Below are 56,599 nucleotides of genomic sequence, written 5' to 3' on the forward strand. Positions count from 1 at the left end.
GCTTCCTCAGCCTTGGCACCCTGCGCGAACACCGCCACGCGCTTGGTCTTGCCGGTGCCGTTGGGCATCACGACAGCGCCGCGCACCACCTGGTCCGACTTCTTGGCGTCCACGCCCAGCTGCACGGCCACGTCGATGGACTCATCGAACTTGGCGGTGGCGCACTCCTTGACGAGGGCCAGCGCGTCGTTGATCGCGTACAGCTTGAGGCTGTCGACCTTGCCCTGCTGGGCCTTGGCTTTCTTGGTCAGCTTGGCCATGTTCAGACTCCTTCCACCAGCACGCCCATCGAGCGGGCCGAGCCGGCGATGGTCTTGACCGCGGCGTCCAGGTCGGCCGCCGTGAGGTCCTTCATCTTGGTCTTGGCGATCTCTTCGATCTGCGCACGGGTCAGCTTGCCGACCTTCTCCAGGTGCGGACGGCCCGAGCCCTTCTCCAGCTTGATCGCCTTCTTGATCAGCACGGTGGCCGGCGGCGTCTTGATGATGAAGGTGAACGACTTGTCAGCGAAAGCCGTGATCACCACCGGCAGCATCAGGCCGGGTTCCATGCCCTGGGTCTGCGCGTTGAACGCCTTGCAGAACTCCATGATGTTGAGACCGCGCTGACCCAGCGCAGGACCCACCGGCGGCGAAGGGTTGGCCTTGCCCGCCGGGATTTGCAGCTTGATGAAGCCGACAATCTTCTTGGCCATGTCTTTCTCCAGTGCAACCCGGGCGGCCAAGCCTGGGTTGTCGAGTCGAACGCGGCGGGATTGAGTACCCACCGCTCCTCATGCCGGCCTGTCGTTGCCAGCTGTCACGGGCAAGCTTGAAGCTTGCCAGCCTGACACACATCAGAAGCCATGCGCCAGGGGCCCGCTGCGCCATTGCGCCCCGTCCAGGGACGCCACCGCGCAGCCAGCCTGGTTAAACCTTCTCGACCTGCGAGAAGTCCAGTTCCACCGGGGTGGCGCGACCGAAGATAGTGACCGACACGCGCACCTTGGACTTCTCGTAGTTGACTTCCTCGACCGCGCCGTTGAAGTCGGTGAACGGGCCTTCCTTGACCCGCACCATCTCGCCCACCTGCCACTCGACCTTGGGCCGGGGCTTCTCGATGCCTTCCTGCATCTGGTTGACGATCTTCATGACCTCGGCCTCGGAGATCGGCGCCGGGCGGTTCTTGGCCCCGCCGACGAAACCCGTGACCTTGCTGGTGTGCTTGACGAGGTGCCAGGATTCATCATCCATGAGCATCTCCACCAGCACGTAGCCGGGGAAGAAACGGCGCTCGGTGACGGCCTTCTTGCCGTTCTTGAGCTCCACCACCTCTTCGGTCGGCACCAGGATGCGGCCGAACTTGTGCTGCATGCCGGCACGGTCGATGCGCTCGCGCAGGTTGCGCTCCACCGCCTTTTCCATGCCCGAGTAGGCATGCACGACGTACCAGCGCAGCGGGGGCGTGGCAGGCGCAGCAGCAGCGCCTTCCTGGCCGGTGACTTGTTCGCTCATTGCCAGACTTCCTTTACTTCCAACCCAGGACCAGGTCGTACAGGACCCACTCCAGCGTCTTGTCAGTGAGCCACAGGAACAACGCCATCACGAGCACGAAGGCAAAGACGTAGCCCGTCATTTGCATCGCTTCCTTGCGCGTGGGCCACACGACCTTCTTCACCTCACGCACGGCATCGCGGCCAAAAGCGATGAGCCGCTTGCCCGCCTCGGCGGTGAAGAAGGTGGCCACGGCGGCAGCCAGCAGCACCAGCAGTGCCGCCACGCGCACCCACAGCGACTGCGCGCCCAGCAGGTAGAAAGCAGCCACCGCAGCGACAACCAAGACCAGCGCGCCAGCGAGCTTGGCCCGGTCCGCGCCGGAAGCAACGGTTTCGACTTGGGGGTTGGGAGTCATCGGATTTATTTCGCCGGGCGCCTGAAGCACCCATCAGCAGCAAAGCCCGCCGGGCATCTGATTCCCGTGCGGGCTGCTGTTTGGCCGCTCGTTCCGGACTGGGTTCAGCACCGGAGCTTGGCAGGGGCAGAGGGAATCGAACCCCCAACCTTCGGTTTTGGAGACCGACGCTCTGCCAATTGAGCTATACCCCTGCGGCCTTCCTTTGGTTCAGCTTGAAGCCGAACCGCTTACTCGATGATCTTAGCCACGACGCCGGCGCCGACGGTGCGGCCACCTTCGCGGATGGCGAAGCGCAGGCCCTCTTCCATGGCGATCGGGGCGATCAGCTTGACGGTGATGGCGACGTTGTCACCGGGCATCACCATTTCCTTGTCCGCGGGCAGCTCCACCGCGCCGGTCACGTCCGTGGTACGGAAGTAGAACTGCGGGCGGTAGTTGTTGAAGAACGGCGTGTGACGGCCGCCTTCATCCTTGGACAGCACGTACACCTCGGCGGTGAAGTGCGTGTGCGGCTTGATCGAGCCCGGCTTGCACAGCACCTGGCCGCGCTCGACGTCCTCGCGCTTGGTGCCGCGCAGCAGGATGCCCACGTTGTCGCCGGCCTGGCCCTGGTCCAGCAGCTTGCGGAACATTTCCACGCCGGTGCAGGTGGTCTTTTGCGTGGCGCGGATACCGACGATCTCGATTTCCTCGCCGACCTTGATCACGCCGCGCTCCACGCGACCCGTGACCACGGTGCCGCGGCCGGAGATCGAGAACACGTCTTCCACGGGCATCAGGAACGTGCCATCCACGGCGCGCTCGGGCGTGGGGATGTAGCTGTCCAGCGCCTCGGCCAGCTTCATGATGGCCTGCTCACCGAGCTCGCCCTTGTCGCCTTCCAGGGCCAGCTTGGCCGAGCCCTTGACGATCGGGGTGTCGTCGCCGGGGAAGTCGTACTTGCTCAGCAGCTCGCGCACTTCCATCTCGACGAGCTCGAGCAGCTCGGCGTCGTCGACCATGTCGCACTTGTTGAGGAAGACGATGATGTAGGGCACGCCCACCTGACGGGCCAGCAGGATGTGCTCGCGCGTCTGGGGCATCGGGCCGTCAGCGGCCGAGCACACCAGGATGGCGCCGTCCATCTGCGCCGCGCCCGTGATCATGTTCTTCACGTAGTCGGCGTGGCCGGGGCAGTCCACGTGCGCGTAGTGGCGGTTGGCCGTCTCGTACTCGACGTGGGCGGTGTTGATGGTGATGCCGCGGGCCTTTTCTTCCGGAGCCGCATCGATCTGGTCGTAGGCCTTGGCCTCGCCGCCGAACTTGGACGACAGGATGGTCGTGATCGCCGCCGTCAGCGTGGTCTTGCCATGGTCCACGTGGCCGATCGTGCCCACGTTGACGTGCGGCTTGGTCCGCTCGAACTTACCCTTTGCCATGCTCAGCTCTCCTGGCGATCAAACAAGTGTCACTGTTAGGTGGTGCCCATGACGCGGATCGAACGCGTGACCTCTCCCTTACCAAGGGAGTGCTCTACCACTGAGCCACATGGGCATCGGCACAGGTCTAGACTCTTGCACAGAGCCCACACCACTGCCGAAGCGTGATCGCTGGAGCGGGAGACGGGAATCGAACCCGCGTCATCAGCTTGGAAGGCTGGGGTTCTACCATTGAACTACTCCCGCTCTGGGAGCCGGACCAGCAGCCCCACCGCAATCTCAGCCATCGGCTGCAGCAGTGGTTTTGCCCGACCTGGCAGCACTGCGTCAGCGACACGCAGCACAACCGAAATTGTTTGCCTTGGTGGAGGAGGCTGGATTCGAACCAGCGTAGGCGTAAGCCAACAGATTTACAGTCTGCCCCCTTTAGCCACTCGGGCACCCCTCCGAGGCAAGACCAAGACTATAACACTGCTTTTGGGAGGATGCAAAGTCTTTTGAGAAAAATTTCTACGGACTCTGCACGGCCTGTTTCTCACAGCTGCCAGTCGATCGGCCGCCCGCGCTCGGCCAGGAAGACGCTGGCCTGCCCGAAGTGCCCGCAGCCGATGAACGGAATTGGCGGCTTGGTGGCCGCCAGCGGCGAGGGATGGTTGCTGACCAGCACGAGGTGCTGCCCGCCCGCCGCCTCGATCAGCGGCCGCTTGGCCTGCGCATGGGCACCCCAGAGCATGAAGACCTTGGGCTGAGGCTCCGCTGCCGCAGCCTCAATCAGCGCGTCCGTCAGCGCTTCCCAACCGCGCTTGGCATGGCTGGCGGGCTTGCCCTCCTCCACCGTCAGCGTGGTGTTGAGCAGCAGCACGCCGCGCTGCGCCCAAGCCACCAGGTGACCATGACGCGGTGCTTTCAGCCCCAGGTCGCGCTGCATCTCCTTGAAGACGTTGCGCAGGCTCGGCGGCGGGGTCACGCCTTCCGGCACGGAGAAAGCCAGCCCTTCGGCCTGCCCGGCCCCGTGGTACGGGTCCTGCCCCAGCAGCACGACCTTCGTGTTCGACAGCGGCGTCAACTCCAGTGCCCGCAGCGGCCGCGCCGGGAAGACGGTCGCCCCCGCCGCCAGCCGCTGATCCACGAAGCTCACCAGTGTCTGGCCGGTAAGCGAGTCCAGCCAGCCGTCCACGACATGCTGCCAGCCGGGATCGATGCCATGCAACTGCGCTTCCAGCGGCGGCTGCAGCCGATTGAGTTGTTGGTTGTCCATGGCGCAAGCCTAGGGCCTGCCGCCCCGCACCACCGCCAGGCTGCTGGCATCCCCCCGGCGCCGCATCGGCTGCCGGGAAGAACTCCTCAGCCGAACAGCGCCCGCAGCGCCGCGCCCGGGTCTTGGGCGCGCATGAAGGCCTCGCCGACCAGGAAGGCGTGCACGTTGGCGTCGCGCATGCGCCGCACGTCCTGCGGCGCCAGGATGCCGGACTCCGTCACCAGCAGACGATCCTGGGGCACGCGCGGCAGCAGCCCCAGCGTCGTGTCCAGGCTGACCTCGAAGGTGCGCAGGTTGCGGTTGTTGATGCCCACCAGCGGCGTCTTCAGCCGCAGCGCCCGATCCAGCTCCGCGCCGTCGTGCACCTCCACCAGCACCGCCATGCCCAGCGCATTAGCCTGCGCCTCCAGGTCGGCCATCTGCGCATCGTCCAGGCAGGCGGCAATGAGCAGGATGCAGTCCGCACCCATCGCCCGCGCCTCGAACACCTGGTAGGCATCGACCATGAAGTCCTTGCGCAGCACCGGCAGCGCGCAGGCGGCGCGCGCCTGGCGCAGGTACTCGGCACGGCCCTGGAAGAAGCGCTCGTCGGTGAGCACGCTCAGGCAGGCCGCGCCATGGCGCTCGTAGCTGGCGGCGATCTCGGCCGGCACGAAGTTCTCGCGCAGCACGCCCTTGCTCGGACTGGCCTTCTTGACCTCGGCGATCACCGCCGCTTGCCCCGCCGCCACCTTGGCGCGCAGCGCACCGACGAAGTCGCGCTGGCCACCCAAGGCTTCAGCCTCGCGGCGCACCGCTTCCAGCGGGCGCTGCGCTCGGGCCGCGGCGATTTCCTCGTGCTTGACGGCAACGATCTTGTTCAGGATGTCGCTCATGCCGCGCTCCCGCCCTGCTGCGTGGCAGCCACGAAGGCCTCCATCTTGGCCTTGGCCGCGCCGTTGGCCAGCACCTCGCGCGCGCGCTCGATGCCCTCGGCAATCGAGGCCGACACGTCCGCCGCGTACAGCGCCACGCCGGCATTGAGCAGCACGATGTCGCGCGCCGGCCCGCTCTGGTTGTCCAGCACGCCGCGCAGCATCTCCAGCGACTGCTGCGGCGTCTCCACGCGCAGCGCGCGGTTGCTGGCCATGGCCAGGCCGAAGTCCTCCGGATGGATCTCGTACTCCTCGATGCCGCCATCGCGGTACTCGCCCACCATCGTGGCCGCGCCCAGCGACACCTCATCCATGCCGTCGCGGCCGTAGACCACCATGGCGTGCTTCGCCCCCAGGCGCTGCAGCGCGCGCACCTGGATGCCGACCAGGTCCGGATGGAACACGCCCATGAGGATGTTGGGCGCGTCGGCCGGGTTGGTCAGCGGACCCAGGATGTTGAAGATCGTGCGCACGCCCAGCTCCTTGCGCACCGACGCCACGTTCTTCATGGCCGGGTGGTGGTTCGGGGCGAACATGAAGCCGATGCCCGTGCGCTCGATGCAGCGCGAGATCTCCGCCGGCGCGAGGTCCAGCCGCACGCCCAGCGCTTCCAGCACGTCGGCGCTGCCACTCTTGCTGGAGACACTGCGCCCGCCATGCTTGCTCACGCGCGCGCCGGCCGCGGCGGCCACGAACATCGAGCAGGTGGAGATGTTGAAGGTGTGGGCGCCGTCGCCGCCGGTGCCCACGATGTCCACCAGGTGCTCGCGGTCCGCCACCGCGACCTTGGTCGAGAACTCGCGCATCACCTGCGCCGCGGCGGTGATCTCGCCGATGGTTTCCTTCTTGACACGCAGCCCGATGAGCAGCGCCGCCATCATCGGCGGGCTCATTTCGCCGCTCATGATGCGGCGCATCAGCGCCAGCATCTCGTCGTGGAAGATCTCGCGGTGCTCGATGACGCGGGTCAGCGCCTCGGTGTTGGTGATGGGCATGGCAGGCCTCCAGGCAGTCGTTGTCAGGTGTTGTGCGCGCAGAACTCGCGCACGGCGGCAATGGCGCGCTCGATGCCCGCGGCATCCACGTCCAGGTGCGTGACGAAGCGCAGGCCGATCAGTCCCGTGGCCAGCACGCCGCGCGCACGCAGGTGCGCCAGCAGCGCCTCGCCACGGCCGCCTGCCACGTCCACGAACACGATGTTGGTCTGCGGCGGCTTCACGCTCAGCCCGGGCAGGCCTTCCAGGCCCTGGGCCAGCCGCGCCGCCAGGGCGTGGTCGTCGGCCAGGCGCGGCACGTGGTGCGTAAGCGCGTGCTCCACCGCCGCCGCCAGCACGCCGACCTGGCGCATGCCGCCGCCGACCATCTTGCGCAGGCGCCGAGCGCGGGTGATCAGCTCGCGCGAACCGCACAGCATCGAGCCCACCGGCGCGCCCAGGCCCTTGCTGAAGCAGACGGAAACGGAGTCGAAGTGGCGCGCGATCTCGCCCGGCGCCACGCCCGAGGCCACCGCGGCGTTGAACAGCCGCGCGCCGTCCAGGTGCGTCGCCAGGCCGCGGCGGCGCGCCAGCGCGGTGGCGGCCTCCACGTAGCCGGCGGGCAGCACGTTGCCGTTCCAGGTGTTCTCCAGGCACAGCAGCCGCGTGCGCGCGAAATGTTCGTCATCGGGCTTGATGGCGGCCTCGATGTCTTCCAGCCGCAGCGTGCCGTCGCCCTGCTGCGGCAGCGGCTGCGGCTGGATGCCGCCCAGCACCGCCCCGCCGCCGCCCTCGTAGCGGTAGCAGTGCGCCAGGTTGCCGGCGAGGTACTCGTCGCCGCGCCCGCAGTGCGACAGCAGCGCGCACAGGTTGCTCTGCGTGCCGCTGGCCATGAACAGCCCGTCTTCGTGGCCCAGCAACGCCGCCACCCGGGCTTGCAGCGCATTGACCGTGGGGTCGTCGCCGAACACGTCGTCGCCCACCGGCGCGGCGGCCATGGCGGCGCGCATCGCGGCGGTGGGCCGCGTCACGGTGTCGCTGCGCAGGTCCACCACGTCGAGCCCGGACACCGCGGCGTCCGCGGCCCCGGCACTGCCGTAGCTCACCGTACTCATGCCGTCACCCGGCTCATCTCGATGAAGTTGCGCAGCATGGCGTGGCCGTGCTCGGACAGGATCGACTCCGGATGGAACTGCACCCCTTCCAGCGGCGTGCGCGTGCCGGCCAGCTCGCGGTGGCGCACGCCCATGATCTCGCCGTCATCCGTCTGGGACGTGACGATCAGCTCCCCCGGCATGGTTTCGCGCTCGATGGCCAGCGAGTGGTAGCGCACCACGTCGAAGTCCCTGGGCAGCCCGGCGTACACGCCGCTCTGGTCGGTGTGGATGGTGCTCACCTTGCCGTGCATCTGCACCTTGGCCCGGATAATGTTGCCGCCCAGCGCCGCGCCGATGCTCTGGTGCCCCAGGCACACGCCCAGGATCGGCAGTTTTCCAACGAAATGCCGGATGGCGGGGACACAGATGCCCGCCTCGGCCGGCGAGCACGGCCCCGGCGACAGCACCAGCTGATCCGGCTTGAGCTCGGCAATGCCTTCGAGCGTGATCTCGTCGTTGCGGAACACCCGCACCTCCTCGCCCAGCTCGCCGAAGTACTGCACCAGATTGAAGGTGAAGGAGTCGTAGTTGTCGATCATCAGCAGCATGGCGGTCTCCTTCAGAAGCCTTCTTCAACGAGTTCAGCGGCGCGCAGCACGGCCCGCGCCTTCGCCTCGGTTTCCTTCCATTCCAGCTCGGGCACCGAGTCCGCCACCACGCCGGCGGCCGCGGCCACGTACAGCACCTGGTCCTTGACGATGCCGGTGCGGATGGCGATGGCCACGTCCATGTCGCCGGCGAAGCTCAGGTAGCCGCAGGCACCACCATAGATGCCGCGCTGCACCGGTTCCAGCTCGTCGATGATCTCCATGGCCCGGATCTTGGGCGCGCCCGAGAGCGTGCCCGCCGGGAAGGTGGCGCGCAGCACATCGAGGTTGTTGGTACCCGGCTTCAGCAGCCCCTCCACGTTGGAGACGATGTGCATCACGTGCGAGTAGCGCTCCACGGCGAAGGCTTCCGTCACCTTGACGCTGCCGGTCTGGGCAATGCGGCCGATGTCGTTGCGCGCCAGGTCGATGAGCATCAGGTGCTCGGCGCGCTCCTTCGGGTCGGCCAGCAGCTCCTTCTCGTTGGCCTGGTCCTTCTCCGGCGTGGTGCCGCGCGGGCGCGTGCCGGCCAGCGGGCGGATCGTGACCTTCTCGCCTTCAGCCACATGCTCGTGCCGCACCAGGATCTCGGGCGAGGAACCCACGATCTGGAAATCGCCCAGGTCGTAGAAATACATGTAGGGCGAAGGGTTGAGCGAGCGCAGCGCGCGGTACAGGCTCAGCGGGCTCTCGGTGTAGCGCTTCTTCAGGCGCTGCCCCAGCACCACCTGCATGCAGTCGCCCGCGGCGATGTACTCCTTGCAGCGCAGCACCGCGGCCTCGAAGTCGGCCTTGGCGAACTCGCGCTCCACCTCGTGGGACTGCCCGCGCTTCACCGACGGGGCGCTGACGCTGTAGCGCAGCTTGTCGGTCAGCTCGGTGAGCCGCTTCTTGGCACGGAAGTAGGCCTCGGGCTGCGCCGGGTCGGCCCAGACGATCAGGTACAGCCGGCCCGAGAGGTTGTCGATGACGGCGATCTCTTCGGTCTGCAGCAGCAGGATGTCGGGCGTGCCGATGCCGCCGCTCTTGTGCGTCTTCGCAAGCTTGGACTCCATGAAGCGCACGGCGTCGTAGCCGAAGTAGCCGGCCAGCCCGCCGCAGAAGCGCGGCAGCCCCGGACGCAGCGCCGGCTTGAAGCGCTGCTGGTAGGCGGCGATGAAGTCCAGCGGGTTGCCCTCGTGGGTCTCCACCACCTGGCCCTCGGTGACGATCTCGGTGCGCTGCCCGGTGGCGCGCAGCAGCGTGCGCGCGGGCAGGCCGATGAAGGAATAGCGGCCGAAGCGCTCGCCGCCGACAACGGACTCCAGCAGGAAGCTGTGCGGCCGTCCGCCGGCGAGCTTCAGGTACAGCGACAGCGGCGTTTCCAGGTCCGCGAAGGCTTCGGCAATGAGCGCGATGCGGTTGAAACCCTCGGCGGCCAGGCTCTTGAATTCGAGTTCAGTGATCACGGTGCGGGCCCTCCAGGCCCGGCGGGCGCCACGGCGGGCAACCCGAAAGGTCGGTGGTTCAGGGCCGCTCAGGGGCGGCCGGCTGGGGCAGGCGCCGCAGGCGCGTCGTCACGACGGCCGGGCGCAAACCAAAACGTCAGGCAGGCCAGCGTCGCCAGGGCCAAGCTCCCCGGTCGACAGACCCCTTCGTCAGTTTGCGCGCCAAAAACATGATGCGTTCCAGTCTAGCAGGCCCAAGACGCAAGCCCGAGTCCCGATGTCGGACGTTTCAAACGCCGCCCCCACTCAGGGGCGCCGCCGCAGCGCCGCCAGGTCCAGCTGGTCCAGACGGTCCACATGCGCTTCGGCGCGCAGGCCGTGCACCGGCTGGCCGTGGTTGTAGCCGTAGCTCACCAGCACCAGCGGGCAGCCCGCGGCATGCGCGGCCTCGGCGTCGTTGCTGGAGTCGCCCACCATCAGCGTGCGCCCGGGCGGCGTGCCCAGCGCCTCGCAGGTCTTGAGCAGCGGCAGCGGGTCGGGCTTTTTCGCCGCGAAGGCATCGCCGCCGAACACGAACGAGAAGAAATGGTCGATGCCCTTGGCCGCCAGCAGCGGCCGCGCAAAGGCGCCGGGCTTGTTAGTCAGGCAGGCCAACTTCAGCCCCGCGGCCCGCAGTTGCCGCAAGCCCTCCTCCACGCCCGGATAGAGCTCGGCATGGCGGCCGTTGATGGCCAGGTAATGGTACTGGTAGCGCGCAAAGGCGGCGTCGAAGCGCTCCGGCGCCGCGCCCGCATGCGCCAGCGTGCGGCGGATCAGGTGCTCCGAGCCCTTGCCGATGGTCTGCTCCACGAAGTGGCGCTCCACCGCCGGCAGCGACAGGTCCGCCAGCATGGCGTTGAGCGCGACGACGAAGTCGCCCAGCGTGTCCACCATCGTCCCGTCGAGGTCGATGATCGCGGCGTCCATACGAAGAGGGTTCACGGCAAGTCCACAGCAGCAGGTCGGGGCCCGCAATGTAGCGGCTGCTCCCCAAGGCCCGGCACGCGCGGGCTTTTGGGCCCGCAAACGCAAAGCCCGGCACGAGGGCCGGGCTTGGAAGAGGCGAAGCCGGCCTTCACGCGGCCGGCGGGCGCCTCATCACGAGGTCATGCGGTCCCAGCCGCGGCGCACGGCGCCCTTCATGCGCTCCCAGGTGCTGCCGGGATAGCGGGTCTCCCAGTCGCGGCGCACGTCGGGCTCGATGGCATCCCAGTCGCGGCCGGTGTAGCGCGCATCGCTGCGCAGCGTGTGGCCGTAGCGGTAGGCCGGCTCGTAGTCCTCGTAGCGGCCGCCCAGCGTGCCGTAGTTGGTCTGCCAGTCGCGGCGGTAGTAGTCGTCGTCGTAGGCCGAGCCGTACTGCATCGAGTCCGGCGTCACGGCGTCCTTGGTGCGCTCCCAGCCGCGGCGCACGGCGGCCTTCATGCGCTCCCAGGTGCCGCCGGGGTAGCGGGTCTCGTAGTCGCGCCGCGCATCGGCTTCGAACTCGTCCCAGCTGCGGTCGGCGTAGCGCGGGTCGCTGCGCAGCGAGTGGCCATAGCGGTAGGCCGGCTCGTAGTCCTCGTAGCGCCCGCCCTCGGCGGCGAAGCGGGTGTTGAAGTCGTTGCGGTAGTAATCGCTGTCGAAGGCACCCACCGTGCCCGTGCCGGGGATGTGCTCGACCTCGACCTCGGTGCTGCGCACCGTGTCGGTGACTTGCTCGGTGCGCTGCTCCACCGTCTTGCCCACGCGCACCTCTTCCACCACGCGCGCGGTCTTCTGCACCACGGCCTGCTCGGCGGTCTCGACCACCTCGATGGTGCGGTCCTTCAGGTCGGCCAAGTCGGCAGCGGTGGCTGGGCGGTCCACCGGACGGCGCTCGACCTGGGCATGCTCCTCGCGCAGCTGCACCGTCTCGCTCACGGGCGTTTCGACGGTGCGCGAGTACACGCGCACGCCGCCGGTGCTCACCGCGCGCTTGCCGATCTGGATGTCCTCGCGCACGACCGGGATCACGTCCTCGGTGGTGCCCGTGGCGCGCAGGCCGGCGGTGCTGCCCGTCGTGCCCGTGATGCCGGCCGAGTTCTCGCCCAGCGTGGTCTGGTCGCGCTCCAGCGTGGCGTTGGTGGCCGCCGCCGCGGTGCTGGTGCCGCCCAGGTCCTCATCGCTCCAGCCCTGCGCGCGCCAGGACTCGACACGCTCGTCGATGTCCACCGCGCCGGCGTTCTGCAGCGCGTCGCGCACCTGGTCCAGGCGCGTCTCGTCCTCCACGTCCACCTTCACCACCGCCGCGCCACGGCGCACGGCCTCGGCATAGTGGCCGACCTCGCGCTCGTCGTCCGGCCCGAACAGGTCGGCGAAGAAGTTGCGCACGCGACCCATCACGCCGGTCTCGTGCGTGGTGGTCGTGGTCGTGGCCGCGCTGCTGCCCAGGGTGGTGTCATCGCCATGCGTGACATGCACGCAGGCCGGATCGATCCCGGTGCTGGACAGGGCCTGCGCTGCGCGCTGGGCCTCGGCATCCGAATCGAATACGCCAACGACGGTCTGTCTCATTTCAGGACTCCTAGCTTTGAAGCGGGCCGCGCCCGCGAGCGGTTTGCAGCAGGGTTGCGACCAGCCTTCAGCCGTTGTCGACCTCGGTCCAGGAACCGTCGGCCTGGCGCCTCTCCACCACCGCACGTTGCCGCCGCAGCGGCACCTGTTCGGTGTGCGAGGTGGTGAAGCGCTGCCGATGCAGGCGGATCTCCTCCTTGAGCACCAGACGGCGCTCGATCACCTCTTCATAGACCGGCACCACCAGCACTTCGCCCTCGGTCCACGGCTCGCGCGTCTGCGCCACCGTGACCCCGACGGGCACGCGCTCGACGACCACGCTCTCCTGCTCCAGGGACTGCTCCAGCGTTTCGCTGTGCTCCTCGGTCAGCACCCGCACGCGTATGGCGCCGACCTCCTCGGTCCGCGTGTCCACATGCAGTTCTTCCCGCACCACCGGCAAGGTCACCGGCAGCTCGGGGTCGGGAGAGGGGGGGTTGTTGAGGCTCATCGCAACACCAGCTTTGGAGCCCTTATCCGGCAAGCCCTGTGCCCAGGGGAGTCCCGGGCCCGGCCGCCGGAAGCCGGGGCCGGCGCCCCGGCGCACGCTCAGCCGTCGAAAGCCAGGCTCGGGTGCGGCAACGCCGGCGCCGCCAGCGCGGGCGCCGCGCGCCCTTGCCGCAGCGCCTGCTGCAAGGCGGGCACGGTGCGCCCGGGATCGTCGCCCAGCACGCGCACGGCGCACAGCCCGTCGGCGCCGCAGCGCGCGGCCTGCTGGAACTGCGCGGCCTCCAGCATCCCGCCGATGGCCACCACCGGTGCCGGCGCCATCGCGCACCACCACGCCAGGTTGTCCAGCCCCTGGGGGCGCCAGGGCATGGCCTTGGTCAGCGTCGGCCACACCGGCCCGCAGGCCAGGTAGCGCGGCGCCAGCGTCGCGGCGCGGCACAGCTCCCACAGGCTGTGCGTGCTGATGCCCAGGCTCAGACCGCTCTCGCGCAGCGCGCGGCGGCCCTCCTCGCCCAAGGCCATCAGGTCTTCCTGGCCCAGGTGCACGGCCTCGGCGCCCAGCTCCCGCGCCAGGCGCCAGTGGTCGTTGATGAACAGCTCGGCCCCCACCGCGCGACACGCCGCCACGCCGGCACGGATTTCCTGCGCCAGCCGCTCGTGCCAGGCGGCATCGGGCTGCGCCGGGGTCTTGATGCGCAACTGCAGCGTGCCCACGCCGGCCGCCAGCGCCTGCTGCACGCGCGCGGCGCTGTCCACGATGGCGTAGAGGTCCAGCGGCCGGGGCGTCGCCGCGCGCGGCGCATCGGGGCCGAAGTCCGGCACCTCGCCCCAGCTCATGCGCGGCAGCAGTGACGGCTCCAGCCCAAAGCCGGGGGCCGCGCGCACCGGCCCGGCGCCCTGCCCGGCCGCGTGCCCCTGGCGCAGCGCCTGCGCCGTGGCCATCTTGGCCAGCACCGCGGCGTCGGCCGGCACGAAGCCCAGCGCCAGCGCACCCGCCAGCGCGGTAGCGAAGCTGCAGCCCGTGCCATGCGTGTGCGGCGTGGCCTGGCGCGGCAGGGCCAGCCAGCCCTGCGCCTGCGGCGTGTCGATCCAGTCCAGCGCCAGCGTGCCGTCCTGCGCGCTGTCGCCGCCCGTGAGGCACACGCCGCGCGCGCCCAGGCGCTGCTGCAGCGCGCGCGCCAGCGCCGGCGCCGCGGCGGCGCTGGCCGCGTTGCCCTCGCCCAGCAGCGCCACGGCCTCGCGCCGGTTCGGCGTGATGACGGTGGCGCGCGGCAGCAGCAGCTCGCGGTAGGCCTGCAATGTGGCCGCGTCGGCGAAGCCCGCGCCGGTGCTGGCGCCCAGCACCGGGTCCACCACCAGCGCCACGGGGCCGCGCGCGCGCAGCCGGTCCACCCAGCGCGCCACCGTTTCGATTTGCGCCATGCCGCCGAGCAGGCCGGTCTTGACGGCGCGCGGCGGCATGTCGTGCTCCAGCGCCAGCAGCTGGGCCTCGATCAGCTCTGGCGCCAGCGGCTCGATACGTGTCACCGCCACCGAGCTCTGCGCCGTCACGGCCGCCACCACCGGGCACAGGTGCACGTTGAATGCGTCGGCCATGCGCTGGTCGGCGCTCAGGCCGGCGCCGCCGCCGCTGTCGGTGCCGGCGATGCTCCAGACGACGGGGCGCTTGCTGTCCATGGCGGCGCTCATCCCAGCAGCACCGGCTCGCCGCCCACGGGCGTGCTGGGCACGGCGAAGTCCTGCCGGGCCATCACGCCGGCGCGCCAGGCCGCGCGCCCGGCCTGCACCGCGTCGCGGAAGGCACCGGCCATGCGCACCGGGTCGCGCGCCTGCGCCACGGCGGAATTGAGCAGCACCGCGTCGAAGCCCAGTTCCAGCGCCTGCGCCGCGTGCGAGGGCGCGCCGATGCCGGCATCGACGATCAGCACCGCGTCGGGCAGCCGCTCGCGCAAGGTGCGCAGCGCGAAGGGGTTCAACAAGCCCTGCCCCGAGCCGATGGGCGAGCCCCAGGGCATCAGCACCGCGCAGCCGGCATCGAGCAGGCGGCGGCACAGCACCAGGTCGTCGGTGCAGTAGGGGAAGACGGTGAAGCCCTCCCTGACCAGCTCGGTCGCGGCCGACAGCAATTCAAAAGGATCGGGCTGCAGCGTGTGCTCGTCGCCCGTGACCTCCAGCTTGATCCACGGCGTGCCGTAGAGCTCGCGCGCCATGTGCGAGAGCTGCACCGCCTCGCGCGCGCTGCGGCAGCCCGCGGTGTTGGGCAGCAGCCGCGCGCCGTTGGCCCGCAGGGCGTCCTGCAGCAGCGCGATGAAGCCGTTGTCGCCCGCGGCGTGCAGCGTGCGCTTGAGGCCCACTGTCACCACTTGCGTGCGCGCGGCGCGCAGCGCGTCGTGCAGCACCTGCGGCGAGGGATAGCCGGCGCTGCCGAGGAAGAAGCGGCTCTGCAGCGCGACATCGCCAATGCGCAGCGGATCGTCGTGAGCGGGCAATGTGGCGTCGTGAAGCGTCATGACGGCTCCTGGATCGGCCGGCCTCAGCCGCCGACGATGGGTTTGAACAGCAGCACGGCGTCGCCCGGCTGCAAGGGGCGGTCGCGGTGCATGCGCGGCACGAAGCGGCCGTTGAGCGCGGTGCCCACGCCCTCGGCCGCATGGCCCAGGCGCTGCACCAGCTCGGCCAGGGTGCAGGGCGCGACCCGGCAGGGCTCGCCGTCGAGCTGGATCTCGATGGTTTCAAGCGCCTCGCTCATGCCACGGCCTCCAGGGTGGGCAGCGCCAGGGGCGCCAGCGCGTCCTCCACCAGCGCCGGCGCCAGCAGCCAGCCGTGGCGGAACAGCCCGTTGAGGCGCAGCAGGCCGTCGCCGGCCTCGATGCGCGGCTCGTTGTCGGGCAGCGCCGGGCGCAGGTTGCGGTCCAGCCGCTCGATGCGCGCCTCCGCCAGCGCCGGCATCACGCTGTGCGCGGCGCTCATCAGCTCCACGGCGCTCTTGAGCGACACGGGCGAGCGGTCCTCGCTCTCCACCTCGCTGGCGCCCAGGATCAACAGGTCCGCCGAGCGCGGTACCAGGTAGACGCGATGGCGCGGGTGCAGCAGCCGCACCGGGCGAGTGAGCCCGTGCTGTTCCAGGCGCAGCCACACCGTTTCGCCGCGCACGCCGCGCACCGGCAGCGCCGGCCGCGCGCCCGCGCCACGCACGTCGATGGCGAGATCGAAGGCCAGCACCTCGCCGTCGTTGCAGGCGAGACGCCCGGGTGAGACCTCGGCCACGCGCCGGCCCCAGCGCCACGCCACGCCGCGCGCCTGCCTGTGCAGCGCCTCCAGCGTGGCGACGGTGTCCACCTGACCCTCGTCGGGCAGCAGCCAGGCATGGCCGGCCTGCAGCGCCGGCTCCAGCTCGGCCAACTCGGCACCGGCCAGCGGCTGCGGCGTCGGAAAACCGGCGGGGGCCGTCTCCAGCCGCGCCAGCACGCGCTGCGCCGCGCCGAGGTCGCTGCGGTGCGCCAGCATCAGGCTGCCGCGGCGGCGCAGCAGCGACGGCGCGTCCAGCGCCTGCGTGATGGCCTGCCACAGGCCGATGGCGCGCCAGCCCTGGGCGGCCAGCGCCGGCGTGGCGTTGTCCAGCTCGGCCAGCGGGCTGAGCATGCCCGCGGCCGTGAAGCCGGCCGCGCCCGTGCCGTCGAAGCCGGGCGCCGGGCCCGGCGCCGGGTCGAACACCGTGACGCGATGGCCGGCGCGCGACAGCCGCCACGCCAGCAGCCGCCCCAGCAGCCCCGCCCCGGCGATGCCGATGGAAAGCGCCGCCATGGCCGTCAGCCCTTGCTGATGGGGATGTAGAGCTCGCCGCCGGCGGCCTTGAACTCGGCCGACTTCTGCGCCATGCCCGCGTCCGCCGCCTGCTGCGCCGCGTAGTCGCGCACCTCCTGCGTGATCTTCATCGAGCAGAACTTCGGCCCGCACATGCTGCAGAAGTGGGCGACCTTGGAGGAGTCCTTGGGCAGCGTCTCGTCGTGGAAGTCGCGCGCGGTCTCCGGGTCCAGGCCGAGGTTGAACTGGTCGGTCCAGCGGAACTCGAAGCGGGCCTTGGAGAGCGCGTCGTCGCGGGCGCGCGCGCCCGGATGGCCCTTGGCCACGTCGGCGGCGTGCGCGGCGATCTTGTAGGCGATGATCCCCTGCTTGACGTCGTCGCGGTCGGGCAGGCCCAGATGTTCCTTGGGCGTGACGTAGCACAGCATCGCCGTGCCCATCCAGCCGATCATGGCGGCGCCGATGGCCGAGGCGATGTGGTCGTAGCCGGGTGCGATGTCAATCGTCAGCGGGCCCAGCGTGTAGAACGGCGCCTCGTGGCAGTGCTTCAACTGCTCGTCCATGTTGGCCTGGATCATGTGCATGGGCACATGGCCGGGGCCTTCGATCATGGTCTGCACGTCGTGCTTCCACGCGATCTGCGTGAGCTCGCCCAGCGTGCGCAGCTCGGCGAACTGGGCCTCGTCGTTGGCGTCCGAGGCGCAGCCCGGGCGCAGCCCGTCGCCCAGCGAGAAGGCCACGTCGTAGGCCTTCATGATTTCGCAGATCTCCTCGAAGTGCTCGTAGAGGAAGCTCTCGCGGTGGTGCGCGATGCACCACTTGGCCATGATCGAGCCGCCGCGCGAGACGATGCCCGTGCGCCGGTTGGCGGTCAGCGGCACGAAGGGCAGGCGCACGCCGGCGTGGATGGTGAAGTAGTCCACGCCCTGCTCGGCCTGCTCGACGAGCGTGTCGCGGAATATCTCCCAGGTCAGGTCCTCGGCGATGCCGCCGACCTTCTCCAGCGCCTGGTAGATCGGCACCGTGCCGATGGGCACGGGCGAGTTGCGCAGGATCCAGTCGCGCGTGGTGTGGATGTCGCGCCCGGTGGAGAGGTCCATCACGTTGTCCGCGCCCCAGCGGATGGCCCACACGAGCTTCTCGACCTCCTCCTCGATGCTGGAGGTCACGGCCGAGTTGCCGATGTTGGCGTTGATCTTGACGCGGAAGTTGCGCCCGATCGCCATCGGCTCGACTTCGGGATGGTTGATGTTGCACGGAATGATGGCGCGCCCGCGCGCCACCTCGTCGCGCACGAACTCGGGCGTGATGATCTCGGGGATGCGCGCGCCGCGCGCGTCGCCGCGCAGGCGCTGCTCGCGGCCGGCGTCGGCCAGGTACTCGGCCATCCACTCGCGCCGGCCGTTCTCGCGCAGCGCCACGTATTCCATCTCGGGCGTGACGATGCCGCGGCGCGCGTAGTGCATCTGCGTGACGTTGGCGCCGGCCCTGGCGCGGCGCGGCGTGCGCTGCAGCGCCGCGGCCTGCGCGCGCAGCGCCTCGATGCGCTCGCCGTCGCGGGCCTTGCCGCCGTCGTCGATGGCCTGGCGCTCGCGCCCGGCGTAGCTCTCGGTATCGCCGCGCTCCTCGATCCAGGCGCCGCGCACGGAAGGCAGGCCGCGCTTCACGTCGATGTCGGCCGTGGGATCGGTGTAGGGGCCGGAAGTGTCGTAGACGGAGACGAGCTCGCCGTTGGTGAGCCGGATGTCGCGCTGCGGCACGCGCAGGTCCGGCCGCGAACCGGTGAGGTAGCTCTTGCTGGAAGCGGGCAGCGGCTCGCGCGTGAGGCCCAGGCGTCGGGCCAGATCGGGCAGGTCGTGGGGTGCGTTCATCGGAGCGTCCTTCGTGGCTGTGGGTGCTCCGAAGGTCGCCCCTTTGTCCCGGATTCGGCGCCTGCTGCAGAGAGAACAGAGGCGCCACGGGAGGCAGGGAGGAGGGCTCTTCTTCCGCCGGTACTAACCGGTTCAAGTTCGCGGGTTCGGATTCACCGTCTCAGCACGCCAACACAGCGTGCACCCCGGAGCAGCGCAAAGTGTCGCCGCGGCGCGTGAGGCGCGTCAAGCGAAGATTTGCAACCGGGCCGGCACGAACGGCCGGCCCGGTTGCCCACTCAACGGCCGAGCTTGTCGCGCATGGCGTCGATGACGGCCTTGTAGTCGGGCTGGCCGAAGATGGCGCTGCCGGCCACGAAGGTGTCGGCGCCGGCGTCGGCAACGCGGCGGATGTTGTCCACCTTGATGCCGCCGTCCACTTCCAGCCGGATGTCGCGCCCGCTGGCGTCGATGATCTTGCGCAGCTTCTCCACCTTGCGCAGCGCGCTGTCGATGAAGCTCTGGCCGCCGAAGCCCGGGTTCACGCTCATCACCAGCACCAGGTCCACCTTGTCGATGACCCATTCCAGCACGTCGATGGGGCTGGCCGGGTTGAACACCAGGCCGGCCTGACAGCCCTCGGCCTTGATCAGCTGCAGCGTGCGGTCCACGTGGGCGCTGGCGTCGGGGTGGAAGCTCACCAGGTCCGCGCCGGAGCGGGCGAAGGCCTGGGCCAGCGCGTCCACGGGCTGCACCATCAGGTGCACGTCGATGGGCACGGGCTTGCCCTCGGGCGTGACCGCGTGCGGACGCAGCGCCTGGCACACCATCGGCCCGAAGGTGAGATTGGGCACGTAGTGGTTGTCCATCACGTCGAAGTGAATCCAGTCGGCGCCGGCGGCGATCACGTTGCGCACCTCATCGCCCAGGCGTGCGAAGTCGGCGGAGAGGATGGAAGGGGCGATGCGGTAGGTGGGCATGACGGGCGTCGGGAAGGGGTAAAGCGGGCGGAAATTCTAGGTCGCGCCTCGCCCCCCTCGGCCGCGCGGGATGCCGCCGCCGCGCTCCCCATGGCGCATCCAGGGCGATGCCCGAGATGGAGGAAGGCACAGGGCTGATGCCGCTTGCAGTGGCGGCGCGAACGCAGGTCAATGACGTCTGGCCCGTCCTCCCAATGTCGGGCGCCGCGGGCGTGGGACAGCAGCACTGTCTCGAAAGGGGTGCGCACATGAAGACCTTCCTTGGCACGAGGTTATCCATGGACCTCCAAGGCCGGCGGGCCGGGCCCGCGCCGGGCCGGCGACCGAACCACCTCCAAGCAGCACCCGCCTTCCGACAAAGCCTGCGCCGCGCCGGCCTGTGCGCCGCGATGCTGGCCGCCGGCCTTGCGCAGGCCGGCCCCGCCGACGAGGCCGCCACGCTGCCGCCGCCCGTGCGCGGCGTCGCGCCCACCCCGTCCATCACCACCTGGACCTGGTCCACCCGCACGGCCGAGCCCGTGCAGACCGTCCAGCCCATGCCGACGGCCCCGGCCATCCAATCGGTCCAGGCCACACAGCCCGCGCCCGTCCAGCAGATCACCCAGGACTACGGGGCCATCCGTTCCATCGAGCCGGCTCAACCGGCGGCTCCGGCCACGACGGCGACCCAGGGCGCCGCGGCAGCGCCCACGGCGCCTGAGGGACCTACCGCGCCTGCCGCCGCGAAGGCGTCGGCCGCCGTGACGGCACCGCTGGGCGCGGCGGGTGGCGACTGCCGGCTGCTCACCGACCAGGCCATGGAAAGCGACGTGAAGTCGGCCTCCGCGCAGGCGCAAGGCGCGGAGCTGCAGGAACTGGCGGCGCTGCACGAGGACACGGCGCGCGCCTGGCAGGCCGCGGCCGAGCGCTGCGAGGGCCGTCCGCGCGAGCGCGCCCTGCGCAACGCGGAAGACAGCCGCAAGGTCGCCGCCACGATGGCGGAGCGCATGATCACCGGCCAGGCCTGCGAGACCGCCCACCAGAACGCCACCGCGATGCATGAGCTGGCCGGACAGCTCGCCGGCGAGCAGCGCTGGGCCGATGCGGCGCACCTCTACCGCAAGAGCGAAGGCCTGTGGGAGCTGGCCACGGAGCGCTGCCGCGGCGAGCGCCAGCAGTTCGCGCTGACCCAGCGCGCGCAGGCCGCCAGCAGCAGCCACAACATCGAGTTCTGCATGCCGCGCCTGGAGCGCGCGCAGGCGCAGGCCGACCGCCTGCGCGGTGACATGGCCGGCCTGACGCCGACGCAGCGCTGGCAGCAGGCGATGCAGGCGGAATCGCTGTGGCGCCTGGCCGCCACGCAGTGCCGCGGCCCCGAGCAGACGCTGGCCCGGGAGCAGGCCGATGCCCTGGCGCGCGAGCGCGAAGCGATGGGCGCCGACGCCCGCCCCGCCGTGCCGACCATGGCGGCCCCGGCCGCGGCGGCCGCAGCGGCTGCCGGCACACCGCCGAACACGCTGCCGGCGGCCGCGGTCGATCCCGCCGCCCTGCCCGCCGCGCCGGCCACCCAGCCCGCGCCCACGCCCTCCCCGGCACCGACCGCGGCACCGCCCGGAGCAGGCGCCGCAGCCACCCTGCCGCCCCAGGCCGAGGCCGCCGCCGAGCCGGCGAACGCGGCCCTTGCCGCCGGCGACATGGTGGACGTGGTGGTCGGCGACATGCACCTGCGTGGCCGATTCAAGCCCGATGCCGGGCCGGGCAAGCCAGGGCCGTGGTCCGGGCAAGGCCGTGTGCGCTGGGCCAACGGCGAGGTCTACGAGGGCACGCTGGTGAGCGGCCTGCGCCATGGCCAGGGCCGCTTCAGCTCGGCCAAGGGCATGCAGTACGAAGGCGAATGGGCCCATGGCCTGCCTCATGGCCGCGGCCGCATGAAGCTCCCCGACGGCAGCGTCTACGAGGGCACGCTGACCCAGGGCCTGCCCGAAGGCAGCGGACGCATGGTCTTCGCCAGCGGCGACGTCTACAGCGGCCAGTTCGCGCGCGGCGTGCCCGCCGGGCGCGGCGAGTATGTCTGGCGCAACGGCCAGCGCTACGAGGGCGCCTGGCAGGACCAGCGTCCGCACGGCACGGGCACGCTGCGCTTCGCCGGCGGCGACGTCTACGAAGGCCCGCTGGTGGCCGGCAAGCCGCAGGGCGAAGGCCGCATGCGCTACGCCAGCGGCGACGTCTACAGCGGCGGCTTCGTGGCCGGGCTGCCCCAGGGCCAGGGCCGCTACGCCTGGAAGAACGGCGATGTGTACGTTGGCGCCTTCAAGGCCGGACGCAAGCAGGGCCACGGCACGCTGACCTGGAGCAACGGCGACCGCTGGGAGGGCGAGTTCGACAACGACGAGCAGTACGACGCGGGCACCTTCACCGCCGCGGCCGACCGGGGCAAGCCCGCTGCGGCCGCCGTGGCCGTGGCGCCAGCGGCCTCCGCGGGGTCCATGGCTCCCGCGGCGCCGGCACAGCCCGCGGCGGCCGCGGAGCTTGCGGTGCCCACACGCAGCGTCGTGCCCACAGCGGTCGACGCGGCTGCGGCATCGGCCAAGCCCTGAGCGTCGCGAGGGGGCACTGGGGCTGTCCCTAGAATGGGTTCATGGCCAAACCCCAGTTCAGCTGCAGCGTCAAGGTGCAGTTTCTGCCGGAGCAGTCCCAGGCGGGCCAGCACGCCTGGGCCTACACCATCACCATCACCAACAGCGGCGACATCACGGCCCAGCTCGTGGCGCGCCGCTGGCTCATCACCGATGCCACCGGCCATGTCGAGGAAGTGCGCGGCCTGGCCGTGGTCGGGCATCAGCCGGTGCTCAAGCCCGGCGAGTCCTTCGAGTACACGAGCTGGACGCGCCTGGACACCCCGCAGGGCACCATGCGCGGCACCTTCTACTGCATGACCGAGGAGGCGCGGCCCTTCGAGGCCGAGGTGCCCGAGTTCATGCTGGCCCACCCGGGCGCGCTGCATTGACGGCGCGCCACGCGGTTCCGAGCCGCCCTTCGGCCTGATGAGGTTCATCGGAGGAGGCGCCCAGTCCACCTCGGCCTGGGATCTGACGGCGCTGCTCAATGCCGCCGACCCGCGCGCACCGCGCCCCGAGCGTCACCTGTGGCTGACCCGGCTGCTGGAGTGGCTGCGCCACGATCCCCCGCGCCGCGGCAGCGCCGGCGCCACGCCGCCGGCGCTGCTGCGGCTGCGCCACCTGCTCAACGTGCTGGAGCAGCACCCGCAGCATCGCGAGGCGGTGCACGGGCTGATCCAGCGCTTCTGGGGCGAGGTCGATGCCGCGGCGCTGTTTGCCGAGTTCGGCTTCCCGCACCGCGTGGCGCTGACCGGCGAGCTGCTGCGCCGGCTGCGCGAGCGCGTGCTGCCGAGCACGCCCGACACCACCGACCTGGCCGAGCTGTTCCCGCTGCTGTTCGAGGTCGAGGATGCCGAGTGGATCGAGGCCATCGACGAAGCCACGCTGCAGCGCCTGGCCGCGCTCATGGCGCCGCGCGACGAGGTGGAGGCGGCGGCGGCGGAGGCGGCAGCGGGCGATCTCAACGCCACGCCGCTGTCCGCCCCACGCTGGCGCGACACCATGGCCGATGCCGTCACGCTGCTGGTGAGCGCCGTGCACGGCGCGGGGCTGTCGCCGCCCCTGCGCCGGCGCATGAGCCCGGCGCTGCTGGCCGACGAGCCCTTCCGCCAGCTCACGCGCGCCAGCGAACGGCTGCGCGATGCCGAGCTTGCCGGCGACCGCGCCGCGCTGCTGCAGGAGGCGCATTACCTGCGCGCGCTGCTGGACGCCTGCCGGCGCGCGGCCGACAGCATCGAGGAGCACCTGGAGGAGTTCGGCGTCTCGGTGGACATCGTCTACGACACCGAGCAGCTGCGCCAGCGCACGCTGCGCATCGAGCGGCTGCTGGACTGCCTGGTCAGCCCCGGGCCCGCGCGCGAGCTGCAGCTGCTGACGCTGCAGCTCGTGCAGGGCCTGCACGAGCGCGAGGGCCTGCGCTCGCTGCTGACGGCGCAGTACGGCCAGCTCGCCCGCAAGATGACCGAGCGCAGCGCCGAGACCGGCGAGCACTACATCACCCGTGACCGCGCCGAGTACGCCGCCATGTACCGCAGCGCCGCCGGCGGGGGCCTGGTGATGGCGGGCACCACCTTCCTGAAGTTCGCCATCACGGCGCTGGGGCTGACCGCCTTCTGGAGCGGCCTGCTGGCGGGCTTCAACTACGCCGCCAGCTTCGTGCTGATCATGCTGCTGCACTGGACGGTCGCCACCAAGCAGCCGGCCATGACCGCGCCGGCCATGGCGGCGCGGTTGCGCGGCAGCCACCGCGACGAGGAGGGCTTCGTCGACGAGGTGGTGCACCTGATCCGCTCGCAGTCGGCGGGCATCCTGGGCAACCTGACGCTGGTGGCGCCGGTGGTGCTGGCGGTGCAGGCGCTGGCCTGGGGCGTGATGGACGCGCCGCTGGTGGACGCCAAGCAGGCCACCTACGTGCTGCACAGCCTCTCGCTGCTGGGCCCCACGCCGCTGTTCGCGGCCTTCACCGGCGTGCTGCTGTTCGGCAGCTCGGTGATCGCGGGCTGGGTGGAGAACTGGTTCGTCTTCAACCGCCTGGACAGCGCCATCGCCTGGAACCCGCGCATCGTGGCGCGGCTGGGTGCGGCCCGCGCGCAGCGCTGGGCGGCGTGGGCGCGCGCCAACGTCTCGGGGCTGGCGGCCAACATCTCGCTGGGGCTGATGCTGGGGCTGACGCCGGCGCTGGCGGGCTTCTTCGCGCTGCCGCTGGACGTGCGCCACGTCACGCTCTCCACCGGGCAGCTGGCCGCGGCGGCCGGCGCGCTGGGCTGGGGCATCGTGGGCGAGCCGGCCTTCTGGTGGTGCGTGGCGGGCATCGTGCTCACGGCGCTGCTCAACGTGGGCGTGAGCTTCTACCTGGCGTTCCGGCTGGCGCTGCGCGCGCGCGGGCTGCACCTCAAGGAGCGCGCGCACCTGGCCGCGGCCATCCGCCGGCGCATCCGGCACCGCCCGCTGAGCCTGCTGGTGCCCGAGCGCTGAAGCGTCGCGACGTGGAGCCGCCGGGCGCGGCCGCTTCAGTCCTCGGCGTCGTCGTGGCGTTCGCCGCGGCGGCGGCCGCTGAACATCGTCCACCAGACGATGAACACGAGCAGCGCCAGCGCGCCCAGCGCTTCCAAGAGAATCAAGACCATGGACACAGGTTAGCCAAGGTCTCGTGCCCGGCGCTCCGTGCCCGCCCACCGACATGCCGGCAAGTCGCCTACGCCGGAACAGGCTTTCATGGAAAACAACACCCTGATCGACCGCTTCACCCGGCACTTCGACCTGCTGCCGGCCCGGGACGCGGCGAGCCGGCGCGAGGTCCTGCGGCTGCGCCACGCCGTGTACTGCGAGGAGCTGGGCTACGAGCCGGTCACGCCCTCGGGCCTGGAGCAGGACGAGTTCGACGCGCATTCGAGCTTCGCGCTGCTGCGCCACCGCGCCAGCGGCCGCACCGCGGGCTGCGTGCGGCTGATCCGGCACCCGGGCCATGAGGGCTGGCGCTTTCCCTTCGAGCGCGCCTGCGGCGAGCGGCTGCACCCGGACTACATGGACCCGGCGCACCGCGCCGGCGCCAGCGAGGTGTCGCGCCTGGCGGTGCACCAGGACTTCCGGCGCCGGCGCGGCGAGCACGACACGCCCGTGGGCAGCGGCGCCCCGGTGTCGGACATCAGCGACCGCCAGTACCCGCTCATCGCCATGGGGCTGTTCCTGGCCGCCACGGCGCTGATCCTCAATCACGGCAGCGAGCAGAGCTTCGTGATGGTGGAGCCGCGGCTGTCGCGGCTGCTGGGCAGCTGCGGGCTGAACTACACGCCGGTGGGCGAGCTCGTGGAGCACCACGGCCTGCGCGGCCCCTACCGCACGCAGCGCGCGGAGATGCTGCAGTACCTGCGTCCCGAGAGCCGTGCCTTGCTGGAGCACCTGCGCGACGTGCTGCGCTGAGCGCGGCGCGGCGCGGCGCGGCTGGCGAAGGCGCGGCGCGCGCCGCCACAATCGGGGCCATGTCGTCCCTCCTCGCTCCCCGCCCTTCCCGGCGCGGCGGCGCGGCGGCGCTGGCGCTGGCGGCGCTGCTGGCCGGCTGCGCCGGCGTGCCGCTGCACACCCCCGCGCCCGCTCCCGCGTCTTCCCCCACCACCACCGCTCCCGACGCCGCCGGGCCGGGCGCACCCGGCGCGCCGCTGCAGCGCCCGCGCGCACGCTGGCACCCCGTGGACTGGTCCGAGCTGCCGGGCTGGGACGGCGACCGCGTGCTGGAGGCCTGGAGCGCGCTGAGCCGCAGCTGCGAGCGCCCGGGCGCGGGCTGGGCCGCCCTGTGCGCCGACGTGCTGCTCAACGCCCCGGCCGACGAGGCCGCCGCGCGCGCCTGGCTGCAGGCCCGGCTGCAGCCCTACCGCGTGGAAAGCCCCGAGGGCGGCGCCGAGGGGCTGGTCACCGGCTACTACGAGCCGCTGATCGAGGCCAGCCGCGTGCCGCGCGCCGCCTTCGCCGTGCCGCTGCACCGCCCGCCGGCGGACCTGGGCGCGCGCAAGCCCTACTGGACGCGCCAGCAGCTCGACACCCTGCCCGCCGCGGCGGCGGGGCTGCGCGGGCGCGAGATCGCCTACGTGGCCGACCCGCTGGACGCGCTGGTGCTGCAGATCCAGGGCTCGGGGCGGCTGCGCATCACCGAGCCCGACGGCCGCCAGCGCACCGTGCGCCTGGCCTTCGCCGGTCACAACGACCAGCCCTACAAGTCGGTCGGGCGCTGGCTCATCGAGCAGGGCGCGCTGCGCGCCGACCAGGCCTCCTGGCCCGGCATCAAGGCCTGGGCCCGCGCCAATCCGCAGCGCGTGCAGGAGCTGCTGTGGAGCAATCCGCGCGTGGTGTTCTTCCGCGAGGAGCCGCTGCCGGACCCGCAGCTGGGCCCGCGCGGCGCGCAGGGCGTGGCGCTGACGCCCGGGCGCTCCATCGCCGTCGATCCGCAGAGCATCCCCTACGGCACGCCGGTGTGGCTCTCCAGCACCGAGCCGCTGAGCGCGCAGGCGCTGCAGCGCCTGGTGGTGGCGCAGGACACGGGCAGCGCCATCGTCGGTGCCGTGCGCGCCGACTTCTTCTGGGGCTGGGGCGAGCAGGCCGAGCAGCAGGCCGGGCGCATGAAGCAGCCGCTGCGGCTGTGGGTGCTGTGGCCGCGCGGCCCGCAGAGCTGAGCGGCGGTCTCCGTCCCACCGTCCGGGCATAGCGCAGCCGGTGTCGAACGACTCGTTGCACCCCGGCGACGCGTCAAGGAGGCGTCAACAACCCCCCCTTATGATCCCCGACACGGCGGGGCCTGCTCCCGCCGCCTTGACGATGCGCGAGCCGCTTGCCCGGCGTTGCCGCGCTTTACGGCATCCGGGGACATGCATGGTGGGTCGTGGTCTACGCGGTTGGTATGGAGGCGTGCTGGCGCTGGCGGCGTCCTGCGCCTGCGCCCAGACGCCGTCGCTGAGGCTGTCGGAGCTGACGCTGGAGGAGCTGGGCAACATCGAGGTCACCTCGGTGTCGCGCCGCGCCGAGCGGCTGTCGGACGCGCCGGCGTCGGTGTTCGTGATCACGGCCGAGGACATCCGCCGCAGCGGCGCCACCTCGCTGCCCGAGGCGCTGCGCCTGGCGCCCAACCTGCAGGTGGCGCGCCTGAGCGCCGCCTTCCATGCCGTGACCAGCCGCGGCTTCAACAGCAACACCGCCAACAAGCTGCTGGTGCTCATCGACGGGCGCTCGGTGTACACGCCCCTCTTCGGCGGCGTGTTCTGGGACGCGCAGCAGCTGCCGCTGCAGGACGTGGAGCGCATCGAGGTCATCAGCGGGCCCGGCGGCACGCTGTGGGGCGTCAACGCGGTCAATGGCGTCATCAACGTCATCACCCGCCCGGCCACGCAGACGCGCGGCTTCGAGCTGGCGGCCGGCGCGGGCAACCGCGAGCACGGCCTGTCGCTGCGCCAGGGCCTGGACCTGGGCGGCGATGCCGACCGACCGCTGCGGCTGTGGGCGCGCCATGTGCGCTACGAGCGCACCCACACCGCCGCTGGCGAGTCCGCCGGCGATGCCGGGCACGTGGAGCAGATCGGCGCGCGCACCGACTGGGACAGCGGCCTGAGCCGCGCCATGCTGCAGGCGCAGGCCTACCTGGGGCAGCGCGAGGCACCGATCCCCGGCGCGGTGGAAATCCCCGGCGCCCCGATCCAGGTCGGCTCCACGCGCTTCAGCGGCGGCCATGTGCTCGCGCGCTGGGAGCGCCAGCTCGGCCACAACCAGTCGCTGACGGTGCAGGGCTACTACGACCGCACCGAGCGCCGCCTGGGCTTCCGCGACACGCTCGACACGCTGGACCTGCAGCTGCAGCACGCGCTGCAGGCCGGAGCGCGCCATGCCGTGGTGTGGGGCGCGGAGCTGCGCCAGGACACCGACAACTTCACCGGGCCCGACCTGGTGATGCGGCCCGCGCGGCTGCGCCAGGTGAGCTACAGCCTGTTCGCGCAGGACGAGATCACGCTGCGCGAGGACCTGCGCCTGACGCTGGGCGCGCGCGCCGAGCGCAACGCCTACACCGGCGTGGAATACCTGCCCAGCGCGCGGCTGGCCTGGCATCCGGCGCCCTCGCAGCTGGTATGGGGCGCGCTGTCGCGCACCGTGCGCGGGCCCACGCGGCTGGACCGCGACGTGTTCAACCCCGGCCGGCCGCCCTCGGCCCAGGCGCCGGGCGGCATCCTGCCCGTGAGCGGCAACCCCGATTTCCTGAGCGAGGTGGCGCGCGTGGCCGAGCTGGGCTGGCGCGGCCAGCCCGGCCCCGGCATCAGCGCCTCCGCCACCGTCTACCAGGCCCAGTACGAGCGGCTGCGCTCGCTGCAGCTCAGCGGCTCCGAGCTGGTGTTCGCCAACGGGCTGGACGGCCGCATCCGCGGCGTGGAGCTGTGGGGCAGCTGGCAGCTGCGGCCGAACTGGCGGCTGCACGGGGGCTTCAACCGCACCTGGCAGGACCTGCACGCCAGCCCCGGCTACGCCGATGCCGGCAACGTGTCCTTCGCCGAAGGCTCCACCCCGGCGCGGCAGTGGATGCTGCGCTCGCAGCTCGACCTGCCGCGGCGCACCGAGTTCGACCTCACGCTGCGCGGCGTCTCGGCGCTGGCCGACCCGGCCGTGCCCGCCTACGTGGCGCTGGACCTGCGGCTGGGCTGGCGCCCGCGCCCCGGGCTGGAATGGTCGCTGGCGGTGCAGAACGCGCTGGGCGGCGGCCACGGCGAGTTCGGCCAGCTGCGCACCCGCAGCGAGATCGGGCGCAGCGTGTTCCTGCAGCTGGTGCTGCAGCACGACGCCCTCTAGGCGATGGCGGACGACACCGGCCAGCCCCACGCCGCGCCGCGCCGCCCGCTTGCGGGCCGTTGCGCGGCGCGGCGGCCCGTCCTGTTGCTGCTGACGGGGATGCTGGGGCTGCTGGGGCTGCTGCCCGCAGGGGCACAGCCGGTGGCGGAGTACCAGGTCAAGGCCGCCTTCCTGGTCAAGTTCGGCAGCTACGTGGAATGGCCGGCGGCGGTGTTCGAGAGCCGCGAGAGCCCTTTCGTCATCGGCGTGGTCGCCCCCGACGCGGTGGCCGACGAGGTGGAGCGCGCGGCCTCGGCCGCCACGGTGGAAGGGCGCCCGGTGCAGGTGCGGCGCCTGGAGCGGGCCGATGTCCCCGGCGGCACGCACCTGCTTTTCATCGCGCGCTCCCACAACGGCCAGCTTGCCGATACCCTGGCCCTGGCGCGCGGACGTCCGCTGCTGACGGTGACGGAATCGGAACAGGCGCTGGCCCTGGGGGGAATGATCAATTTCGTGATCGTGGACAACAAGGTCCGTTTCGACATCGCGCTGGCGCCGGCCGAGGCCAGCCAGCTCAAGATCAGCGCGCGGCTGCTGTCGGTGGCGCGCCGGGTGCTCAGGAGCTGACTCGCATGTGGCGCTCCTCGCTGCGGCGCAAGCTGCTGTCCGTGATGCTGCTGACCACGCTGGTGGCGGTGGTGGTGGCGCTGGGCGCCATGATCGGCTACGACCTGCGCGCCTACCACCAGAGCTGGGTCGATGACGTCACGGCCCAGGCCGAGCTGGTGGGCAGCGCCAGCGCCGCGGCGCTGAGCTTCGACGACCCGCGCGTGGCCGGCGAAAACCTGGCGCTGCTGCGCCTGCAGCCCAAGGTGCGCGCCGCGGCCATCTACACGGCCCGGGGCCGGCTCTTCGCCAGCTACGGCGCCGACCCGGGCCCGGCGCGCGTGCCCGCCGCGCCGCAGCCCGGCGGCGCGCGCGTGGAGGGCAGCGAGCTGCTGGTGTTCGCCCCCATCCGCGACGACGGCCAGCTCGTGGGCACGGTGTTCGTGCGCGCCCGCTACGAGCTCTACGACCGGCTGCTCAACTACACCTCCATCGCCGCGGGCGTGACGCTCATTGCCATGCTGGTGGCGCTGCTGCTGTCGGCACGGCTGCAGCGCCTGGTGACGGCGCCGGTGCTGGAGATCGCCGACGTGGCCCAGGACGTGGTGCGCCAGCGCGACTACACGCGCCGCGCGCGGCGCCTGAGCGACGACGAGATCGGCGCGCTGGCGCAGGCCTTCAACGAGATGCTGGCCGAGATCGAGCAGCGCACCCGCGCCCTGGAGGCCTCCAACCGCGACAAGGCGCGCGAGGTCGAGGAGCGCCGCTCGGCGCAGCAGGAGGTGATGCGCCTCAACCAGGAGCTGGAGCAGCGCGTGCAGGAGCGCACGGCGCAGCTGGAGGCCTCCAACCGCGAGCTGGCCGCGGCCAGCGCCGCGGCGCAGCAGGCCAACCGCGCCAAGTCCGAGTTCCTCTCCAGCATGAGCCACGAGCTGCGCACGCCGCTCAACGCCATCATCGGCTTCGGCCAGCTGCTGGCCGCCGACACCGGCGCGCCGCCGGAGCGGCTCAAGCTCTTCACCGAGCACATCGTGGGCGCCGGGCGGCACCTGCTGTCGCTCATCAACGAGATCCTGAACCTGGCGCAGATCGAGGCCGGGCGCGTGTCGCTGTCGCTGGAGCCGGTGCGCCTGGACGAGGTGCTGGCCGAGTGCCGCACCATGATCGAGCCGCTGGCCACGCGCCGCGGCATCACGCTGCACTTCCCCGAGTCGGGCGGCGAGGCGGTGATGGCCGATCGCACGCGGCTCAAGCAGGTACTGCTCAACCTGCTGTCCAACGCCGTCAAGTACAACCGCGACGGCGGCACGGTGCGGGTGGCGTGCGCGCACGCCAACGCGGCGCTGCGCATCAGCGTGCACGATACCGGCGCGGGGCTGCGGCCCGAGCAGCTGCAGCTGCTGTTCCAGCCCTTCAACCGCCTGGGCCAGGAGGGAGGCTCGCAGGAGGGCACGGGCATCGGGCTGGTGGTGACGAAGCGGCTGGTGGAGCTGATGGCCGGCCACATCGGCGTGCACAGCGTGCCCGGCCAGGGCAGCGAGTTCTGGGTGGAGCTGCCGCTGGCCCAGCTACAGAGCCTGCCCACGCCGCAGCAGCCGGCCCAGGCCGCCGGCGCAGCGCCCGCCAACGCGCAGCTCGCCACCGTGCTGTGCGTGGAGGACAACCCCACCAACCTGCAACTGGTGGAAGCCATCCTGGCCGCGCGCCCGGAGCTGCGGCTGCTGACCGCGCGCGACGGCGAGACCGGCGTGGCGCTGGCGCGCGCGCACAAGCCGCAGGTCATCCTGATGGACAACCACATGCCCGGCATGAGCGGCCACGAGGCGCAGGCGCTGCTGCACCAGGACCCGGCCACCACGCACATTCCCGTCATCGCGCTCACCGCCGACGCCATGCCCGAGGCCGTGGAGCAGGGGCTGGCCCGGGGCTACTTCCGCTACCTCACCAAGCCCGTCGATCCGGCCGAGCTGCTGGCCGCGGTGGACGCGGCGCTGGAGCACGGGCGCCGCCCGGAACGGGTCTGAGGCTCATCCTTGCCAGTGGCTGAAAGAAGCCCGTCCCACCCGCGAAGCCTGTCCCCGCGGGCATGACGAAGGAATATTTCAGCTGCGATCAAGGCATCGAACGAGGCACCACGCCGCTGTCCGCCCAGCCCTCTTCCTGCGCCTGTCCCGCACATGCCCCAACCCGCCGCCACGCCCACCCCGCGCCGTGCCGCCTGGGCGCTGCTGCCCGCCGGCGTGGCACCCTGGGCCCGGGCGCTGTTGCTGGCGCGCGCGCTGCGGGCGCTGGCCGACGGCGCACTGGCGGTGCTGCTGCCCGCGTACCTGCTGGCGCTGGGCTTCAGCCCGCTGACGGTGGGCGTGCTGAGCACGGCCACGCTGCTGGGCTCGGCGCTGGCGACGCTGGCCGTGGGCGCCTGGGGCCACCGCTGGGCGCCGCGGCAGCTGCTGCGTGGCGCCGCGCTGCTGATGGCCGCCACCGGCGTGGGTTTCACTTTCCTGGACGGCCTGGCGCCGCTGCTGGTGCTGGCCTTCGTCGGCACGCTCAATCCCAGCTCGGGCGACGTCAGCGTGTTCCTGCCGCTGGAGCACGCCCGGCTGGCGCAGGCGGCGCGCGGCGAGGCGCGCACGGCGCTGTTCGCCCGCTACAGCGTGCTGGCGGCGGCCTGCGCCGCCGTCGGCGCCCTGGGCGCGGGCCTGCCGCAGCTCCTCACCCGGCTCGGCCTGGAGCCGCTGACCGGGCTGCGGCTGATGTTTTTCATTTACGGCCTGCTGGGACTGGCACTGTGGGCGCTGTACGGGCGGTTGCCGGCCGGCGATGGCGCCGCTGCAGCAGACGGCGCGGCGACAAGCGCACACCAGGCGCCGCGCGCCGAGCGGGTCGGCGCGCTGGGACCCTCGCGCCCGCTGGTGCTGCGGCTGGCGCTGCTGTTCAGCGTGGATTCCTTTGCCGGCGGGCTGCTGGTGAACTCGCTGCTGGCGCTGTGGCTGCTGCAGCGTTTTGGCTTGCAGCCGGCGCAGGCGGGGCTGTTCTTCTTCGCCACCGGGCTGCTGAGCGCGGCCTCGCAACTGGCGGCGCCGCGGCTGGCCCGGCGCATCGGGCTGCTCCACACCATGGTGTTCACGCACCTGCCGGCCAACGTCTGCCTGGTGCTGGCGGCGCTGGCGCCGGGCCTGCCGCTGGCGCTGGGGCTGCTGCTGGTGCGCGCGGCGCTGTCGCAGATGGACGTGCCCGCGCGCGGCGCCTTCGTGATGGCGGTGGTCACGCCGGCGGAGCGCACCGCCGCGGCCAGCTTCACCGCCGTGCCGCGCAGCCTGGCCGCGGCGCTGAGCCCGAGCCTGAGCGCGGCACTGCTGGCCGGCGGCTTCACGGCGCTGCCGCTGCTGCTGTGCGGGCTGCTCAAGATCGGCTACGACCTGACGCTGTGGCGGGCCTGCCGGCACGTGGAGCTGCAGGGGTAGGCCTGAAGGGGCCGGGCGTCGGCCGTTAGCTGGCCTGCTTCCTTTACTACCTCGTCATCCCCGCGCAGGCGGGGACCCAGGCGGTCCCCAAGCCGCCGTGAGCGGCTTGAGCGGCGCGCCGAGGGACTGGAGTCGGATGCCTGCGCCGTCTCTCGCGTTCCGACGTGGGACCGCCTGGGTTCCCGCCTTCGCGGGAATGACGAAGTAGGAGGCGCAGCGCTTGAGCCTCTGGGCCAACGAAGGTTCTTATCTTTTCCCGGACAGTCGCCCCTGTCGTGTCCCGGTGCTCCTACACCACCGCCTCCCGCACCGCATAGAGCGCCAGCTCCACGTCGTTGCGCATGCCGGTGAGCGCCATGAGCTGGGCGCGGCACTCGGCCACGGCGTGCGCAGTGAGCTCCAGCTGCGCGGCGATCTCGGCCACCGAGCGGCCCGAGGCCAGCAGGCGCAGCACCTCGATCTCGCGCGGCGACAGCCGCTGGCGCAGCGGGGGGCGGCCGCGGCGCTCCAGCGCGCCGTCGAGCTGCGCGCCCACGTCGGGCGGGATGTGCAGGCCGCCGCCCATGGCGGTGCGCACGGCCGCGAGCATCTGCGCGGCGTCGGCCGTCTTGCTCAGGCAGCCGGCAGCGCCGAGTTTCAGGCTGCGCACGGCGTACTGCTTGTCGGAGAAGGCGGAAAGCATCAGCACCGGCAGGCGCGGGCACTCGCTGCGCAGGCGGCGCAGCAGGTCCAGCCCGTCGCGGTAGGGCATTTCGATGTCCATCAGCACCACGTCGAAGGGCTGCTCGGCCGCCAGCACCAGGCGCAGCACCTCGGCGCCGTCGGGTGCCTCGGCGGCCGTGTCGATGCCGGCCTCGGCCAGCACCTGGCGCAGCGCCTGGCGCACCAGCGGGTGCGCGTCGCACAGCAGGGCGCGGATCATGAGCCTTCTCCCTGGGGCAGCGGCAGCCGCACGCGTACCGTGGTGCCCTCGCCGGGCCGGCTCGCGATCTGCAGCCGGCCGCCCCAATGCGCCACGCGCTCGCGCAGCGCCAGCAGGCCCCAGCCCCGCGCCAGCGCCGCGGGATCGATGCCCACGCCGTCGTCGCCCACCTCCAGCAGCAGCAGGCCCGCCGGCGGCGCCTCCACGTACAGCCGCACGCGCAGCCGCTCGGCCCGCGCATGGCGCGCCACGTTGTCCAGCAGCGCCTCGGCGCTGCGGTAGACGGCGTCGGCCCAATCCTGCGCCGAAGGCGGCAGCTCCACGCCGGCCTGCACGTGCATGCGCACGTCGGGATGCAGGCCGTGGCGCTGCGCGAAGTCGTGCGCCAGCCACTCCAGCGCCGACCACAGGCCCGGCCACTCCAGCAGGCGCGGACGCAAGGTCTCCGCCATGCGGGTGAGGTTCTGGACGGCAGCGTCCAGCAAGCCGCCCAGGCTGGCGCACTTGCCCGCCAAGTCGGGCTGCTCGGCCAAGCGGCGCTCGACCCAGCCCAGCTCCAGCTTCACCGCCACCAGCAGCGCGCCGAGCTCGCCGTGGAGCTGCTGCGCCAGCTGCGCCTGCTGGCGCGCGTGCTGCGCCTCGGTGTGCTGCAGCAGCCCGCGCAGCCGCGCCAGGGTGTCGCTGTCGGGGTGGAGCAGCGCGTTCATGCGCGCACCCCGGTGCGGCCCGATACCCATGGCACCGACGCGGTGCCCCTGCCCTGCGAGCGTGCGCCCTGCGGCTCCAGCGCGGTGCGGACTTGACGGGCGGGCGCGATGCCGGAAGGCCGGCGAGAAAGCACGGAGCGTGGGGTCGGGGCAGGCAAGGGAAACATGCGCGTCGTTGCGCAAGCCCCATGCCAAGGGAGGCGCCGCCGTGTGACCGTTGTCTCAGTGCCGCGCCGCGGCCCTGCCCGGCCACAGGTTGAGGGCCAGGCCCCCCACCACCAGCGCCGCAGCGCCCAGCTTCCAGGCCGGCAGCGGCTCGTGCAGCCACCAGGCCGAGGCGCCCATGCCGAACACCGGCACCAGCAGCGCCGTGGGCGCGACGGTGGCCGCCGGGTGCCGCGCCAGCAGCCAGCCCCAGGCGGCGTAGCCGAAGAGGCTGTTGCCCAGCGCCTGCCAGGCCACGGCGGCCCAGGTGCCGGCGTCGGCGCGCGCCAAGCCGGCCGCGACGGCCTGCGGCCCCTCGAACAGCAGCGACAGCGCCAGCAGCGGCGGCACGGCAAAGACGCTGGACCACACCACCACCGCCAGCATGTTCACGCGCCCGGCGCGCCGGCTCACGGTGTTGCCGCCGGCCCAGGCCAGCGCCGCGCCCAGCACCAGCGCCAGGCCCAGCGGCGTGGCCTCGCCGCCGCCGCGCACGCCGATGAGCACCAGCCCCGCGCCCGCCAGCACCAGCGCCGCGCCCTGGCGCGCGCGCAGCCGCTCGCCCTGCGCCAGGGTGGCCAGCGCGATGGTGAAGAACACCTGCGTCTGCACCACCAGCGAGGCCAGGCCCGGCGTGATATGGCGCGTCATGGCGACGAAGAGCAGCCCGAACTGCCCCGCGCCGATGAGCAGCCCGTAGGCCGCCAGCAGCCGCCAGGGCACGGCCGGGCGTGCGATGAAGAGGGCCGCCGGCGCGAAGGCCAGCGCGAAGCGCAGCGCGGCCAGGGTCAGCGGCGGCAGCGCCGCCAGCGCGATCTTGATGACGACGAAGTTGCTGCCCCACACCGCCACCACGGCCAGGGCCAGCAGCGCGTGGCGCCAGGGAAGAGACATCCGCATGCGCACGCCCTCAGCCCTGGCGCGGCCCGGAGGCGCGCGGCCCCAGGTGCGCCAGCGGCAGCGCCGCGCCGGCCTTGACGTCGCCCAGCGAGAAGCTCGTGTGGATGTCCTTCACGTTGGGCAGGTTCAGCAGCGTGCCGGTGGCGAAGCGCGAGAAGGCGTCCAGGTCGGTGGCCAGCACCTGCAGCTCGAAAGTGCCCGCGCCGCTGATGTAGTGGCAGGCCGTGACCTCGGGCAGCCGCCGCAGCGCCTCCTCCAGCTCGCGCGTGGCGGTGCCGGTGTTGCGGTCGGCATCCACCCGCACGAAGGCCAGCACGCCCAGGCCGATGCGGCGCCGGTCGATCTCGGCACGGTAGCCCTTGATCACGCCGCGCTGCTCCAGCGCCTTCACGCGCCGCCAAGTCGGCGCCGCCGACAGCCCGATGCGCTCGGCCAGCTCGGCGTTGGACAACCGCGCGTCGCGCTGCAGCTCGTCCAGGATCGCCACGTCGTAGCGGTCCAGCCCCGCCACCGTCTCGCCGCCCGGCGCAGCCACCGCTCCCGGCACGCCCGATGCCGCGCCCCTGGGCGCCGCCGGCGTGCCGACAGGGCTCCGGGTTTTCCCTGAATTCGTCATTTCCGATCCTTTTCTTTCTCAAGTCCGCATTGTCGAGAAAGATCGTTGCTCAACTGACATGGATTGGCGCAAAGAACGAAAGCCCTTGCCGGAGGTCAAAACCTAGACTTCGCGCATCGATTGCAGCCCACCGAGGAACCGCCATGAACGCCCCTTTGCCTGAAGCCGTACGCCTCGCGCTGGAAAAGGTGACGCTGGAAGACAAGTACGCGCTGGAGCGCGGACACGCCTTCATGAGCGGCGTGCAGGCGCTGGTACGGCTGCCGATGCTGCAGCAGCAGCGCGACGCCCTGGCCGGCCTGAACACCGCCGGCTTCGTCAGCGGCTACCGCGGCAGCCCGCTGGGCGGGGTGGATCAGGCGCTGTGGTCGGCCAGGAAGCACCTGGCGGCGCACCAGGTGGTGTTCCAGCCCGGCGTGAACGAGGAGCTGGCCGCCACGGCGGTGTGGGGCACGCAGCAGCTCGATCTCTACCCGGACCAGAAGAAGTTCGACGGCGTGTTCGGCCTCTGGTACGGCAAGGGGCCGGGCGTGGACCGCAGCGTGGACGTGTTCAAGCACGCCAACCTCGCGGGCACGGCGCGCCACGGCGGGGTGATCGCGGTGGCCGGCGACGACCATGTGTCCAAGAGCTCCACCGCGCCGCACCAGAGCGACCACGTGTTCAAGGCCTGCGGCCTGCCGGTGTTCTTCCCCTCCAGCGTGCAGGACATCCTCGACATGGGCCTGCACGCCTGGGCCATGAGCCGCTTCTCGGGGCTGTGGGCCGGCATGAAGACGATCCAGGAGGTGGTGGAGTCCAGCACCTCGGTGGACATCGCCCCGGACCGCGTGCAGATCGTGCTGCCCGAGGATTTCGAGATGCCCCCCGGCGGGCTGCACATCCGCTGGCCCGACCCGCCGCTGGTGCAGGAGGCGCGGCTGATGGACCACAAGTGGTACGCGGCCCTGGCCTACGTGCGCGCCAACAAGCTCAACCACGACGTGATCCGCGGCCCGCACGACCGCTTCGGGATCATCGCCAGCGGCAAGGCCTTCAACGACACGCGCCAGGCGCTGTCCGACCTGGGCCTGGACGAGGACAGCTGCCGGCGCCTGGGGGTGCGGCTGCACAAGGTCAACGTGGTGTGGCCGCTGGAGGCCAACATCACCCGCAGCTTCGCCGAGGGGCTGCAGGAGATCCTGGTGGTGGAAGAGAAGCGCCAGGTCATCGAGTACCAGATCAAGGAAGAGCTCTACAACTGGCGCCCCGACGTGCGGCCCAACGTGCTGGGCAAGTTCGACGAGCCCGAGGGCGACTTGAGCGGCGGCGAGTGGAGCCGCCCGAACCCCAGCGACAACTGGCTGCTGCGCGCCAAGGCCGACCTGACGCCGGCCCTCATCGCCAAGGCCATCGCCAGGCGGCTGAAGAAGCTGGGCGTGGATGCCGACACCGCCGCGCGCATGGACGCGCGGCTGGCGGTGATCGAGGCCAGGGAGAAGAGCCTGCTGGCGCTGGAGACGCCGGGCGCGGCGCCGGCGGCGGAGCGCAAGCCGTGGTTCTGCAGCGGCTGTCCGCACAACACCAGCACCCGCGTGCCCGAGGGCTCGCGCGCGGTGGCGGGCATCGGCTGCCACTACATGGTCACCTGGATGGACCGCGCCACCAGCACCTTCACGCAAATGGGCGGCGAAGGCGTGTCCTGGGTCGGCCAGGCGCCCTTCACCACCGAGCCGCACGTGTTCGCCAACCTGGGCGACGGCACCTACCACCACTCCGGGCTGCTGGCGATCCGCCAGTCCATCGCCGCGGGGGTGAACATCACTTACAAGATCCTGTTCAACGACGCCGTGGCCATGACCGGCGGCCAGCCGGTGGAAGGCCAGATGCGCGTGCCGGAGATGACGCAGGAGCTGCAGGCCGAGGGCGTCAAGCGCATCGTCATCGTCAGCGACACGCCCGAGGCCTACCGCGCCATGCCGGGCCTGGCCGCGGGCGTCACCGTGCGCGAGCGCCAGGAACTGGACGAGGTGCAGCGCGAGCTGCGCGAGGTGCCGGGCTGCACGGTGCTGATCTACGCCCAGACCTGCGCGACCGAAAAGCGCCGCCGCCGCAAGCGCGGGACCATGCAGGAGCCGAGCAAGCGCGTGGTGATCAACGAGGCGGTGTGCGAGGGCTGCGGCGACTGCAGCGACAAGAGCAACTGCCTGTCGGTGGAGCCGGTCGAGACCGAGTTCGGCCGCAAGCGCCGCATCAACCAGAACAGCTGCAACCTGGACTACTCCTGCACCCAGGGCTTCTGCCCCAGCTTCGTGACGGTGGAAGGCGGCACGCTGAAGAAGCCCAAGCCCGACCAGGCGCAGGACCCCGAGGCGTTGCCGCCCATTCCCGAGCCGGCGCTGCCCGACGCCGCGCAGGCCTGGGGCGTGGTGGTCGCCGGCGTTGGCGGCACGGGCGTGATCACCATCGGCCAGCTGCTGGGCATGGCGGCGCACCTGGAGGGCAAGGGCATCGTCACGCAGGACGCCGCCGGCCTGGCGCAGAAAGGCGGCGCCACCTGGAGCCATGTGCAGATCGCCGACACCCAGGAGGCGATCCACACCACCAAGGTGGACATGGCCAAGGCCGACCTGGTGATCGCCTGCGACGCCATCGTGGCGGCGCTGCCGGCGACGCTGGCGGTGATGCACCCGGGCCGCACCGGCGTGGCGCTCAACAGCCATGGCGCCCCGACGGCCGCCTTCGTGCACCAGCCCGACTGGCAGTTCCCGCTGGGCCCGTGCCAGGACACGATCGCGCAGCAGGTCGGGCGCGAGCGGCTCTTCGCCTTCGACGCCGAGCAGGTGGCGGTGAAGCTGCTGGGCGACTCGATCTACACCAACCCGCTGCTGCTGGGCGTGGCCTGGCAGATGGGGCGCCTGCCGCTGCAGCGCGCCTCGCTGCGCCGCGCCATCGAGCTCAACGGCGTGCAGGTGGAGAAGAACCTGCGCGCCTTCGAGTGGGGCCGGCGCTGCGCGCATGACCTGGCCGCGGTGCAGGCGCTGTTCCAGGCGGCGCAGGTGATCAGCATCGTGCGGCGCCCGGCGTTGGAGGAGCTGGTCGAGCGCCGCGTGGACTTCCTCACCGGCTACCAGGACGCGGCCTATGCGCAGCGCTACCGCGAGTTCGTGCAGCGTGTGCGCGAGGCCGAGCAGCCGCTGGCCTCGACGCGGCTGAGCGAGGCGGTGGCGCAGGGGCTGTTCAAGCTCATGGCCTACAAGGACGAGTACGAAGTCGCGCGGCTGCACACCGACCCGGCCTTCGAGCAGCAGATCGGCGCGATGTTCGAGGGCGACTTCAAGGTGGTGCACCACTTGGCGCCGCCGCTGCTGGCCAAGACGAATGCGCGCGGCGAGCTGGTCAAGCAGTCCTACGGGCCGTGGATGCGCAAGGCCTTCAGGCTGCTGGCGCGCATGAAGGGCCTGCGCGGCACGGCGCTGGACGTGTTCGGCCGCAGCGCCGAGCGGCGCGAGGAGCGGGCGCTGATCGAGCAGTACCGCGCCTGCATCGAGGAGCTGCTGCGCGGCCTGACGCCGCAGACGCTGCCGCTGGCGGTGCAGATCGCGCGCATCCCGCAGCAGATCCGCGGCTTCGGACATGTGAAGGCGCGGCACCTGGCCCAGGCGCGCCAGGAGTGGGCTGGATTGATGGCGCAGTGGCGCGCGGGTGGGGTGAGGAAGGCAGCGTGAAGGGTGCGGGGTTGTCCGGAGAAAGTGGTTGGACGGTTGGCCGCGAGTTGGTCTGTTTCGCCTACTACTCCGTCATCCCCGCGCAGGCGGGGACCCAGGCGGTCCCACACCAGAGCGCAAGAATCACGGCCGGCAAGATCACACGGCACCTTGGTGCACCACGCAATCGGCTCACGGCCGCTTGGGGGCCGCCTAGGTTCCCGCCTGCGCGGGAATGACGAAGTAGGAAACGGGCCACCTCGACTTACGAGATAGCCCGCTGCGTTCCTCGGTAGCGCTTTATTCAGCTTACCCCGCCGTCTTGAGCTGGTTGTCCACCTTCTTCACGCCCTCGATGCCCTTGACCAGCGTGGTGGCGTGCTTGCGGGCGTCCTCGGTGGGGGCGGTGCCGGTGAGCTTGACCACGCCGTCCTTGGTGTCCACGTCGATGGCCAGCGCCTTGAGGCTGGCGTCGGCGGCCAGCGTGGTCTTGACGCGGGCGGTGACGGCGGCGTCGCCCGCCAGGTCCTTGGCGTCGCCGGCCAGCTCGACGGCCTTCTCCTTGGTGGCTGCGGCTGCGGCGGCCACCTTGTCGCCCGCGGTGTCGGCGGCGGCGGCGATCTTGTCGCCCGCCTTGTCGGCCGCGGCGGCGGCCTTGTCGCCGGCGGTGTCGGCTGCGGCAGCCGCCTTGTCCTTGGCCTCACCCGCCGCTTCCCGCACGTTCTCGGCCGCGCTGCTCATGGCCGCGGAGGCGGTGGCCGCCGGGTCGGAGGCGGTGACCACCGGCGCCGGCGCGGTCTGGTTCGTCACCACGGCCTCGGACGGCTTGTCGGCTTCGGTACGCGGGCTGCAGGCCGCCAGCAGGGTGGCCAGGGCAGCGGTGGCAAGAACGGCGGGGCGCAGGGACAGCTCGGTCATTGCGGGACTCCTTGAAGTAATGGGTGTTCGGGGCGTTGGCAAGCCGTGCGCCTGCGAACGGCCGGATGCGGGTTCAGGCGCCCGGGGCTTGCGCCGGGGCGGCGGCCCAGACGGCCGGCCGCGGGCCGGCCTGGGTGCTGACCTGCAGCGTGGGCACCAGGTGGCCGACCTCGAAGCCGCGGCTGCGCAGGTGCGCCATCAGCGCGGCGTAGGCCTCGGGCTGCACCTGCGGCTCGCGCGCCAGCACGCGCTGCAGCGCGCCGTGGCGGTCGCTGATCACGGTGACGCGGTACTGCGGGTCCAGCGCCACCACCCAGTGGTCCTGCCGCCCGGCAGGCAGCCAGCGCAACCCGGCCGGCAGCCAGCTGACCTCGAAGCGCGCCGGGCCCTGCGGCAATGCCAGGCCGCGCAGCGTGGCGGTGCGACCATCGAGGCGGCGGCACAGCTGGGTGAGCTGCAGGCGCTGGCCGGGCTCGGGGCGCATCTGCGTCACGACGTCGGTCACGCAGCCGCGGCGGCCGGGCTGCGGGCCGCCATGCGCGAGCTCGTACCAGACGCCGCCGTAGCGGCCCAGGTCCAGCGCGGGCACGGTGTCGATGGCGCCGGCCGTGGCATTGGCCGGGTGCAGTACGGCACCGGCGGCGGCCATCAGCAGCGCCGCCAGCAGCAGCAGCATCTGCACGCCGCGCGGCACGCGCCGCTGGGACAGGGTGGACGGGGAAACGAGGCGGTGCATGGAGTGCTCCTGGAAAGCCGAGCCGCGGGCGGCATGCGCCGCAGCGTTGCAATCAACTCTAGGCAGCAGTCCGGACGCTGGCTGTAGTCAGCCCGCGCGCGGCCCTGTCGGACGCTTCCCACACTGCACATGCGGCATCGGCGTACAAGCCGGCGCCGGCACGCCGGCCCCGGCATGCACATTCCTTGCGCGGCATCAACGCCAGGCGTTCAGCTTTTCTGAAACGGTTCCCCAATTCCGCTGAAGTCCGGCCCGCCGGCCGCCCGGGATACTCCTGGGCTTGTCAAGACGCCACATCCCCCTCTTGTCCATGCCCACGTTCAACGTCTCCCGCTACAGCCGCCCGGCCGTGGTCTTGCACTGGCTGCTGGCCCTGCTCATCACCGGCACTTTCGCGCTGGGCCTGTACATGCACGAGCTGCCGGTGTCGCCGCAGCGCCTGAAGCTCTACAGCTGGCACAAGTGGGCGGGCGTGGTGATCCTGGCGCTGTCGGCGCTGCGGCTGCTGGTGCGGCTGCGCGGGCCGCGTCCGAGCGAGCTGGCCGCGCCGGCTTGGCAACGCCAGGCCGCGCACGCCACGCACCATGCGCTGTACCTGCTGTTCTTCGCCGTGCCGCTGGTGGGCTGGGCCTACAGCTCGGCGGCGGGCTTCCCCGTGGTGCTGTTCGGCGTGCTGCCGCTGCCGGACTTCGTGCCGGTGAACAAGGAGCTCGCCGCGCTGCTCAAGGGCTGGCACAAGGGCCTGGCGCTGACGCTGGGCGCGCTGGTGCTGCTGCACCTGGCGGCGGTGCTCAAGCATCAATTCATCGACCGCGACGGCCTGCTCGCCCGCATGGGCCTGGGCCGCGCCTGACTTCCCTCCCCCAAGGAACCACATTCCCATGGCTCAACGCATCCTCACCGCGCTGGCGCTGGCCGCGGCGCTGTCCGCCCCGGCCTGGGCACAGACCCCGGCCAAGCCGGCTCCGGCCGCCGCCAAGCCCGCCGCCGCGCCCGCCCCGGCGCAGCTGGTGGCGGCGCAAAGCGAGGTCGCCTTCACCAGCCGCCAGATGGGCGTGCCGGTGGACGGGCGCTTCCGCCGCTTCGAGGCCCAGGTGCAGTTCGACCCCAAGAAGCCCGAGACGGCGCGCATCGCGCTGAAGGTGGACCTGGCCAGCATCACCATGGGCGCGCCCGAGAGCGAGGCCGAGGTGGTCAAGCCCGAGTGGTTCAACACCGCCAAGTTCCCGCAGGCCACCTTCACCTCCACCGCGGTCAAGGCGCTGGGCGGCAACCGCTTCGAGGTGGCGGGCCAGTTCGGGCTCAAGGGCATCACGCGCGACATCGTCGTGCCGGTGACGCTGGCCGCCGCCGGCGCCAACACCGTAGCCACCGGCAGCTTCACGCTCAAGCGGCTGGAGCACCGCATCGGCGAAGGCGAATGGGCCGACACCTCCATGGTCGCCAACGACGTGGCCGTCAAGTTCAAGCTCACGTTCAGCGGCATCGCCCCGCTGTGAGTGAACCCGGTCCCGGATTCCGAGTCTCCCCGCACGCCGGCCGTCCCGCGGCCGTGCCTTCCCGTTCCACTCCGACAAACCAGAACCCGCACATGAAGAAGACCCTTGCCCTGGCCGCCCTGGCGGCCGTGACCGCCGCCGGCATCGCCCCCGCGCAGGCCGCCACCTACGCCATCGACCCGACGCACACCTTCGTCACCTTCGAGTTTCCGCACTTCGGCACCTCGACCAACCGCGGCCGCTTCGACAAGAAGGAAGGCACCGTCGAGTTCGACCGCGCCGCGCGCACCGGCCGCGTCGAGCTGACGCTGGAGACCGGCTCCATCAGCAGCGGCACCCCGACCTTCGACAAGCACCTGCGCAGCGACGACTTCTTCGCCGCCGAGCAGTTCCCCAGCGCCAAGTTCGTGGCCGACAAGTTCAGCTTCGACGGCGACAAGGTCACCGAGGTGTCCGGCCAGCTCACGCTGCGCGGCAAGACCCACCCGCTGGTGCTCAAGGCCAACCGCTTCAACTGCTACCAGAACCCCATGCTCAAGCGCGAGGTCTGCGGCGGCGACTTCGAGGCCGTGATGCAGCGCAGCCTCTGGGGCGTGAACTGGGGCCTGAACATGGGCGCACCCGACAACGTCAAGCTGCTGATCCAGGTCGAGGCCATCAAGCAGTAAGCCGCGCCACCGCGGCCCGCGCCGCTTCCCGCGCACCCCGCCGCCGCCCAGGCCGCGGGGTTTTTTCATGCCCGGGCCCGGGCCGGCCGGGCAGGCGCAATCGAGGGATTGGGCAAGCCGCGTTCCCCCTTAGGGGTTTGCCCCACCCAAGCGGGGCCCGACGCGTCGAGGGGTCTGCACCCGCCGCATAAGCTTCCTCGCAAAGGTTTCTTCAGCTTCCTGGAGTGTCGCGATGAGCAGTCAAGGCTGGGTGCAATTTGCCGTCATGGTGGCCGCGCTGGGGCTGATGCTGGTGCAGAGCTTCACCAGCTGAGCGCAGGCGGCGCCGCGCTCAGGCCATCTCGGCCGGCGCGCCGCGCGCAGGCGCCGGGGCCGGTGCCACGCGGGCGTCCAGCCCGATCGACGCCACCGGCGGCGCGACGCCGCCGGCGCGCAGCAGCGGGCCCAGGCGCTGTGCCGGCAGCGGATGGGCCAGCAGGAAGCCCTGGTACAGGTCGCAGCCCAGCGCCACCAGCCGCTGCTGGTCCTCCACGCGCTCCACGCCCTCGGCCACCACGCGCATGTCCATGGCGTGGGCCACGCGCACCATGGTCTCCACCAGCAGCGCGGCGTCCTCGCGCCGGGCCAGGCCGTCCACGAAGACGCGGTCGATCTTGAGCTTGGCGCAGCGCAGCCGCAGCAGGTAGGCCAGCGAGCTGTAGCCGGTGCCGAAATCGTCGATGGCCAGCGCATAGCCGCGCGCCTGCAGCGCCCGCACGATGGAGTCGGGGCTGTCCAGGTCCTCGAACACCGTGGTCTCGGTCAGCTCGAACTCCACTTCCTGCGGCGTGAGGTTGAGCCGGTCGAGCTGCTGCAGGAAGCGCTCGCGCTGCGTCTCCAGGCGGCACTGGTGCGAGCTCAGGTTCAGCGCCACGGGCGGGCAGCGCAGGCCCTGGTCGGTCCAGGCGTCGATGTCGCGGCGCAGCTGCTGCATCAGCTCCAGCCCCAGCTCGCCCACCAGGCCCGCCTCCTCCAGCACCGGGATGAACTGCGCCGGCGGCACGCTGCCGCGCTGCGGGCTGTGCCAGCGCGCCAGGCCCTCCAGCGCCTTGAGCCGGCCCTGCGCGTCGAACACCGGCTGGTAGGCCAGCTCGAACTCCTGGCGCGCCAGCGCCGCGCGCAGCGCCTGCTCCAGCGCCCGGCGCTCGCGGTGCGCCTCGCCCAGCGTGGCGGTGTAGCGGCTCCAGGTGCCCTTGCCGCCATGCTTGGCCTGGTACATCGCCATGTCGGCGCAGGCCATGGCCTCGTCGGCCGTGCCCGCATCCTCGGGCAGCAGCGCCACGCCCAGCGAGACGCCGATCTTGAGCGAGGCGCCCTGGTACTCGATGCGCCGCGGCAGCTGCTCGACGATGCGCTGCGCCACGGCGTCGGCCACCTGCTCGTCCACCGGCGCGCACAGCAGCACCGCGAACTCGTCGCCGCCCAGGCGCCCGACCACGTCCTGCGGCCGCACCAGGCGCTGCAGCCGCTGCGCCACGGTGCGCAGCACCACGTCGCCGGCGGCATGGCCGCGGCTGTCGTTGACGAGCTTGAAGTCGTCCACGTCCACGCACATCAGCACCGCCGGCAGTCCCGTGGCCGCCGCCTCGGCCAGCGCCGCGGCAAAGCGCTCGCGATTGGCCAGCCCGGTGAGCACGTCGTGGTGCGCGAGGTAGCGCGTGCGCGCGTCGGCCTCGCGCAGCTGCGCGCGCTGGCGCCACGAGCCCAGCATCACCACGCCCAGCGACAGCACCATGATCAGCACCGCCGCGCCCAGCACCGTGGCCAGCGCGCGCCACACCGGCGCCTGGTAGGCCTGCACCTGCAGCCGGCCCACGGCGATGCCGCTGGAGAGCACGGGCACCTCGGTGAAGACGCGCCCGCCCTGGCGCTCCAGCCACTGCGGCGGCTCGTCGCGGCGGAACTGCGCCAGCGCCTGGCCGTTGTGGCGCTGCAGCTGCGCCGAGGCCACCGCCGGCGCGGCCTTGAACGCCTCCAGCAGCGCCAGCGCCTCGGCCGAGTCCTCGAACACCACCGCCGCCGCGGCCGTGCGCGCCACCAGCTCGGCCTGCGTGCGCAGCGCCTCGCGGTGCCGCGTGTCGAGCTGCACGAACTCGAACAGCCCCAGCAGCAGCACCACCATCAGCATGGCGATGCACGCCAGCAGCGTGTCCCCGCTGCGGCGCAGCAGCAGTCCTCCGGTCATGGCATGCCCTCCGCACGCACGAAGCGCGCCAGCCGCAGCAGACGCGCATTGATCTCCAAGCCCGCGCGGCGCGCGGCCTGCAGCTCGATATCGAAGACGATGCGGCCCTGCTGCGGCTGCAGGTTGAGCATCACGCCGCGCTCGGTCAGGCCATGGCTGTCGCCCACCCACAGCAGCGCGCGCGGCAGCGACGCGGGCAGCACGGCCTCGGGGCCGACATAGGCGATGTGGCAGCCCGTGATGGGAACGGCCGGCGGCGGCGCCGCGCCGCGGCGCAGCTCGATGCGCCGGCCGTTGAGCGCCGTGCCCTCCCAGCCGCGCAGCGTGTCGGCCAGCGGCCCCGGCGCCAGCAGGCACAGCTGCAGCGGCTGCGCGGGCGCCACCTCGGCGGGCCACTCCACGAACTGCAGCGCGCGCCACAGGATCTGTGCCTTGAGCTCGGCCTCGGGCAACGGCTGGGCCAGCGCCAGCGCCGCGCCCAGCGCCAGCGCCAGCAGCGCGCCCAGGCCGCGACCGCAGCACAACGAGGGCAGGACGGTGCAGCAGGCCACGGCGCTTCAGAAGGCCTGCTGCCAGGACAGCTCGAGGCGCCGGCGCTCCTGCGGGATGCGCGCGAGCTGCACCTCCACCGGCGTTGCCGGGTCCCAGATCCGCTCATCGGTGAGGTTGAGCGCGCGCAGCCCCAGGCTGCGGCCCGGCGCGGGCTGCCACTGCAGCACCGCATCGACCGTGCCCTGCGCCGGCAGCAGCGGCGAGCGCCGCCCCAGCGCCTGTGCCTGCAGCCCGGCGGACCAGGACGGCGCCAGCGGCGCCAGCACATGGCCCTTGGCGATCCAGCGCGGCGCGTCGCCCTGCCGGCCCTGGCCGTCGCGCACCTGCTGCAGCGTGACGCTGCCGCGCAGCTGCCACCCGGCGGCCGGGCGCCACTCGCCCTCCACGTCCAGCCCGCGCGTGCGCAGCCGCGACATGTTGCGGTACTGCCCCACCCGCTCGCCCACCAGCTCGATCAGGTCGCGCAGCCGGTCGCGGTACAGGCTCACGGCCAGGCGGCCGTGCGTCCCGACGCTGCGCTCCCAGGCCAGCGCCACGGTGCGGATGTGCTCGGCCCGCAGCCCCGGGTTGGCCCGCTGCGCCATGCCGCCGTCGTCATAGAAGCGCTCGGCCAGGTTCGGCACCCGGAAGCCCTGGCCGTACAGCAGCTTGACGGCCTGCGGCGCGCTGGGCCGCCACACCAGCGCCAGGCGCGGCGACAGCGCGGCGCCATGGTCCTGCACCCGGTCCACGCGCGCGCCGCCGGTCAGCGCCCACTGCTCGGCCAGGCGCCACTGGTCCTGCGCGTACAGCGCGGCCTGGGTCTGCGTGTCGCGCCGCCACAGGATCGGGGCGCCGCCACCGACGTCGAAGTTGCGCTGCACGGCGTCGAACACATGCCGCCCCTCCACGCCCAGCGTGAGCTGGTGGTTGAGCCAGCCCCGCCACTGCAGCCGCACGTCCGCCCCCAGCCAGCGGCCATCGAGCTCGTCGCGGTTGAGCCACGGCGCCCGCGGCTCGCCGTACACGTAGTCGCCCTGGAACCGGCTGGCCGACAGGTTCAGCCGCGTGCTGGCGCGCCAGTCGCCGCGCCAGGCGCCGTCCCAGGCCACTTCGGCGTAGTCGTAGCGGTCGACGTAGCGGTTGCCGGCCACGCCGGGCAGCGTGCCGTAGGCGGCGATGGCCGAGTCCTTGACCCGCTCCTGGCTCACCAGGGTCAGCCGCCAGTCTCCGCGGCGCCATTTCAGGAACAGGCTGCGGTAGCGCGTGCCGTCCAGGCCGGCCACGCGCCCGTCCGGGGCGGCGGGGCCGGCCAGCGCCGGGTCCTGCAGCGTCTCGCCGTCGCTGGCGTGGAGCGCCAGGCCGGCGAACAGGTCCGCGTCGCCCTCGTTCCAGCCGTAGTTGAGCACCGCGTCGCGCGTGCCGAAGCTGCCCGCGCCCACGCGCAGCCGCACCCCCGGCGCGTCGGCCCCGTCGAGCGTGACGGCATTGACCACGCCCAGCAGCGCGTTGGAGCCGTACACCGAGGAGGCCGGGCCGCTGACCAGCTCCAGCCGCTTGACCCAGTCGGCCACGATCGGGAACTCCCAGCCCGGCAGCGCCTGGTCGAAGAGCGCGTCGTTGACGCGGTAGCCGTCGATGCTCATGAGCAGCCGCGCGTTGTAGTCGCCCGGGCGGCTCAGGCCGCGCAGGCCCACGCGGCCGTAATCGCGCGTGGTGCCGAGGTAGATGCCCGGCAGCCGCTCCAGCATCTCGCCCACGGTGCGGTGCCCCAGCGCCGCGGTCTCGGCGCGGTGGATGGTGCTGACCACCGCCGGCGCGTCCAGCGCCGACTCCAGCAGGCGCGAGGCGCCTTCGACCTCGGTGTCGAGCAGCGCCTCCAGGTCCTGCAGCGCGGCGCTGTCGTGCCCGGCCCAGGCCGTGCCCGCCGCCAGGGCGGACAGCAGGACCACGACAGCGGCGGGGGCGGAACGGGAGGTCAAGGTGCGGGAGTCCGGAGCGCCCACGCCGGGGCGGCACGGGACAACCCGCATACATCGGCAGCGCGAGGGCCGGCTTAAGCGCGCGGCCCGGCCTGGAGACAGGAATCGGCGCCGGATTGTCCAGAAAAACCAAACAATGCCCTCATGTATTAAGGGTCTTGTTCAGGAAAGCTGACCAATCCACGGCAGCACGCCGGCTCAAGCGTCCGCCCCCTGCCCCGTCATGCCCGCTCAGGCGGGCATGACGACATTGCTTCCACGGCCTGCTTCGCCGTTCGGCCGCCTTGAGCTTTCCCTGGGCAGCGCCAGGGCTGCACGGACTTCACCCCGCCGCCTGCCCGCTGCGCGCCGCGAGCTGCGCGCGCAGCTTCTTGAGCCGTTCGCGCGGGTCCTCCTTGGTGGCGGATTCGTGCAGCTTCATCTCGGCGATGAAGCGGCTGGGCGCGGCCTGCACCGTCTCGCGCCCGCGCTTGCGCCGGCGCAGCACGCTCACCGCCAGGGTGCGGCGCGCACGCGTGATGCCCACGTACATCAGCCGCCGCTCCTCCTCCAGCCGCTCGGCCGTCATGTCCTCGTCCTCGCTGCGGAAAGGCAACAAGCCCTCGTTGACGCCGGCCAGCACCACGTGCGGCCACTCCAGGCCCTTGGAGGCGTGCAGCGTGGACAGCGTCACCACGTCCTGCTCGGTGCCGCGCTCGGCCAGGCTGATGATCACGCTGATGCTCTGCGCCACCTCCAGCACCGTCTTCTTCTCGCTCTCGAAGGTGCCGCCCTCCTGCGTGATCTCGCCGCCGCAGCGCCGCGCCACCCAGTCCACGAAGTCGATGACGTTGTTCCAGCGCGCCGCGGCCAGCTTCTCGCTGTCCTCGCCGTCATGGAGGTGCTTCTCGTAGCCGATGTCCGTCAGCCACTCCAGCAGCAGCGCCCGGGCGTCCTCGTTGCCGCTGGTGTGGCGGGCGCGGTACTCGAACTCGTTGACGTAGCGACCGAACTCGTGGAGGGAGTCGATGGCCTTGCGGTTGAGCGCCGTGGGCAGGCTCTCGGCAAACAGCGCCTCGAACATGGACAGCTTCCACTTGCCCGCGAACTCGCCCAGCGCCGCCAGCGTCTGGTGGCCGATGCCGCGCTTGGGCGTGGTGACGGCGCGCAGGAAGGCCGGGTCGTCGTCCTGGTTGACCAGCAGGCGCAGCCAGGCGCAGAGGTCCTTGATCTCCGCCCGGTCGAAGAAGCTCTGGCCGCCCGAGACCTTGTAGGGAATCTGCGCTGCGCGCAGCTTCTGCTCGAACACGCGCGCCTGGTGGTTGGCGCGGTACAGGATGGCGAAGTCGGCGAACTTCAGCTCCGCCCCGCCCTGGGCGCGGATGCTCTGGATGAAGGCCACGGCGCGCTCGGCCTCGTGCTCCTCGCCGTCGCACTCCACCAGCCGCACCGGCTCGCCGTCGCCGAACTCGCTCCACAGCTTCTTCTCGAAGATCTTGGGATTGGCGGCGATGACGTTGTTGGCCGCGCGCAGGATCGCGCCGGTGGAGCGGTAGTTCTGCTCCAGCGGAATGATCTTGAGCTGGGTGAAATCCTCCGGCAGCCGGCGCAGGTTCTCGATGGTGGCGCCGCGCCAGCCGTAGATGCTCTGGTCGTCGTCGCCCACCGCCGTGAAGTGGCCGCGCAAACGGTCGTCGGGATGGTCCACCAGCGCCTTGAGCAGCTCGTACTGCACCGAGTTGGTGTCCTGGTACTCGTCCACCAGCACGTGGCGGAAGGTCTCCTGCCACTTGCGCCGTGCCTCCTCATCGGTCTGCAGCAGCTTCAAGGGCAGGCCGATGAGGTCGTCGAAGTCCACCGCCTGGTAGGCCGAAAGGCGCTCCTCGTACAGGCGCATCACGCGGGCGGCGACCTCCTCTTCCGCGTTCTGCGCGGCGGCCATGGCCGTCGAGCTGTTGAGGCCCTGGTTCTTCCAGAGGCTGATGGTCCATTGCCACTGGCGCGCGGTCTTGTTGTCGGTGCTGCCGCCGATGTCGCGCAGCACGCCCAGCACGTCGTCGGAGTCCAGGATGGAAAACTGCGCCTTCAGGCCCAGCCGCGCGCCGTCCTCGCGCAGCAGGCGCACACCCAGGGAGTGGAAGGTGCTCACCACCAGGTCGCGCGCGGCGCGCGCGCCCACCAGGCCCTTGGCGCGCTCGCGCATCTCCTGCGCCGCCTTGTTGGTGAAGGTGATGGCCGCGATCTGTTTCGGTTCCAGCCCGTGCTGCAGCAGCCGGGCGATCTTGTGCGTGATCACCCGCGTCTTGCCCGAACCCGCCCCGGCCAGCACCAGGCACGGGCCTGCTAGATGGTGGACGGCTTCGAGCTGGGCGGGATTGAGGGTGTCGGCCATGAGGGAGGCGGGAGGGAACGGCGGGGCGGGAGGCGCGGGGGCGGAGGCCGCCGTGAGGACGACGGGGGCCGCGCAAAGCGGCGCGCATGATAGCCAAGGCCCCGGCGAGGCGTCGCCGTAAGGGCAGCGCCGCAAGGACGGCGCGGCCGGCCCCCGTGCGCGAGGCTCAGCCGCCTTCGCGCAGCGTGGCGAAAAACCGGTTCGGATAATCCGTGATGATTCCCGTCACCCGCTCGGCCGCCAGCGCCTTGAATTTACGGATTTCGTTGCAGGTCCATACGAAGGTCATTTTTCCCTGCGCCCGCACCTCGCGCAGCCCCGAGGGTTCAAGCTCCCCGCGGACCGATCCAAAACCCAGGGTGTCGAAATCGTCGTAGCACCCCGGATTGAAGGCGTCGGCGTCCATCAACGCCAGGTATGCGCCCGGCCGGGCCAGGCGGTCGCTGGTCAGCACGCCGGTGCACAGATCCGGCAGGAGATTCCTGATGTCCAGCAGCTGCCGGTGATCGAAGGAGGATACGAGCACGCTGCGCCGCAGGCCCAAATCCTCCACGGTGGCGGCCACCTTGGCCGCGATACCAGGATAGAACCTGGGGACGGTCTTGACTTCTATATTGACCAGCAGGTCCAGCTCATACGCCAGTTCCAGCGCCTCGCGCAGCGTGGGTATCCGGACATGGCCCGAGGAGTATTCCTCGATTTCAGCGCCACTGACATGCTGCCGCAATTCCGGCTCGGAAAGCGACTGCAGAAAAGGCTGGCGCCCGGCGGCGGGAAGCGCCAGCTCCTTCACATACCAACTGCCCGCATCCAGTTGCCGCAACTGCTCCAGCGTGAAATCGGACAGGAAATCGCTGCCATGCCCGGGAAATTTCTCTGCCCAATCGGTGCACCGGGCCAGCCGGTCGTCGTGATGCACCACGGGCACGCCATCGCGGCTCAGGTGCACATCCAGCTCGACCATGCCGCAACCCATGGCGGCCGCCTTGCGGAAGGCCGGGAGGGTATTTTCCGGCGCAAAAGCGCGCGCACCGCGGTGGCCGATGCAGCAGGTCGGGGTGCCGGCATCAATGGTCTGCGCCCCGGATGGGGAAATCAGCTTTCTCATGTCTTGCGGCGTCCTCAATGCTGGTCCGGCCACACCCAGCGGCCACTGGCCTGCCAATGATGGTCGAACCACGCGCTGAACGCTTCTATGAAATGCGCGGCGACCTTGGCGTCCCGTCCCTTCGTGAACCGGTCGAGCCGGATGTACGGGTTGGGCGAGCCCTTCAACGCCCCGGCTTCCAGGCTGCACAGGCTGATGAATGCCGTGGACTGGTTGATGAGAAAACCGTGCATGCACGGCGGGGTGGCGTAGGTTCTGCAGGCAAACTCGACTTCGCGCTGCAAAAGCCTGTTCCGGTTCGCCTCCACTCCGAAATACTTCTTGATGCCTCTCTCGGAATTGAGAGCCGTTTGTGGCGATACCGTTGCGCTCCACAAATCCGCACAAGCTTCGGACTTTTCATCCACCATGATGGAATGCCAGACAATGGATCTGACCACTCCATTCTCCAGCAACCTTTCATAAACCATTGGCCAAGTGGATTCCATGTCAAGCGCAATATTCTTGATGGTCACCACCCCCTGATTCTTCAGGATTTCATTCCTGATCGCCCTGGTCAGTGGATCAGCAATATTCGTCACCCCCAGGGGGGCTTCCACTTCCTCCCCCCAAACAGCCTGCACCTGCTGCGAAATTTCTTTGCATATCCGCTCAAGCGCCTCACCCTGCTCTGCGAAGTTGGGCGGATAGATGATGAAGTTCACATTCTGCAGATCCGTCATGATCCTGTAGTTGTTGTTTTTCATCCTGGGCATGAGCGCGAAAGTGCGCTTGCGCCCGAGTTTGCCCAGAAACAGGCCCAATTCAAATATCACGTTGTCGCGGGGGGAGCGCTGCGTCTTTCCTCGCGAAGTGCTCTTGTCTTCAGCACCAAAGATGACCAACGCAAAATCATAATTATCGGAAGCCTGCATGAGCGAATCCAAAAGAAATTCGCCGGGCCTCTTATAGTTCTCGCCCTCGTCCCATATATTTATTTCAAGCTCATTCCCCAGCCTTTCCTTGATGGCCCGCGCAAACTTCAGAGATTCACTGGAAGATGCGATAAACATGCTGGGCAAAATCTTCATGATCCCTCCCGCTGCTGCAAGGAAAAGTCCACATGCCACCCGGCCCAGGGTCCGATGAAATTCCCGGCCGGACCCGCAGGGCAAAGGCACCGGCGCACCACAACAATAACGGAAGGAAGGCCATGCGCCGGGTGCGGCATTACCGTCCGTCCTGGTTCTCACCTTTTTCCGCAGTTCCTTACCGCCATGCCCCTGATCATCAACATCACGCTGCCCTTTTTCGCCCTGATCCTGTGCGGCGGGGTGGCGGCCCGGCTGCGCTGGCTGCCCGCGGGCGCCGTGCCGGGGCTCAATGCCTTCGTGCTGTATTTCGCGCTGCCCTGCATGCTGCTGCGCTTTGGCATGCGCACGCCCGTGCACCAGCTGCTCGACCCCACCCTGCTGGCGCTGTACGGGCTGTGCGCCCTGGCGGTGGTGGGGCTGGCGCTGCGGGCTGGCCGGGCGCTGAGCAGCCCGGACGCCGCCTTCGGCGCGTTGGTGGCGGCCTTCCCGAATTCCGGCTTCATCGGCGTGCCGCTGGTGGCCTCGCTGCTGGGGCCGGCGGCGGCAGGGCCGGTGATCGGCACCCTGCTGGTGGATATGACGCTCACCTCCTCGCTGTGCATCGCGCTGGCACAGCGCGGCCATGGGGACTGGCGCCGGCTGCTGCGCCGCCCACTCACCAACCCGCTGCCCTGGGCCATCGGCGCCGGGGCGCTGCTGTCGGCGCTGCAGTGGCAGTTGCCCGCGCCGGTGGACGGCCTGGTGCGCATGCTGGGCGACGCCGCCAGCCCGGTGGCGCTGTTCACCGTGGGCGCGCTGCTGGCCGGGGCCCCGGCGCCGCACGCCGGCGCGCGCGGCGTGCTGCCCACGGTCGGCCTGAAGCTGCTGCTGCACCCGGCGCTGCTGTGGCTCGGCGGCAACGCGGCCATCAGCCTGGGACTTTCCCTGAACCGTGCCGATCTGGCCGCCCTGACCCTGGCCGCGGCGCTGCCCAGCGCCAGCAACGTCACGCTGCTGGCCGAGCGCTACGACGCCGATGGCGGCCGCGTCGCGCGCATCGTGCTGGTTTCCACGGTGCTGGCCTTTGCCAGTTTCAGCGCCCTGGCCTGGTATTTCGGCGCGGGCAACCGGGCGTGATGCGCGTGAATTAGGCGGCGGCGGGCTGCCGCCGAATTTCGGGCGCACCGAATCGAGGCCCCAACGCCGCGCCCAAACTGCGCCCTGGCCGCACCAGGCCCGCGAACGGGCGCGGCACCGCCGCTGCCACCGCGCCTCAGCTTCCGCAGCCAAGTCCTTGCAGCACGCCAGCTTTCCCCAGCTGTCCACCGAGAATGTGGATAACTTTGTGGGCAAGCTGCCGATGGCGGCGCCAAGTGCTTGATTCCACAGGGCTCCACAGCCCCTGCCCGGCCTTTGGGCAGGCGAGTTCACCTCCTTGCGAATCAAGCACTTAGCGCAATCCGGTTCACGGGTCCCGTGCGCTGGTGCGGCTTGAATAACTCAATTTCCGCCGCCGCCAGCCTGGGGATAAAACGGCGTACGGCGCGGGCCGCGCGGCGCCCGGGTTTCCGAGGCGGGCAACACCGGCCGGCCGAATATCAGCGGCGAGAACAAACACCGGGGATGTCGGTATCCCGGGCCATGCAAAGCACCCGGTGAGTTATTCAAGCGGTACGCCCTTCTGCACCGAATCTGTGGACAAGTCAGTGAGCAAGCTGCCGATGAGCGCCTTAAGTGCTTGATGCGCATGGCACCCGCAGCCGCTGCCCGTTTTTTGTGCAACCGCCGACTTCCCAAGAAAAATCAAGCAGTTATCGCTGCGAATGCGGTTGACAAGTGGGTCAAGGCGCTTCAGCGCCTCTCAAGCCTGCTCCACAGCCCGAAATACAAACGTCGCTCGCGGTATGACAGCGGCGCTGTAACAGGCGCTGGGGCGGTACTTGTTTCACCGCTGCTGCACCGCCCTGTGGACAACTTTGTGCGCAAGCTGCAGAAGAATGCTGCAAGTGCTTGTCGGCACAGGAGGGTGACCGCTCGCATGCCACCTGTGCAAAGCTTCAATAAATGTTGTGGATCAAGGGCTTACAACATCGCTATCGCCCCGCCGCGGTGCCTCGTCGAGCGGTGATGCACAGTGCCGCCGCTGTTTCCGGCATGGGGACAAGCCGGCTTGTCAAGCCCTGAAAATTTGCCCAACACGGCGCGGAACCGGTGTCAAGCAGTTGCCGCCGCAGCCGTTTTGTGACATCGGGCTCATCCGCCCCCTGAAGGAAAGGCGCCAAGCCGCTGATTCCAGGATGCTTTTTCCACTCATCCACCAAAACTGTGGATAACTCTGTGAGCAAGCTGCTCGGCAGTGCGCCAAGTGCTTGATGCGCCGGGGCAGCGGGCCGGCTGCCCAGCGATGAGGCAAGCCTGCGGCACGGCTTGGCGGGCGGCTTCTGGAGCTTGCGCGGCGGCTACAGCCGGTTGCCAAACTTTCGAGCCTGGACGGGCTTGTCTCGCCTCCGCCTCGGCCGCCGCCGTGCGCCGAGCGTGGGTTTGGAAGCGCCGCCTTCGACTTCTGCCTCAAATTGCCAGCGGGTCCACATCCACTGCCCAGCGGATCAGCCCCTTGTGCGCTGCGCGCAGTTCGTACAGCACCGGCATCCACTGCCACAGCAGCCGCTGCAGCGCGCCGCGCGAGGCGGCTTCCAGCAGCATCTGCATGCGCTCCACGTCCGCCACGCGCGCCACCGGCGGAGGCACGGCCGGGTAGATCAGCACCTCGGCCGCTTCGGTGAACTCGCCGGCACGGGCCGCGGCATCCTCCAGGAAGGCGGTGGCCGCCTCCACCGTGCGCGCCTCGGCGCGCAGCAGCGCCAGGTGCGTGTAGGGCGGCAGCCCCGCCGACTCGCGTTCGGCCAATTGGGATGCGGCAAAGCGCTCGAAGTCATGCCGGCGCAGCGCGGCGTAGAGCGGGTGCGTGGGGTGCCAGGTCTGCAGCCACATCTGGCTGCGCGCGGCCTGGCTGGCGTCGCGGCCGGCGCGCCCTGCCGCCTGCATCAGCAGCGCGAACAGCCGCTCCGGGGCACGGAAGTCGCTGGCGAAGAGCGCGCTGTCCGGGTTCACCGCCGCCACCAGCGTGATGCGCCGGAAGTCGTGGCCCTTGGCGATCATCTGCGTGCCCACCAGCACGTCCACCTCGCCGGCATGCACCGCCGCCAGCCGCTCCTGCAGCGCGCCGGCGGCGCGGGTGGTGTCGGCGTCGATGCGGGCCACGCGCGCGCCGGGCAGCGCCTCGGCGATCTGCTCCTCCAGCCGCTCGGTGCCGCGACCCAGCGGCTGCAGGTCCAGGTTGCCGCACTGCGGGCAGGCGCGCGGCACGCGCTCGGTGAAGCCGCAGTGGTGGCAGCGCAGGGTGCGGTCGCTGCGGTGGAACACGCGCCAGGCGCTGCAGTGCGGGCAGCCGCTCTTCCAGCCGCACTCGGTGCAGTGCAGCACCGGGGCGTAGCCGCGCCGGTTGAGGAACAGCAGGCTCTGCTCGCCCAGCGCCAGGCGCTCGCGCAGCGCGTCCACCAGCTGCGGCGACAGCGCCGTCGTCACGCCATGCGTGCGCGGCAGCAGGCTCATGTCCACCAGCCGCACTTCCGGCAGCACCCCACCGCCGATGCGCTGCGCCAAGTCCAGCCGCTTGTAGCGGCCCTGCTGC

The 56,599-nt window shown here is 71.2% G+C and carries 47 protein-coding genes and 4 tRNA genes (2 of these 51 cut by a window edge); 14 read left to right on the forward strand and 37 right to left on the reverse strand.

The window, feature by feature from the left end; translation table 11 throughout:
• The 24 genes from rplA to rpe all read right to left on the reverse strand — a co-directional run.
• Positions 1-260 carry the 5' end (the start) of a 50S ribosomal protein L1 gene (rplA, locus tag HHL10_RS01895; protein ID WP_169158634.1) on the reverse strand. The gene continues 448 nt to the left of window position 1, outside the view, so 260 of the gene's 708 nt are visible here — the first part of the coding sequence; it begins with the start codon at positions 258-260; its stop codon lies beyond the left edge, outside the window.
• A gap of 2 nt (positions 261-262) precedes the next feature.
• Positions 263-694 carry a 50S ribosomal protein L11 gene (gene rplK / locus HHL10_RS01900; RefSeq protein WP_169158635.1) on the reverse strand — a complete coding sequence of 144 codons (432 nt, stop codon included), beginning with the start codon at positions 692-694 and terminating at the stop codon, positions 263-265.
• Positions 695-908: 214 nt separating this feature from the next.
• The gene (gene nusG / locus HHL10_RS01905) at positions 909-1,493 is read right to left on the reverse strand and encodes a transcription termination/antitermination protein NusG (RefSeq protein ID WP_205832861.1); all 585 of its coding nucleotides are present in this window, start codon (positions 1,491-1,493) and stop codon (positions 909-911) included.
• 13 nt (positions 1,494-1,506) lie between these two features.
• Positions 1,507-1,890 carry a preprotein translocase subunit SecE gene (gene secE, locus HHL10_RS01910; protein WP_169158636.1) on the reverse strand — a complete coding sequence of 128 codons (384 nt, stop codon included), beginning with the start codon at positions 1,888-1,890 and terminating at the stop codon, positions 1,507-1,509.
• Between the two features lie 118 nt (positions 1,891-2,008).
• Positions 2,009-2,084 (reverse strand) — tRNA-Trp (locus tag HHL10_RS01915).
• 36 nt (positions 2,085-2,120) lie between these two features.
• Positions 2,121-3,311: an elongation factor Tu gene (gene tuf, locus HHL10_RS01920; protein ID WP_169158625.1), complete on the reverse strand. Its 1,191-nt coding sequence runs from the start codon at positions 3,309-3,311 to the stop codon at positions 2,121-2,123.
• A 40-nt stretch (positions 3,312-3,351) separates the two neighbouring features.
• Positions 3,352-3,426, reverse strand: a tRNA-Thr gene (locus HHL10_RS01925).
• 57 nt (positions 3,427-3,483) lie between these two features.
• Positions 3,484-3,557, reverse strand: a tRNA-Gly gene (locus HHL10_RS01930).
• A 116-nt stretch (positions 3,558-3,673) separates the two neighbouring features.
• Positions 3,674-3,759, reverse strand: a tRNA-Tyr gene (locus HHL10_RS01935).
• Positions 3,760-3,846: 87 nt separating this feature from the next.
• Complete coding sequence (locus HHL10_RS01940; RefSeq protein WP_169158637.1) at positions 3,847-4,569, reverse strand: uracil-DNA glycosylase; 723 nt, start codon at positions 4,567-4,569, stop codon at positions 3,847-3,849.
• 86 nt (positions 4,570-4,655) lie between these two features.
• Positions 4,656-5,444 (reverse strand): indole-3-glycerol phosphate synthase TrpC, encoded by a 789-nt coding sequence (trpC, locus tag HHL10_RS01945; protein ID WP_169158638.1) that lies wholly within the window; start codon positions 5,442-5,444, stop codon positions 4,656-4,658.
• On the reverse strand, positions 5,441-6,478 hold the full coding sequence (gene trpD / locus HHL10_RS01950; RefSeq protein WP_169158639.1) for an anthranilate phosphoribosyltransferase: 1,038 nt from the start codon (positions 6,476-6,478) through the stop codon (positions 5,441-5,443). The genes trpC and trpD overlap by 4 nt, the downstream gene beginning before the upstream one ends.
• A gap of 23 nt (positions 6,479-6,501) precedes the next feature.
• Positions 6,502-7,572, reverse strand: a complete 1,071-nt coding sequence (gene ltaE / locus HHL10_RS01955; RefSeq protein WP_169158640.1) for a low-specificity L-threonine aldolase — start codon at positions 7,570-7,572, stop codon at positions 6,502-6,504.
• A complete protein-coding gene (locus HHL10_RS01960; protein WP_169158641.1) occupies positions 7,569-8,162 on the reverse strand; it encodes an anthranilate synthase component II in 594 nt (197 codons plus the stop codon). The genes ltaE and HHL10_RS01960 overlap by 4 nt, the downstream gene beginning before the upstream one ends.
• Positions 8,163-8,173: 11 nt before the next feature.
• Positions 8,174-9,649, reverse strand: coding sequence for an anthranilate synthase component I (gene trpE / locus HHL10_RS01965; protein WP_169158642.1), 1,476 nt, complete (start codon positions 9,647-9,649; stop codon positions 8,174-8,176).
• A gap of 285 nt (positions 9,650-9,934) precedes the next feature.
• Positions 9,935-10,594, reverse strand: a complete 660-nt coding sequence (gph, locus tag HHL10_RS01970) for a phosphoglycolate phosphatase (protein ID WP_169158874.1) — start codon at positions 10,592-10,594, stop codon at positions 9,935-9,937.
• 171 nt (positions 10,595-10,765) lie between these two features.
• Positions 10,766-12,199 (reverse strand): YsnF/AvaK domain-containing protein, encoded by a 1,434-nt coding sequence (locus HHL10_RS30365; RefSeq protein ID WP_235970973.1) that lies wholly within the window; start codon positions 12,197-12,199, stop codon positions 10,766-10,768.
• A 67-nt stretch (positions 12,200-12,266) separates the two neighbouring features.
• A complete protein-coding gene (locus HHL10_RS01980) occupies positions 12,267-12,689 on the reverse strand; it encodes a DUF2382 domain-containing protein (protein WP_169158643.1) in 423 nt (140 codons plus the stop codon).
• Positions 12,690-12,787: 98 nt separating this feature from the next.
• Complete coding sequence (locus tag HHL10_RS01985; RefSeq protein ID WP_169158644.1) at positions 12,788-14,365, reverse strand: bifunctional hydroxymethylpyrimidine kinase/phosphomethylpyrimidine kinase; 1,578 nt, start codon at positions 14,363-14,365, stop codon at positions 12,788-12,790.
• 8 nt (positions 14,366-14,373) lie between these two features.
• Positions 14,374-15,198, reverse strand: a complete 825-nt coding sequence (locus HHL10_RS01990; protein ID WP_169158645.1) for a thiazole synthase — start codon at positions 15,196-15,198, stop codon at positions 14,374-14,376.
• A 23-nt stretch (positions 15,199-15,221) separates the two neighbouring features.
• Entirely contained in the window at positions 15,222-15,437 is a 216-nt protein-coding gene (gene thiS / locus HHL10_RS01995; protein WP_169158646.1) for a sulfur carrier protein ThiS, read from the reverse strand.
• Complete coding sequence (locus HHL10_RS02000) at positions 15,434-16,492, reverse strand: FAD-dependent oxidoreductase (protein ID WP_169158647.1); 1,059 nt, start codon at positions 16,490-16,492, stop codon at positions 15,434-15,436. Before HHL10_RS02000 ends, thiS begins: the two co-directional genes overlap by 4 nt.
• 5 nt (positions 16,493-16,497) lie before the next feature.
• The gene (thiC, locus tag HHL10_RS02005; protein ID WP_169158648.1) at positions 16,498-18,363 is read right to left on the reverse strand and encodes a phosphomethylpyrimidine synthase ThiC; all 1,866 of its coding nucleotides are present in this window, start codon (positions 18,361-18,363) and stop codon (positions 16,498-16,500) included.
• Between the two features lie 278 nt (positions 18,364-18,641).
• Positions 18,642-19,322, reverse strand: a complete 681-nt coding sequence (gene rpe, locus HHL10_RS02010) for a ribulose-phosphate 3-epimerase (protein ID WP_169158649.1) — start codon at positions 19,320-19,322, stop codon at positions 18,642-18,644.
• 278 nt (positions 19,323-19,600) lie between these two features.
• Here rpe and HHL10_RS02015 point away from each other — a divergent pair, with 278 nt between their 5' ends.
• From HHL10_RS02015 to HHL10_RS02055, 9 genes are all read left to right on the forward strand, one after another.
• Entirely contained in the window at positions 19,601-21,898 is a 2,298-nt protein-coding gene (locus tag HHL10_RS02015) for an MORN repeat-containing protein (protein ID WP_169158650.1), read from the forward strand.
• 41 nt (positions 21,899-21,939) lie between these two features.
• Positions 21,940-22,308, forward strand: coding sequence for a Co2+/Mg2+ efflux facilitator ApaG/CorD (apaG, locus tag HHL10_RS02020; protein ID WP_169158651.1), 369 nt, complete (start codon positions 21,940-21,942; stop codon positions 22,306-22,308).
• 37 nt (positions 22,309-22,345) lie between these two features.
• Positions 22,346-24,394, forward strand: a complete 2,049-nt coding sequence (tlpB, locus tag HHL10_RS02025; protein WP_169158652.1) for a transporter-like protein TlpB — start codon at positions 22,346-22,348, stop codon at positions 24,392-24,394.
• Positions 24,395-24,634: 240 nt separating this feature from the next.
• The gene (locus tag HHL10_RS02030; protein ID WP_169158653.1) at positions 24,635-25,339 is read left to right on the forward strand and encodes a PEP-CTERM/exosortase system-associated acyltransferase; all 705 of its coding nucleotides are present in this window, start codon (positions 24,635-24,637) and stop codon (positions 25,337-25,339) included.
• 59 nt (positions 25,340-25,398) lie between these two features.
• Positions 25,399-26,583: a murein transglycosylase A gene (mltA, locus tag HHL10_RS02035; protein WP_169158654.1), complete on the forward strand. Its 1,185-nt coding sequence runs from the start codon at positions 25,399-25,401 to the stop codon at positions 26,581-26,583.
• A 232-nt stretch (positions 26,584-26,815) separates the two neighbouring features.
• Positions 26,816-28,735, forward strand: coding sequence for a TOL_0244 family TonB-dependent receptor (locus HHL10_RS02040; protein ID WP_310734505.1), 1,920 nt, complete (start codon positions 26,816-26,818; stop codon positions 28,733-28,735).
• A 3-nt stretch (positions 28,736-28,738) separates the two neighbouring features.
• Positions 28,739-29,341, forward strand: a complete 603-nt coding sequence (locus HHL10_RS02045) for a TOL_0243 family YfiR-like periplasmic protein (protein WP_169158656.1) — start codon at positions 28,739-28,741, stop codon at positions 29,339-29,341.
• Positions 29,342-29,346: 5 nt separating this feature from the next.
• The gene (locus HHL10_RS02050; protein ID WP_169158657.1) at positions 29,347-31,344 is read left to right on the forward strand and encodes a sensor histidine kinase, YfiR-like protein-associated; all 1,998 of its coding nucleotides are present in this window, start codon (positions 29,347-29,349) and stop codon (positions 31,342-31,344) included.
• Positions 31,345-31,497: 153 nt separating this feature from the next.
• Positions 31,498-32,784, forward strand: coding sequence for an MFS transporter (locus HHL10_RS02055; RefSeq protein WP_169158658.1), 1,287 nt, complete (start codon positions 31,498-31,500; stop codon positions 32,782-32,784).
• Between the two features lie 289 nt (positions 32,785-33,073).
• On the opposite strand, the gene HHL10_RS02060 is transcribed toward HHL10_RS02055, so the two are convergent.
• The 4 genes from HHL10_RS02060 to HHL10_RS02075 all read right to left on the reverse strand — a co-directional run bounded on the left by HHL10_RS02060 (position 33,074) and on the right by HHL10_RS02075 (position 36,133).
• Positions 33,074-33,706, reverse strand: a complete 633-nt coding sequence (locus HHL10_RS02060; protein WP_169158659.1) for a response regulator transcription factor — start codon at positions 33,704-33,706, stop codon at positions 33,074-33,076.
• Positions 33,703-34,413, reverse strand: a complete 711-nt coding sequence (locus HHL10_RS02065; RefSeq protein WP_169158660.1) for a sensor histidine kinase — start codon at positions 34,411-34,413, stop codon at positions 33,703-33,705. The genes HHL10_RS02060 and HHL10_RS02065 overlap by 4 nt, the downstream gene beginning before the upstream one ends.
• A gap of 222 nt (positions 34,414-34,635) precedes the next feature.
• Positions 34,636-35,517 carry an EamA family transporter gene (locus tag HHL10_RS02070; protein ID WP_205832862.1) on the reverse strand — a complete coding sequence of 294 codons (882 nt, stop codon included), beginning with the start codon at positions 35,515-35,517 and terminating at the stop codon, positions 34,636-34,638.
• Between the two features lie 10 nt (positions 35,518-35,527).
• Entirely contained in the window at positions 35,528-36,133 is a 606-nt protein-coding gene (locus HHL10_RS02075) for an Lrp/AsnC family transcriptional regulator (RefSeq protein ID WP_205832863.1), read from the reverse strand.
• A 143-nt stretch (positions 36,134-36,276) separates the two neighbouring features.
• On the opposite strand from HHL10_RS02075, the gene HHL10_RS02080 reads away from it, so the two are divergent.
• A complete protein-coding gene (locus tag HHL10_RS02080) occupies positions 36,277-39,840 on the forward strand; it encodes an indolepyruvate ferredoxin oxidoreductase family protein (protein ID WP_169158661.1) in 3,564 nt (1,187 codons plus the stop codon).
• Positions 39,841-40,128: 288 nt separating this feature from the next.
• Here the strand turns inward: HHL10_RS02080 and HHL10_RS02085 are convergent, their stop codons facing one another.
• Together HHL10_RS02085 and HHL10_RS02090 are read right to left on the reverse strand one after the other, a co-directional pair.
• Positions 40,129-40,737 carry a BON domain-containing protein gene (locus HHL10_RS02085; RefSeq protein ID WP_169158662.1) on the reverse strand — a complete coding sequence of 203 codons (609 nt, stop codon included), beginning with the start codon at positions 40,735-40,737 and terminating at the stop codon, positions 40,129-40,131.
• A 73-nt stretch (positions 40,738-40,810) separates the two neighbouring features.
• Positions 40,811-41,473 (reverse strand): lipocalin family protein, encoded by a 663-nt coding sequence (locus tag HHL10_RS02090; RefSeq protein ID WP_169158663.1) that lies wholly within the window; start codon positions 41,471-41,473, stop codon positions 40,811-40,813.
• Positions 41,474-41,783: 310 nt separating this feature from the next.
• Here HHL10_RS02090 and HHL10_RS02095 point away from each other — a divergent pair, with 310 nt between their 5' ends.
• From HHL10_RS02095 to HHL10_RS02105, 3 genes are all read left to right on the forward strand, one after another.
• Positions 41,784-42,326, forward strand: coding sequence for a cytochrome b (locus tag HHL10_RS02095; protein ID WP_169158877.1), 543 nt, complete (start codon positions 41,784-41,786; stop codon positions 42,324-42,326).
• Positions 42,327-42,354: 28 nt separating this feature from the next.
• Positions 42,355-42,972 carry a YceI family protein gene (locus tag HHL10_RS02100; protein WP_169158664.1) on the forward strand — a complete coding sequence of 206 codons (618 nt, stop codon included), beginning with the start codon at positions 42,355-42,357 and terminating at the stop codon, positions 42,970-42,972.
• A gap of 92 nt (positions 42,973-43,064) precedes the next feature.
• A complete protein-coding gene (locus tag HHL10_RS02105; protein ID WP_169158665.1) occupies positions 43,065-43,640 on the forward strand; it encodes a YceI family protein in 576 nt (191 codons plus the stop codon).
• A 331-nt stretch (positions 43,641-43,971) separates the two neighbouring features.
• Here HHL10_RS02105 and HHL10_RS02110 read toward each other — a convergent pair whose 3' ends face one another.
• The 6 genes from HHL10_RS02110 to HHL10_RS02135 form a co-directional block, all read right to left on the reverse strand.
• A complete protein-coding gene (locus HHL10_RS02110) occupies positions 43,972-45,864 on the reverse strand; it encodes a putative bifunctional diguanylate cyclase/phosphodiesterase (RefSeq protein WP_169158666.1) in 1,893 nt (630 codons plus the stop codon).
• The gene (locus tag HHL10_RS02115; RefSeq protein ID WP_169158667.1) at positions 45,861-46,415 is read right to left on the reverse strand and encodes a YfiR family protein; all 555 of its coding nucleotides are present in this window, start codon (positions 46,413-46,415) and stop codon (positions 45,861-45,863) included. The genes HHL10_RS02110 and HHL10_RS02115 overlap by 4 nt, the downstream gene beginning before the upstream one ends.
• A gap of 6 nt (positions 46,416-46,421) precedes the next feature.
• Positions 46,422-48,377 (reverse strand): TonB-dependent receptor plug domain-containing protein, encoded by a 1,956-nt coding sequence (locus HHL10_RS02120; RefSeq protein WP_169158668.1) that lies wholly within the window; start codon positions 48,375-48,377, stop codon positions 46,422-46,424.
• A gap of 322 nt (positions 48,378-48,699) precedes the next feature.
• Complete coding sequence (locus HHL10_RS02125) at positions 48,700-50,748, reverse strand: ATP-dependent helicase (protein WP_169158669.1); 2,049 nt, start codon at positions 50,746-50,748, stop codon at positions 48,700-48,702.
• A 166-nt stretch (positions 50,749-50,914) separates the two neighbouring features.
• A complete protein-coding gene (locus tag HHL10_RS02130; RefSeq protein ID WP_169158670.1) occupies positions 50,915-51,856 on the reverse strand; it encodes a glycerophosphodiester phosphodiesterase in 942 nt (313 codons plus the stop codon).
• 14 nt (positions 51,857-51,870) lie between these two features.
• On the reverse strand, positions 51,871-52,926 hold the full coding sequence (locus tag HHL10_RS02135) for a TIR domain-containing protein (protein ID WP_169158671.1): 1,056 nt from the start codon (positions 52,924-52,926) through the stop codon (positions 51,871-51,873).
• Between the two features lie 186 nt (positions 52,927-53,112).
• Here HHL10_RS02135 and HHL10_RS02140 point away from each other — a divergent pair, with 186 nt between their 5' ends.
• Entirely contained in the window at positions 53,113-54,045 is a 933-nt protein-coding gene (locus HHL10_RS02140) for an AEC family transporter (protein WP_169158672.1), read from the forward strand.
• Between the two features lie 1,431 nt (positions 54,046-55,476).
• Here the strand turns inward: HHL10_RS02140 and HHL10_RS02145 are convergent.
• Positions 55,477-56,599 carry the 3' portion of a primosomal protein N' gene (locus tag HHL10_RS02145; RefSeq protein ID WP_169158673.1) on the reverse strand. The gene runs 977 nt beyond the window's last position, so 1,123 of the gene's 2,100 nt are visible here — the last part of the coding sequence; the start codon falls outside the window, past its right edge; its stop codon occupies positions 55,477-55,479.

The sequence above is a fragment of the Azohydromonas caseinilytica genome, from assembly GCF_012927045.1.
GTDB classification, from domain to species: domain Bacteria; phylum Pseudomonadota; class Gammaproteobacteria; order Burkholderiales; family Burkholderiaceae_C; genus Azohydromonas; species Azohydromonas caseinilytica.

Excerpts from the sequence above, each read along its gene's own strand:
- tuf (WP_169158625.1), bottom strand. The coding sequence starts at position 3,311 with ATGGCAAAGGGTAAGTTCGAGCGGACCAAGCCGCACGTCAACGTGGGC.
- HHL10_RS02095 (WP_169158877.1), top strand. The coding sequence starts at position 41,784 with ATGCCCACGTTCAACGTCTCCCGCTACAGCCGCCCGGCCGTGGTCTTG.
- trpD (WP_169158639.1), bottom strand. The coding sequence starts at position 6,478 with ATGCCCATCACCAACACCGAGGCGCTGACCCGCGTCATCGAGCACCGC.
- HHL10_RS02100 (WP_169158664.1), top strand. The coding sequence starts at position 42,355 with ATGGCTCAACGCATCCTCACCGCGCTGGCGCTGGCCGCGGCGCTGTCC.
- HHL10_RS01985 (WP_169158644.1), bottom strand. The coding sequence starts at position 14,365 with ATGGACAGCAAGCGCCCCGTCGTCTGGAGCATCGCCGGCACCGACAGC.
- ltaE (WP_169158640.1), bottom strand. The coding sequence starts at position 7,572 with ATGAGTACGGTGAGCTACGGCAGTGCCGGGGCCGCGGACGCCGCGGTG.
- apaG (WP_169158651.1), top strand. The coding sequence starts at position 21,940 with ATGGCCAAACCCCAGTTCAGCTGCAGCGTCAAGGTGCAGTTTCTGCCG.
- gph (WP_169158874.1), bottom strand. The coding sequence starts at position 10,594 with ATGGACGCCGCGATCATCGACCTCGACGGGACGATGGTGGACACGCTG.
- rpe (WP_169158649.1), bottom strand. The coding sequence starts at position 19,322 with ATGCCCACCTACCGCATCGCCCCTTCCATCCTCTCCGCCGACTTCGCA.
- HHL10_RS02130 (WP_169158670.1), bottom strand. The coding sequence starts at position 51,856 with ATGAGAAAGCTGATTTCCCCATCCGGGGCGCAGACCATTGATGCCGGC.
- thiC (WP_169158648.1), bottom strand. The coding sequence starts at position 18,363 with ATGAACGCACCCCACGACCTGCCCGATCTGGCCCGACGCCTGGGCCTC.
- secE (WP_169158636.1), bottom strand. The coding sequence starts at position 1,890 with ATGACTCCCAACCCCCAAGTCGAAACCGTTGCTTCCGGCGCGGACCGG.
- HHL10_RS02105 (WP_169158665.1), top strand. The coding sequence starts at position 43,065 with ATGAAGAAGACCCTTGCCCTGGCCGCCCTGGCGGCCGTGACCGCCGCC.
- rplK (WP_169158635.1), bottom strand. The coding sequence starts at position 694 with ATGGCCAAGAAGATTGTCGGCTTCATCAAGCTGCAAATCCCGGCGGGC.
- HHL10_RS02125 (WP_169158669.1), bottom strand. The coding sequence starts at position 50,748 with ATGGCCGACACCCTCAATCCCGCCCAGCTCGAAGCCGTCCACCATCTA.
- HHL10_RS02065 (WP_169158660.1), bottom strand. The coding sequence starts at position 34,413 with ATGAACGCGCTGCTCCACCCCGACAGCGACACCCTGGCGCGGCTGCGC.
- HHL10_RS02080 (WP_169158661.1), top strand. The coding sequence starts at position 36,277 with ATGAACGCCCCTTTGCCTGAAGCCGTACGCCTCGCGCTGGAAAAGGTG.
- HHL10_RS30365 (WP_235970973.1), bottom strand. The coding sequence starts at position 12,199 with ATGAGACAGACCGTCGTTGGCGTATTCGATTCGGATGCCGAGGCCCAG.
- HHL10_RS01940 (WP_169158637.1), bottom strand. The coding sequence starts at position 4,569 with ATGGACAACCAACAACTCAATCGGCTGCAGCCGCCGCTGGAAGCGCAG.
- HHL10_RS01990 (WP_169158645.1), bottom strand. The coding sequence starts at position 15,198 with ATGACGCTTCACGACGCCACATTGCCCGCTCACGACGATCCGCTGCGC.
- mltA (WP_169158654.1), top strand. The coding sequence starts at position 25,399 with ATGTCGTCCCTCCTCGCTCCCCGCCCTTCCCGGCGCGGCGGCGCGGCG.
- HHL10_RS02015 (WP_169158650.1), top strand. The coding sequence starts at position 19,601 with ATGGACCTCCAAGGCCGGCGGGCCGGGCCCGCGCCGGGCCGGCGACCG.
- HHL10_RS02030 (WP_169158653.1), top strand. The coding sequence starts at position 24,635 with ATGGAAAACAACACCCTGATCGACCGCTTCACCCGGCACTTCGACCTG.
- HHL10_RS02110 (WP_169158666.1), bottom strand. The coding sequence starts at position 45,864 with ATGACCGGAGGACTGCTGCTGCGCCGCAGCGGGGACACGCTGCTGGCG.
- HHL10_RS02140 (WP_169158672.1), top strand. The coding sequence starts at position 53,113 with ATGCCCCTGATCATCAACATCACGCTGCCCTTTTTCGCCCTGATCCTG.
- nusG (WP_205832861.1), bottom strand. The coding sequence starts at position 1,493 with ATGAGCGAACAAGTCACCGGCCAGGAAGGCGCTGCTGCTGCGCCTGCC.
- HHL10_RS02070 (WP_205832862.1), bottom strand. The coding sequence starts at position 35,517 with ATGCGGATGTCTCTTCCCTGGCGCCACGCGCTGCTGGCCCTGGCCGTG.
- HHL10_RS01960 (WP_169158641.1), bottom strand. The coding sequence starts at position 8,162 with ATGCTGCTGATGATCGACAACTACGACTCCTTCACCTTCAATCTGGTG.
- thiS (WP_169158646.1), bottom strand. The coding sequence starts at position 15,437 with ATGAGCGAGGCGCTTGAAACCATCGAGATCCAGCTCGACGGCGAGCCC.
- trpC (WP_169158638.1), bottom strand. The coding sequence starts at position 5,444 with ATGAGCGACATCCTGAACAAGATCGTTGCCGTCAAGCACGAGGAAATC.
- HHL10_RS02000 (WP_169158647.1), bottom strand. The coding sequence starts at position 16,492 with ATGGCGGCGCTTTCCATCGGCATCGCCGGGGCGGGGCTGCTGGGGCGG.
- tlpB (WP_169158652.1), top strand. The coding sequence starts at position 22,346 with ATGAGGTTCATCGGAGGAGGCGCCCAGTCCACCTCGGCCTGGGATCTG.
- HHL10_RS02050 (WP_169158657.1), top strand. The coding sequence starts at position 29,347 with ATGTGGCGCTCCTCGCTGCGGCGCAAGCTGCTGTCCGTGATGCTGCTG.
- HHL10_RS02085 (WP_169158662.1), bottom strand. The coding sequence starts at position 40,737 with ATGACCGAGCTGTCCCTGCGCCCCGCCGTTCTTGCCACCGCTGCCCTG.
- HHL10_RS02135 (WP_169158671.1), bottom strand. The coding sequence starts at position 52,926 with ATGAAGATTTTGCCCAGCATGTTTATCGCATCTTCCAGTGAATCTCTG.
- HHL10_RS02090 (WP_169158663.1), bottom strand. The coding sequence starts at position 41,473 with ATGCACCGCCTCGTTTCCCCGTCCACCCTGTCCCAGCGGCGCGTGCCG.
- HHL10_RS02060 (WP_169158659.1), bottom strand. The coding sequence starts at position 33,706 with ATGATCCGCGCCCTGCTGTGCGACGCGCACCCGCTGGTGCGCCAGGCG.
- HHL10_RS02075 (WP_205832863.1), bottom strand. The coding sequence starts at position 36,133 with ATGACGAATTCAGGGAAAACCCGGAGCCCTGTCGGCACGCCGGCGGCG.
- HHL10_RS01980 (WP_169158643.1), bottom strand. The coding sequence starts at position 12,689 with ATGAGCCTCAACAACCCCCCCTCTCCCGACCCCGAGCTGCCGGTGACC.
- HHL10_RS02045 (WP_169158656.1), top strand. The coding sequence starts at position 28,739 with ATGGCGGACGACACCGGCCAGCCCCACGCCGCGCCGCGCCGCCCGCTT.
- HHL10_RS02055 (WP_169158658.1), top strand. The coding sequence starts at position 31,498 with ATGCCCCAACCCGCCGCCACGCCCACCCCGCGCCGTGCCGCCTGGGCG.